Here is a 57,671-nt window from a genome sequence, read left to right on the forward strand (position 1 = left end):
CGTCGGCAGGTCAGAATTGGCATTTCGATTCTTCTCCGAACCTGCCGACGCAGTCGGCCTACCTGCCATGCCTCATGGCCTTCCTGCCGCAGGTCACCTTGACCGCAGGCCACTCCCCGACAGAGTCGGGCTGCTCTTTTCTCAACGTGAGCCTGCGACCCGCCAGCGGTACACTTTCGATCCCCAAATCCGCAGCGACTCCCTTCATGCGCCAGGTCTTCATTTGCGATGCGATTCGCACGCCCATTGGACGCTATGGCGGTTCCCTCGCCACGGTCCGCACCGACGATCTGGGCGCGATTCCGCTCAAGGCATTGATGGCGCGCAATGCCAACGTCGATTGGGCGGCGGTCGATGACGTGTATTACGGCTGTGCCAACCAGGCGGGCGAAGACAATCGCAACGTGGCACGCATGGCCGTGCTGCTGGCAGGGTTACCCGACTGCGTGCCTGGCGCGACCATCAACCGACTGTGCGGTTCGGGACTCGATGCCGTGAATCTTGCGGCGCGTGCGATTCGCAGCGGCGAAGCGGAACTCGTGATCGCTGGCGGCGTCGAGAGCATGACGCGCGCACCGTTCGTCATGGGCAAGGCCGACAGCGCGTTCTCGCGCACGACGAAAATCGAAGACACCACCATCGGCTGGCGCTTCGTCAATGCGCTGATGAAGGCCAGGTACGGCGTCGATTCGATGCCGGAAACGGCGGAGAACGTGGCCGCCGAGTTTGGCGTGAATCGTGGCGACCAGGATGCGTTCGCACTGCGCAGTCAGCAGCGTTACGCGCGTGCGCATGCCAGAGGTTTCTTCGCCAGCGAGCTGACGCCGGTCGACATTGCGCAGAAGAAAGGCGATCCCGTTCGATTTGCGGTGGATGAGCATCCTCGCGAAACGACGCCCGAAGCGCTCGCGAAACTCAAAGGCGTCGTGAGGCCTGACGGAACGGTCACGGCCGGCAATGCGTCGGGCGTGAACGATGGCAGCTGCGCGCTGCTGCTCGCGAGCGAAGCCGCCGCGACAAAGTACGGTCTCAGGATGCGCGGCCGCGTGATCGCCACGGCGACTGCGGGCGTCCCGCCACGCATCATGGGCATCGGTCCCCTGCCGGCGTCGCAGAAAGTGCTGGCACTGGCAAAGCTGTCGATCGGCCAGATGGATGTGGTCGAACTGAACGAGGCCTTCGCAGCGCAGGGACTGGCCGTCATGCGTCAGCTCGGTCTGTCGGATGATGCGGAGCACGTGAATCCGAACGGCGGTGCCATCGCCATCGGTCATCCGCTCGGCGCGAGCGGCGCGCGTCTCGCCACCACGGCGCTCAATCAACTCGAAAAGACCGGTGGCCGCTATGCGCTGTGCACGATGTGCATCGGCGTCGGGCAGGGGATTGCGATGGTGATCGAGAGAATCTGAGCAAGTTGATAGTGGATAGTTGAAGGTGGATAGCGGCAGAGCGCGGATGCGTGCCGTCTCTTCAGCTGTCCACTTTCAACTATCCACTATTCACTATTCACTACTTCCGCACACCGCCTTGCAATCCCGCAGCTCATCGCGGCAGTAGCGCTGTGCAGTGGTTTCCGTCTGATAGCAGTCGTAGCGCATCGAGGCGATGTTCTGCTGGATTGCATCGACGCACAGTCCGTACGTCGTCGCGAAACGCGAGCGGCACGAGTTGCCGTACGTGCCCGAGCTGCAATCGCGGGCGTTGTTGAAATACCCACAGAAGTACGAGTAATCGTTGTTGCGCATCGTGAACGGATCGCGCCCGCCATTGGCAGCTCGTTTCGAGCATTGCTGGCGCGCCCGGCGAACCTCGCTGCTGCAACGGGTTTCGGATGCGTCGCACTGATTCATACACATGGTGCGGGCATCGGGTTTCGCGGCGTCGTTGATGGCAGGGTCGTCGTGACCGGTCGCATTCATGCCAAGCAACAGCAGCGACAGCACCAGGGTTTTTGTCGTCTTGTTCATGGGTGCACCTGACGAAGTTCGACGCGAATGTGGCAGTTCCGCAGCGGTCGGTCAATGGTCCGGCGGACCGACGATCAGCGCCTATTCGAGTTTCATTTCCATGCGGACCGCACCGTTCTCGGCCTTGCCTTCGGAACGCTCCACCGTGATGAACACGCGTTCAGGATTCAGTTCGGTATTGGCAAGCAGCGCATCCTGCACGGCGCGTGCACGCTGCCGTCCAAGTTCGGTCAGCGTCCCCTCGTCGGGTTGCATGCGTTCCAGCAGCGCGCGATCGAGGAACCGGATCTGCGCGTCCAGGTCCACGCCCTTCTCGGTTCGGGCGTCGGGCGGATACTCCGGAGCCGTCCTGGTGAGGTCCTTGTAGATCTTCTCGAGGTCGGCGACGCGTTTGCGTTTCGCCCGATCATCCGTCAACTCGTCGGCGGGTGGAGCGGCTGCGGCCAATCGTTCCTGCGCCAGTGCTGCGCCGTCTTCTGCGGCGACGACGGTGAGCGGCACATTCAACTTGAGCTGCGGACGTTCGACCAGCGCCTTCGCCAGCTTGTTGAGCTTCTCCGCTTCGGTCGGCGTCAGCGCTGCGGCTCCCGGTGCAAAGTCGACATACGCCAGGTCGTCGCCACCGCCGAACAAGGCACCCAGCGCAGAGAATGGCGCGGTCACGATCTTGGTCAGCAGGCCGAGCACGGCCTTCCAGATGATCGGCCCCAACCGGAACTGCGGATCGTCGAGGGTGCCCGTCACCGGCAAGTTGATGTCGATGACACCGTGACGGTCCTTCAGCAGGGCCACTGCGAGCTTGAGGGGGATCGGGGCCGCATCCTTGGAGTCGGTCTTCTCACCGAACTCCAGGTTGTCCAGCACGATGTGATGTCCGGCATCGAGCTTGCGATCCTGCACCTTGTAACGCAGTTCGGTGGAGAGCTTGCCCTTGCTGATGTTGTAGCCGGCGAACTTTCCGGAGTAGGGATTGAACGTCGTCAGCTCCATGTTGCGGAAGTTCATGGCCAGGTCGGTGTAGGCCGTGGCCGAAAGCAGGTTCACTTCGCCCCTGATATCGACGGGTGCGTACTTGTCGATGTTGCCGTCGAGTTTCACCTTGGCGCGCGAGGCGGGATCCGACGACAAGCCGACGATCGTGCCGTTGAGTGACAGGATGCCGGTCGCGAATGACGGTTCGATCGAGTAATCCGCGAAATTCGCCGACCCGTCGATGAACTGCACGGTGCCTATGCGCATGGGGAACGCGGGTTGCGCCGCTGCACTGGCAGCCGGAGCCTTGCGCTTGCTCTCGCCTTTGTCCGTGGTTGCCGGCGCTTCCGCGGATCCGTCGCGATTCAGCACCCGAGTGACGTTCAGCGACGAGTCCTTGGCGATCACCATGCGCGCGTATGGCTGGCGAGCAACGATGCGCTCGATCGACAGCTTGTCCGGATTCAGCGAGAAATCGATGCCGGTCAGCGCGAGGCTGCGCCACTTGACGAAGTCCTCGTTCACCAGCTGATCGGTGGTGCGCAGGTTGGCAACCTGCGCCTCACCCTTGAACGTCACCGGTTGAGCAGCTTGCGGAGTTGCCGCGTAGCTCGCATCGCCCTTCGCGCTCAGGCGTCCGCTATGCAGCGTCATTGCCGTCGAGCGGGCGAGGTATGGTTGAATTACAGGCAGATCGAAGTCTTTCAATTCGACGGCGAGTCGAGTGGCGAGCGGCGTCAGCTGCAGATCGCCCTTAGCCAGCAGGCGACCCTGCTTGTTGATGGTGATATCGCCATCGATCTGCAATCTGGCGTTGTCGTCCGTGCTCCACTGATTGAGCGTCAGCTGCACCGGTGTGAGCTGGAACTTCGTCGCCGGTGCGACGCTGCGATCCTCGGCGAGAACCGTGGCATTGCCGAGTCGAATGGCATCGACATGGACGCGCCAGGAGGAGGCCGACGAGTCGCTGGTCGCTGGCTGCTGGCCAGAAGGTGCGGACTGTTTTGCCTTGGCCGCCTCGCTGGAGCCGCCTGGGGCAGCGGGCTTTTCCTGGTCGAACAATCGCATCAGGCTGATCGAGCCATCGCGCTCCAGGGCAACATCGAAGCGTGCGTCCTTCACCTCGATGAGCTTCAGGCCGACATCGCGCTGGCCGTAGGAGAACGCCACATCCTGAACATCGATTGCAGGCAGCACGATCGGCGCAGCGCTGTCGCCGGTGCGCTCCGCGAGCGACAGATCGCGAAGCTGTGCGGCTGGCAGCGTGACATCGAGCGCAAATGCCGGATCGAGTGCAAAACGATACGTGCCGCTGAGATCCGCCTGCCCGGATGCCAGCCGGAAGGGAATCGACTCATATATAAAGGACTCGATCGTCGCCATCTTCAGGCTGTTGATGCTGAAGCGGCCGGTGGACCCAAGCGGCTGCACTGTGAACTCGCCGGTCCAGGCGAGTTGTTCGCCCGCAGTCGTCGTGCCGCTGAAGTCGTAGGCGTTGGCGAAGTTGGCGTCGGTACGAAAATCGTTCAGCGCAAAGCGGATCGGTTCGATCGCACCCTCGAACGGTTTTGGCAATGTGAGATCGGTAACACCGATGCGACCGTCACCCACTGACAGGCTGCCGATACGCACGCCGGTCGGCGCCGAGGGTTCCTCGTCTGAATCTTCAGATTCCGGAAACAGCTTCGCCAGATTGACCGACGCGTCTTTCTCGATGACGAGTTCGATGTCGGGTGCGGACAGCTGCACTTCGTGCAGGATCACAGCGCGCTGCCATAGCGAAGCGAGTTGCAGGTTGACGTAGAGATGGCGAAAGGCGATCAGCGGTGAACCGTCCGCTTCCTCCAGACGAAAATCACTGACACTGGCATCGAGCACGAAGGGATTGAAGCGGATCTCGCCGATCGACACCTGTCGCTGCAATGTCTGCGTGACATAGCTTTCGATCTGCGAGCGCGCGATGTGCGGCACCAGGAAAAAGCCGCCGAGCGTGTAGAGGAGGATCACACCCGCGACGACACACAGCGAGATCCAGTGCAGTTTGATCAATGCAAAAAGGGGCGCAGTCAGCAGACGTGCCTTGTTCATGGCGCGAGGTCGAGGTGAAATTGAAGCCGGCCGGAGTATGAAGGTTTCCGGCCGGCCGATCATCTGCGCGAAGCGCCGTCGCCGTGTGGCGACGTCGTTATTCCTTCTCGAAAGCGGTCTTGTAGACGAACCCTGCGACCGCAGCGCCGATGATCGGCGCTATCCAGAACAACCAGAGCTGCGACAGCGCCCAACCGCCGACGATGATCGCGGGCCCCGTGCTGCGGGCAGGATTCACCGAGGTATTGGTCACGGGAATCGAGATCAGGTGAATCAGCGTGAGGCAGAGGCCGATGGCGATAGGCGCGAAACCAGCGGGCGCGCGCTTGTCAGTAGCGCCGAGAATCACGATGAGGAACATGAATGTCATCACGATCTCGCTGATCAGCCCCGAACGCAGCGAGTAGCCACCGGGCGAATGCTCGGCGTAGCCATTGGATGCGAGGCCAGCCGCGAGATCGAAGCCTGCTTTGCCGGACGCGATCATGAACAGCACCCAGGCGGCCAGGATGGCACCGAGCACCTGCACAATGATGTAGGGCAACAATTGCGACGCGGGGAAACGACCGCCGGCCCACAACCCGACCGAGACAGCCGGATTGAGATGGCAGCCGGAGATGTGTCCGATCGCAAACGCCATGGTGAGCACCGTAAGACCGAACGCCAGCGCCACGCCGGCGAAGCCGATGCCCACTTCGGGAAATGCGGCGGCGAGAACCGCGCTGCCGCAGCCGCCGAGGACGAGCCAGAACGTTCCGATGAATTCCGCAAGGAGCTTCTTGGTGAGAGGCATGGTTGCTCTTCCTCTGTTTGGGGACACATCAGTCGATCATAGATTCCGTTCTTCGAATCGCGCCACGACCGCGCCGTTGGCATCGAACAACTCGAGATGTGCACCGCTGACCTTCCAGCGGACTGCGGCCGCGAGCGCCTTTTCGAAGGCGGATTCAAATGCCATGTTCGGGCACGCCATGCGCGTGAGTGCCAGTGGTTTGAACGTGATCTGGTCGCCGTCCGCCTGGTAGCCGCCGACGACGCGATTGCAGCCGCCATTGCCGAAGACGCGGTGCTCGTTGCCTTCGAGAGCGATGAATGGTTCGCGCTGCAATTCGCTGACGTTGACCGGCACGTCATTCAGGCGCATGAGCACCCAGCGCGTGCTGGCGAGCTCATGAGTGACACCGCGCGCGCCGCAGGATTCGTTGGGCGAGAAGCGCACGAACCTGTCGACCACCAGCGTATCGACCGATCGATCGCCCTCCATCGCGGGGTGCGCCGCAATGCGGCCTTCGATGCTGACCAGCGCCGCAGAGCCCGGTTCGCGCCGTAGCGCGGCATACGCGGCTTCCAGGGCGACATTGTCGCCTTCCTGCGCGACGGGCAATTTGAGTCCTGTCAGGCATTCCTCGAACTGCGCGGTGTCGGCCATGGACTGGTACAGACCCCGCATCGTGAGCCTGGGTTCGAGCGCGGCATAGTTCGCCTGCCGGACGAGCGTGTAGTTGAGCTTCGACGCGATGGGATTGCCGTCGCGATCGAGCTTGCTGAGGGTGTCGACGTCGCGAATCGACCAGACGGTCGGCGGCTCGTCGGCGCCGTCCAGGATCAGCACCTTGTCCTCCTGGATCGACCATTGGCCGATCTCGTCCACGGCGATTGCCGGGTCCGTGTCGAGGTAGGTCATGCGCAGTACGAACACATGGTTCGCACGCAGATCCAGTTCGTAACGGATGCCGGGACAGTCAGCGCAGGGCAGCGTTCCCGCATACAGTGCAGGCAACTGCTGCGGCACGCGTTGCGCGGCGGGTGAGGGTGGCGGCATGGCGGCGGTTGGCGCCGCAAGGGAGGGTTCCGCGGTCTCCTGTCCGCATCCGCCGAGCAGCGAGGCGCACAGCAGAGCGGGAAAAATCAGGTGCTTCATCATCGTCTTCAACGTCGACCTTGTTGCAGCCAGGCGGCCAACGCGCGGCCGGAGAGTAGCTGGGGCCGTGTGGTCATTCCATAGGGGGAAGGTGAAATCGTCTGTCCGCAGTCATCAGCTTGGGGAGGCCGCCGCGTCGATGTTATGGTCACAGCTCGGATGACCTGGAAGTGTCCATGCGCATTTTCGCCCTCAACTGTGGTAGTTCGTCGCTCAAGAGCGTCCTGATCGACACGGATTCGCACCGTCCGCTGCTGGCCATGCACATCGACAATCTCGGCTCAGTCGATTGTCGCCTGCAGATCGGCGAGGAGCGTTTCTCGCTGGATGCCGGCACTGATGCGCCGGCAGGTGTGCGCAGACTCATTCGCGAACTGCAGGCCCGCCGACAGGGCGACGAAGCGGCACAGGCAGTGGCGCATCGGATCGTGCACGGGGGCGCGACATTCGTACGGCCGGTGCGGCTGGACGAGCCGACGCTACACCGCATCGGCGAACTCAATCACCTGGCGCCCCTGCATAACCCCGTGGCATTGGCGGTGGCTCAACTGGCACGCGAGGAGATGCCCGGGGTGCCGCATGTCGCAGTGTTCGATACGGCATTCCATGCGACGTTGCCGCCGCGTGCGCGCGAGTATGCATTGCCGCTCGACGTGGCGCAGCGCCTGGGGATTCGCCGCTACGGCTTTCATGGCACCAGTCATGCGCAGATTGCCCGCAACGTTGCCGCATTTCTCGAGGCCGATACGCAGTCGCTGCGCATCATTTCCTGTCACCTGGGCAACGGCGCCAGCGTTGCTGCCATCGAGTATGGACGCAGCGTCGAAACCAGCATGGGCATGACGCCGCTCGAAGGACTGGTGATGGGCACCCGCAGCGGCGACATCGATCCGGGAGTGCTGCTGCATCTGCTGGATCATGGCGGCTATACCGCCGAGTCCCTCGGCAAGTTGCTCAACAGCGAAGCGGGGCTCAAGGGATTGGCGGGAACCCACGACGTGCGGGTGCTGGAGCAGCGTGCGGCGGAGGGCAATGAAGACTGTCGCCTCGCCCTGACCGTCTACGCGCATCGCGTGCGCAAGTACATCGGCGCCTACGCCGCCGTGATGGGTGGCGTCGACGCCATCGCTTTCACCGGCGGCATCGGCCAGAACAGTCCGCTGATGCGCCACCGGATCCTGCAACGGCTGGATTTCCTCGGCGCGCGCCTCGACGAAGATCGCAATCGCGATGCCAGAGTGGATGCGCAGGTCACGGTCTTCGACATTTCCGACCTGAATTCGCGCACGCGCCTGCTGGTCGCCAATGCGAACGAGGAACTGGAGATCGCGTTGCAAGCCGCGATGGTGCTGCAGGCCGCAGCGGGCGGTCCAGCGGTCCGCATCCCGATCGAGATCTCGGTGCGGCATGCGCATCTGACGCAGGCGACCATCGAGAAACTGTTCGGTACAGGCTATCAGTTGCAGCCGCGCACGGACCTGTCGCAGCCGGGGCAGTACGCGGCAGCGGAATCGGTGACGCTGATCGGACCGCGCGGACGCATCGGGAACGTGCGACTCATGGCCCCGCCGCGTGACGCGGACCAGGTGGAAATCTCCCGCTCCGATGAATTCATTCTGGGGGTCGATGCGCCGGTGCGCATTTCGGGCGATCTGCGCAACACGCCCGGCATCACGCTCGAAGGGCCGGCTGGACGCGCCACGATCCCGAGCGGTGTGATCTGCGCCCGCCGCCACATTCACATGAATCCGGACGACGCGCGCCGTCTCGGTGTCAGGGATCACGAGTCCGTGCAGGTCCGCATCGACAGCGGTGGTCGCGATCTGGTGTTCAGCGACGTATCCGTGCGCGTTGCCGACGAGTTCGAGTTGCGCCTGCATCTGGATACGGACGAAGCGAATGCGGCGGGCGTGCAGCCGGGAGACACGTGCGAACTGGTACGATCCGCCGATCCCTCCTGAGATCGCCGCGGCTCTGATGTCCACCCCCGCCTTGCTCGATATCGTCGACGACGAAGCTCACAGCTCGGCAAGCATCGCCCCGGACCGTGGCGCTATCGTCACGTCCTTCAAAGTGCGTGGCCGCGAGTTGCTGGATCTCGATCAGGCCACCTTCGTCGATCCAACGAAGAACGTTCGCGGCGGCATTCCGATCCTGTTCCCCGCGCCGGGCAAGCTGGTGGAGGATCGCTGGCACTGCGATGGTCAGTCCGGCCACATGAAACAGCACGGTTTCGCCCGGTTGCATGCATGGACAGTGAGTGAGACGACTGCGCGATCCGTGACCCTGCAGTTGCGATCCGACGCCGACACGCTGGCCGAGTACCCGTGGGCATTTGTGGCGACCTTGCAGGTGTCGCTCGCGGGTCCGCGTCTGCGTCTGACGATGCAGATCGACAACACCGGCGCATCGGCCATGCCGTTCGGTCTGGGCTACCACCCGTATTTCTTCGTCACCGACAAGCGCAATGCGCGCATCGATACCGACGCCACGCACCAGTTCGACAACGTGAGCAAGGCCACCACCGCCTTCACGAGATTCGATCTGACAGCGAACGAAGTGGACCTGCACATGCTCGATCAATCAGCACGCCAGATGTCGCTGCATCTCGGTGACGGCAGCATCATCGACGTCAGCGCCTCAACCGACTTCGCCCACTGGGTCGTTTGGACCGTCGCCGGCAAGGACTATGTCTGTGTCGAACCCTGGACCTCACCCGGCAATGCACTGAACAGCGGCGAACGGTTGCTGCGTCTGGCTCCGGGGAAATCTCATCGTTCGTTCATGGAGATTGCTCTGCGGACATAGGTGGCCGCGATTTCTCCGCACCTGTCATTCGTCCTGAATCGACCACTCCGCTGCCGCAACGGCATGCAGGTGCGTCGTATCGAACAGCGGCACGGGTGAGTCGCTTGCATCGATCAGCATTGTGATCTCGGTGCAGCCCATGACGATCGCTTCGGCGCCACGGGCGATAAGACGGGCCATCACCTCGCGATATGCGTGCCGTGATGCGTCGATCACACTGCCGAGACACAGTTCCTCGTAGATGATCCGGTGCACTACGTCGCGATCGTCGGCGTCGGGCGTGAGAACGTCCAGGTCGAACTGCGTCTGCAATCGGGCACGATAGAAATCCTGTTCCATCGTGAAGCGCGTCCCGAGCAGCCCGACGCGCCGATGGCCCGCGCGTACGATGGCGGCGCCGGTCGGGTCGGCGATGTGCAGCAAGGGAATTCCGACTGCGCTTGCGATTCTGTCGGCCACCTTGTGCATGGTGTTCGTGCACAACACCACGTTCTGAGCGCCTGCAGCCTGGATCGAGCGGGCGTTGTCAGCCAGCAGTTCGCCAGCTTCTTCCCACAACCCGGCATGCTGCAGACGTTCGATCGTCTGGAAGTCGATGCTCGCCAGCATCAGTCGCGCCGAATGCAGCGAACCCAGCCGGGCACGCACGGTTTCGTTGATGATGCGGTAGTAGAGTGCGGTGGACTCCCAGCTCATGCCGCCAATCAGTCCGATCACTTTCACGGATAGCTCCTGTCTTTCGGCTGATTCTGCGGTATCCGCTTACGGCACGAGTCGTTGGCAGCGGACCGGGTTTCCGGGTTTGTGGCTACAATGCCGCCATGAGTCTCACGCGTTTGCCGGAGTTTGCTGCTGCGCTGACCCGCGCCTGCGACGAACTCGGGCTGCCGGAATACTACCGCAGCATCGTGCGTCCTCTGTTCGGCATGCCACGCTCGCAATGGCCCACTTGTTGCGGCGGTGGCTGCGAGCCCTGTGCCCAGATGCTCGTCGCAGTCGCCGATCGCGTGTGCGAACTGCTGAAAGAGACATGACGGCCTTCGGCGGGGCCTGCGGCAGGAAGGCCTGCGGCAGGAAGGCTCATGCCGACAAAGTCGGCCGTCATTGCAGAGCGGAGGAACCATGTCCTGCGAGCATTTGTCACATGCGCATCCCGTGTCCGCCAGGACCAGCGGTTGCGAGGAATGTCTGAAGGCCGGGAGCGCCTGGGTACATTTGCGGCTGTGCCTGACGTGCGGCCACGTCGGTTGCTGCGACAGTTCGCCCAATCGTCATGCGACCGGCCATCACCATGAGACCGGCCACCCGCTGATCGCCTCCTATGAACCGGGCGAACGTTGGGTCTGGTGCTATGTGGACGAGGAGGGCATGGAAGTGCCGTCCGCCTGGATCCGCTTCCTGCGTTCGTAACGCGCCCGGATCCAGTGAGACGTTCCCGGCCTGCACCATTCAACACCGCACTGCCTGTCGCAGAAGATGCGGTGCTCGACCGGTTGTTCGCGGCACAGAGGCGCTCGCTGCCGGAACATTCCGGCGTGCGCCTCGTTACCGAGGGCACAGATGCATTCGCGCTACGCGTGCTGTCGGCACGGGCAGCCGCGCGTAGCCTCGACCTCCAGTACTACATCTGGCGCAGCGACGCGACGGGACGTTACCTGGCGCACGAAACTCTGCAGGCCGCAGATCGGGGCGTGCGTGTGCGGCTGCTGCTGGATGACATGGATGCGCGATCGCGCGACGGCATTCTCATGGGACTCGATCAGCATCCGCTGATCGAGATCCGCCTGTTCAATCCATTCCGAACGCGCTCCGGAGTGCTGCGTACGCTGATCGAGCTGTTCTCGCGCGGCTCGCGACTGAATCACCGCATGCACAACAAGGCCTGGATTGCCGACGGGCGCATTGCGCTCGTGGGCGGGCGCAACATTGGCGACGAATATTTCGCGGCGAGCGAGGGCGTCAATTTCGTCGACCTGGATGTCCTGCTCGCGGGGCCGGCGGTCGCCGCAACGACATCCAGCTTCGATGCGTACTGGAACAGCGCCAGTGCAGTTCCCATCACCCGCCTGCGCCGCACGGCCCGCAATCGCCTGACGCTGCAAGCGGTTCGCGAGCTGCTGCTGCATTCCCTGACTGCTTACGAGAGCAATGACTATGTCCGCCTGCTGCGCGAGTCGTCACAGATCGACTCATTGCTCGCGGGCCGCCACGAACTCACCTGGTCGGCTGGAGTGCGGATCGTCGCAGACGATCCCGCCAAGGCGCTGAAGCGGGCGCATGACATCGAGCCGGGCGTCGTGCAGAGCATCATGCTCGCATTCGAGCGTGCGCGACTCGAACTGCTGCTGATCTCTCCGTACTTCGTTCCGGGCGCCGTCGGCGCGCGACAACTCGGGCACAAAGCCAGCCAGAACATGGCAGTGTCCGTGCTCACCAACTCGCTGGCTGCCACGGACGTTGCTGCCGTTCACAGCGGCTACTCGCGTTATCGCCGGGGGTTGTTGCAAGCCGGTGTCAGGCTCTTCGAACTCAAGCCGGCGCCGGATGACGATGCGGGCGAGGGCGATGGCCACGTGCGAATGCGCCTGGGCTCCTCGAAGGCAAGCCTGCACACCAAGGCTGCAATCATCGATGGCGAGCGGCTGTTCGTGGGCTCGTTCAATCTCGATCCGCGCTCGGCAACACTCAATTGCGAAATGGGCGTGTGGATCGACGATCGGTCGCTGGCGGCGCAGATGCAGGCGGTGTTCGCGGCCGGCTCGGCGCCACAGCACTGTTTCGCGATCACGCTCGATGACGACGGCGCACTGCTCTGGACCGAGCAGCGCGCCGGAAAGATTTTTCAATATCGCAGCGATCCGCATGCCAGTTGGGGGCGGCGGCTCGTGACCTCGCTGCTGCGGTTTCTGCCCATAGAGTCGCAGCTGTAGCCAAGGGTAGTTTCTTTGTCATGAGTCATCGCATTCTCAACTGCATTCGCGCGGGCCTTGTTGTTCTCGTGCTCTGTGTCACCGGTGTGTCAGCGCAGACGACCGATCCTGTCGCTCTGGCCATCAGTGCCGAACTCGATGCCATCACGACATCAGGTGTCTCGAAGGTTCATGGCGTCGACATTGCGATGACGGATCTGTTGCATCAGTTCTATTCGCGCCGCCAGTTTCAGCCGGCGTGGACGCAGCCGCAGGTCACCGCGCAGTTGCGCAAGGCGCTGGCCGACAGCCATGAGGACGGTCTGGATCCCGCCGACTACTACCTGCCGTTGCTGGAGGAACTTTCGACGCAGGCGGAGGCAGCCGGCGCGATGGCTGTGACACGCGGTCAGTACGACATCCTGATGACGGAGGCATTGTTGCGACTCGGCTATCACCTGTCGTTCGGCAAGGTGGATCCGCAGTCGTTCGATCCGCAGTGGAACTACGGCCGCACGCTGGCGCGTATGGACGTGGCAGAGCAGATCGAACAGGCCATCGCCGCGCGGGATGTATATCAGCGCCTCGAGGCTTTGAAGCCTACGCACCCGCTATACCGCGGTGTCAGACGTGAACTGGCGAGATATCGCGACATCGAGGCGCACGGTGGCTGGTCCACATTTGCTGCGGGTCCGACGATCAAGCCGGGAATGAGCGATGAGCGGGTACCGGGACTGCGGCAGCGGTTGATCGCAACCGAGGATCTGCCGGCGGATGCGGCTGTCGACTCGATCCTCTACGACGCTGCGATCGAGGCAGCCGTGCGGCAGTTCCAGCAACGCATGGGCCTGGATGTGGATGGCTCCATCGGCCCGGCGACGGTCGCGGAGTTGAACGTGACGCCGGCGCAGCGCATCCGGCAGCTGCGCGTCAATCTCGATCGCGGCCGGATACTGCTGCAGGATCTGCCGGAGGAGTTCGTCGTCGTCAACATCGCGGGTTACACCGTCTATTTGATTCGCGGCGATCAGATCGTCTGGACCGCGCGCGCCCAGGTCGGCAAGTCGTATCGCCAGACGCCGCTGTTTCGCTCGGAGATCAGCTACGTGGTGTTCAATCCCACCTGGACGGTACCGCCGGGCATCATCCAGAACGACATCCTGCCGGCGGCGCGCCGCGATCCCGGCTCCATCACCCGCAAAGGACTGAAGGTGCTGGATCGCAACGGTCGCGAGGTCAGTCCGTCATCGGTCGACTGGTCGCGTTACCGCAGCGGCAATATCCCCTACACGCTGCGCCAGGATCCGGGACCCGACAATGCGCTGGGCCGCGTCAAGCTCATGTTCCCGAACTCCTACCTCGTCTATCTGCATGACACGCCCTCGCAGGCGCTGTTCGAGCGCGCCGATCGCAGTTTCAGTTCCGGTTGCGTCAGAACGGAGCGTGCGCTGGAACTTGCCGAGCGGGTGTTGAACGATCCCGACCGCTGGAATGCTGCCGCAATCGCGCGCACGGTCGCGTCCGGGCAGTTGCAGAACGTGACACTGAAAAAGAAGATGCCCGTGCTGCTGGCTTACTGGACGGCCTGGAGCGATCCGCAGGGATCGATGAATTTCCGGCGCGACGTTTACGGGCAGGATGCCCGCTGGCTGACTGCGCTCAATGCACCTTTCAGGATTCGCGCGCGGCCATTGTTCGAAACCGCGGAGTGACACGCTGACGCATCCTTCACCTCAGAGGCGGAAGCAGCATGAACCGACATCGAAACCTCGTTCTCATGACGTTCACGTTGTTCATGACAGTGGCAACCGTTCCCGGCTACGCGGCCGGGCTCGGGTTCCTGAAGGAAACGCCGCTCTATTATTTCGGCGATGCCGATCGCAAGCTGATGAATGAAGCCGTGCAGGCCGTTCTGAACGACGCCAGCGGCGAGGCCGCGAAGGAATGGCGCAATCCGCGCAATGGCTACTCGGGGAAAGTGCAGGGCACGGGCCTGTTCAAATCGGAAGACGGACTCGATTGCCGCAAGCTGAAGATATGGATGCAGGCCCGCGGGGTGGAGAGCGAATCGACCTATCCGGTCTGTCGCGCCAACGGCGGCGACTGGCGCCTTGCGGCGGGAAAGGAGCTGAACAAAGTCCACGCGGCGCCTTAAGGGAAACGCCTACGGACCCGCTGTGCCACTTGTGCACTGCCAGAGTGATGCCTTCACCGGCGGGAACCTGTCGTTCGCCGCGCAGTCTTGAGAAGACGAGTATCCCGCGAGTTACACTGCTCCCCAGCCCGCGATCTGCGCGGGCGAAGCGGCGTGGCGGCGCCGCCATGAAACCGACAGAGGCCGTGCAGCCTCCACAGCCCTGACCGATCGGATCGAAGCCAAGCCATGACCCAGTCGTCCGAAGAACGTCTTCCCGAATCCCCTACGCCCCAAGCTACCGCGCGCATCATTCCGTTCGATCGGCAAAGCGAGCTGCAGCGTGCAGTGCAGCAGCGCGCGCAGGAGCACCTCGACGCGGAAGCCGCCAAGCCGAAGGTGCCCATCCTGCGCAGGGTGGTGATTTTTCTGGTGGCCCTGATCCCGGTCGCGATCATCGTCGCCGGCTTCATGATGACGGTGCACGCAGTGCGTGTGATCACGTCGCTCTACGCAACCACGCCGGATACGCAACCGGCACCGCCGCCCGCAGAAGTGCCATCGGAACCGCAATCCGGGGTCGTCATCCTGGTGCCCGACAGGACGATGCTGCCGCCGCCTGCGGATACGCAGCCAGCTGCACCTGCCGAGAAGAACTGAAGAACCAAAACTCAGAGAAGAAGATTTCCACGGGGACACGGAGATCCACGGGGCAGGAGGGAAACGAATCCTGTCTTGATACTGTCTTGCTTTCCGGCCCCGTGATCCCCGTGCCCCCGTGGAGACTCTTCCGGTTCTTTTTCCGTCCGTCTCACGCCGCGCGCAGACCTTTCAGCCTGAAGCCGAGCATGACCAGCAGCACGCCGAAGAAGATCGCGTAGAGGCTGATGATCCAGACGACGGCGAGCGCACCCGCGCCGGGTCGCACGATCATCAGGATGCCGAAGAGCAGCGAGACCAGTCCGGCGAGACCCAGCAGCCACTCGTTGTCGATTTCCTGACGCAAGCGAATCGCGGTGAGGATCTGCAGCACGCCGATGATCACCGCCCACGCAGCGATGAACAGAAGCAGCACGATGGCGGTGATCCCGGGCGCGGCGAAGGCGACTATGCCCGCGGCAATGCCGACGAGCCCCATCAGAATCAGCGGCCACAGCGGCTTGCCCGAATCGCGCCAGCGAAAGGCGGTGATCAGCGCCACGATTCCGTCGGCCAGCGCGTAGATTCCCCATAGCAGCACCAGCACCAGCACCGTGACGCCTGGCCACAACCACGCCAGCGCGCCGAACGCTATGGCGAACACACCGCGCAATACCACCAGCCACCAGTGCTTCGCGGCGCCCTGAACCAAGGCGGAGAGGGGCATCGTCGTTACCTCCACAGCAGCCACACGGCGCCCGTGGCGCCGATGATCGGGATCCCCAGTGAGAGCGCCAACATCGCGATGCGGTTGGGGCGATAGATGCCGCGGTCGATATCGCGCGTCATCGGGTCGAAGCGGAAAGCCGACCACAGGGCCACCACGATTCCGAAGAGCACCATGCCGAAGCCGACGCGCCATCCGGCAGCGAAGGTGCCCGGACGCAATGTGTCGCGATGCTCGGCGATGAACCAGCTGAATTGATGCAGCGTGATGCCGGACGCAAACAGCGAGACCGCGGTGCCCACGTATGCGAGGTGCGTCCGCTCGTTCGCGAGATGATCGTTTACCGCGGCGCGCATCGCCGAGGGTGGGGCGGTCGTATTCGCGTCCGTCATTGGGGGTGCGCTACTTGAGAATGCCTGCCAGCATGCTCTGCACGCCGCTGCCGCCGGCCTTGCCCAGATAGTCCGTCACGGTCGGTGCAAACTTTGCGACCGTTTCGGGTTGCATGCCGAGGTTGCCAAGTGCTCCGTTCAACCCGGCAAGATTTTTCAGAGGCCCCGTAACCGCACCGAGTGCCTTGGCCTGTTCCATGTACTTCGACGCGCCAGGCACCAGCCCGGCGATCCTGTCGAAATCGCCCTTCGCCAGTTTCTCCTGTGCGAGCGTCAGGTAGGAGCCGATGCCGCCCGTCGCCTGCTGCTCCGTCACGCCGAGCTGACTCGTCAGCATCCCGAGCAACGGACTCTTCATTGCGGAGGTCAATGATCCCACGTCCGGGATCTGTGCGGATGCCGCGAGCGGGAGTGCCGCGAGTCCCAGCATCACGAGTCGTCGCGGTATGCCGCTCATAGTCTGCCCCCTTGCGCTGAATGGACGAGCCGGCCGGCCCGTCCCTCGCGCATCTGATAGCAGCAATCCGTCAGTGCGTCATGGGGTGCACGGGGAAATCGTGCTGCCCTTCGCGCGTATTGACGGCGGCTGGAAAGTCAGTGGATCAGTGGATGCTGCTGAGCAGTTCGGCCGCGCCGTTCCAGAAAATCTGGATGCCGATACAAAGCAGCAGAAAGGCGGACAGCCGCATGATCACCGCCGTGCCGGTCGGACCGATCTTGCGGGAGATGCCATCGGCGTAGCGATACAGCAGATAGATGATGGCGCACAACAGCAGCGTGGCCACCGTCATCTGCGCCATGAACCAGAGGAACTGACCCTCACCCAGGTTTCGCGGGCGGTTGGTGCCAAGCGATACCGCGACCGAGATGGTGCCAGGGCCGGTCGTCAACGGCATGGTGAGTGGATAGAACGCCATCCGGCTCGCAGTACTGGCTGCCGGCAATTCCGCGGCGGGCACGTCCTGTCCCGGTTCCGGATCGGGCGCATTCAGCATCTTCCATGCGGTCAGGGCAATCGCGATACCGCCCGCCACGCGTAAAACGGGCACCGACACGCCGAAGAACGTGAGCACATAGGCCCCCACGTAGAGCGAAGCCGTCACGATGACGAAGCTGTAGATGGCGACCCAGCGTGCCAGAGCGGAGCGCAACGACGGATGGAAGTGTTGAGTGGCGCTCAGGAAAATAAACAGACCGCCAAGCGGATTGACGATGGAGAAGAGCGCTGGAAACGCGAGCAGAAAGTAAGTCATGGGCCTGCGGAAGAGCCTGAAGTGCTTCTAGCATAGCCCGCCGCGCTGCACTGCCATAGCAAGAGCGGTGAAATGTCGGCAACAAGACCGCCGGCTGCCGGTAATCACGAGTCGTGTCATGCGCCCACCCGACGACTCACTGATGCGTCAGTTCGATCGGAATGCGTCCTGCTGTGCGGTCACTCCATGTGCCGAAAGTCGGATTCATTGCACTATTGATTAATCAACCATCGATGCGTTTTACAGTAAGTGAGCGCTACGACCAGGGCATCATCGACAAGACACAGCAGAATGATGTCGATGTCCCGGGTTCGGTACGCACGACGCTGTCGCTTGGCGTCCCGTTCCGTTACAACCCTCTGGCGACGCTCAATCTCTCGCTCGGCGTCGGAGTTACACGTGACACGCCGGATGTCACGTTCGCGCTACGCGCGCCACTGACGTTCTGAGGATAGCGTCGCCTCCCTGGCGTGTCGTGAGATGCAAGGATAAAGAATCTCCGCGGGGAACATGACCGAAAGGAAATCCCGCGGGACGGGTGGCACGGGGCAAGAAGAGAGTGCAGGACGCCGGCAAGTGCCCCGCCTGCCTGGCGTCCTGCCGATCACTTCGTTGCCGAAGGCGATGGCCGCTGGCTGATGGTCGCGCAGCCGGGCGACTACGCGCTGGGCGCCTTCGAGGATCGCAGCCACGATCTGGTGTATCAGCCGGGTGAGCCCGTGCTCAATCTCGGCGACGAGTCGCAGGTCCACTGCGACACCGGCAGCAGCACTCGTCTACAAATTGCTGTCGAGCGTCCGATAAGGGCCGCAACGGCGCAGAAGATCGACGCTGCGATCGCTACTCGACCAGCGTCACGGCCTCCACGTCGATCTCCGGGCCATTGAGGATATCCTTATCGACTTCCCCGCGGATCTGTACACGCGTCTTCTCGTTGACCGGCGTCGCGGGGAAATCCTCGGCGTCGATTTCGACGCGGATCTCCGTCGTGCCGTCCGAAAAAATGTACTTGTCCTTGTCGACCTGCTTGACGATATAGCCTTCGAGCGTGACCGGTGCGTCGTCGACCGGGTTCTTCAGCACTTCCGCGACACTGCGATACTGCGTTGTCGACGACGGGCCGCTGTACTGTCCCAACGCCGCGGCAGCGACCAGTGTCGTCCCAACGGCAAGCAGCAAAACGCGGGGAGTTTGATGGTCGGACACGATCGTCTCCTGCAGCGGGCGAGGAGTGATTCTAGGAAGCCGGCAAGGGTGTGTCCCTAAGGGTAGAACGCAGAAGCGCTGAGCTGCGATAGCGACGGCTCCGACAAACACCCACGGGGCGGCGCACGCATTGCGCGATGGCTGCCCGGTCTCGGCGGGAACGCGGATTTCCTGTGGACGCAGTACGCAACGCGTCGATGCCCGCCGATTCGGGGCGCTCTGGTTGGTCAAGTCGACGATCACACCCGCTGACGCGGCCTAAACTATCGGCCTCCCGAGTGGACAGTCGAATGAACCCGACCACCCTCCATGCTCTGACAGTGTTCCCCGATCAGCTCGAAGCGCACTACCGGGCGATTCCGTCGGAGCTGCGCCATTGGGCCCCCGCGTCGTGGGAAGGAATCCCCAGCGAATATCTCACGGCAATCGAACAGATCTGCCATGTACGGGATATCGAGATCGAGGGCTACCAGGTGCGCTTCCGACGCACGCTGGAGGAAGACACTCCGGCGCTGGCGCAGATCGACACGGATGCCTTCGCGAAAGATCGCGCCTACGCCAGTCAGGATGTCGAAGCGGCATTGACGCAGTTTCGCGCCGCCCGTGCTCGTTCCATCGAACTGCTCGCAACGTTGACGCCGGAACAGCTCGCCCGGCGCGCCAGTTTCGATGGCTATGGGTCGCTGACTTTGCGTAGCCTCGTGCACTATCTTTGCAGTCACGATCAGCAGCATCTGGCGGGGCTGCAGTGGCTGCTGGGGAAGATGAATGCATAGTGGAAAGTTGATAGTGGACAGTTGATAGTTGAAAAGAAGGTGTCCTTGTCTTTGAGCTATCAACTCTCAACTATCAACTGCATCGTATGCGCCAACTCATCAGCTCCGGATCGACCTTCGAACGTGATATCGGTTACTCGCGTGCCGTCGTCGACGGCGACTGGGTCTTCGTGTCGGGTACGACCGGTTTCGACTATGCGGCGATGACGATTGCCGAAGGCATCGTCGAGCAGACCGAGCAGTGCCTGAAAAATATCGAGCACGCGCTACAGCAGGCGGGGTCGAAACTTGCCGACGTGGTGCGCGTGATCTATGTCGTGCCGGTAGCGAGTGAATTCGAACAATGCTGGCCGGCGCTGCGCAAGTACTTCGGCGATGTCCGGCCCGCGGCGATGATGATTTCCGCAGGATTGGCGGATCCGCGCATGAAGATCGAGATTCAGGTAACAGCGCGAAAGTCATCGGGCGCTTCGCCGCCCGGCTTCTAGTCGATCGATTTCCGAGCCGCAGGGAATCTCGAGCCAGCGCCATCCCGCCGGGCCGGACAGCTGACGCAGCGACATGCATAATCGCTGTACCCACGACAATGGAGCTGCTGTGCGACCGCGCTCGAGGGCGGCCACCTGATCCGGATGCACGTATTTACGGAACAGCCTGCAAGCGGTCCGATCACGCGCGCCAGCGTGCTGACGGATCTGCTGCGGCTCGGGCTGTTCAGTGTCGCGTTCTTCATCGCCTATCGCTTGGGCATGGCCTTCAGCCAGGCGTTCGCATCACCCTTCTGGTTTCCCGACTCCGTATTGCTGTGTGCGCTGCTGGTCACTTCGCCGCGGCGATGGTTCATCTATGTGCTGGCGGCCCTGCCGATCCGGATCTTCTCGGACGTCGCAAGCGAGCTGCCTCTGTGGTTTCTGCTGGTGACGTTCGTCATCGACTCGGCCAAGGGCCTGCTGACTGCGACGGCATTGCGACGTTTCGTCGGTACGCCGCTGCGGCTGGAGTCAGTGCCACAGTTTGCCGGGTTCGTGCTGTACGCGGTGCTGCTGATTCCGGCGCTTGGCGCATTTGCCGGCGCAGGTGCGCGCTACCTGCTCGGTTACGATTTCTGGCAGTCGTGGGACCAGTGGTTCATGGGCAACGCCTTGGCTCATCTGGTCGTGACACCGGCGATCTGCTACTGGATCTTGGGTTCCGAACTGCGCGCCCTGGTGCGGGATTCGAAACGTCTGATAGAAGCCTGCCTGCTCATTGCCGGCCTGCTGCTCACCGCGTATCTGGCCGCAGATACCGGCGACGGTCCGAGCGAACTGCAGCAGACGCGTTTCTACGCGCCCATTCCATTTCTGTTCTGGGCGGCGCTGCGTTTTGGGATGCTGGGCGCGTCGGGCTCGATCACGCTGCTCGCCGTCATCGCGATTCAGGCCGCCCTGCAGTACCGGGGGCCGTTTGCTTCGCTGCCGCCCGCAGAGACCGCGATGGCATTACAAAACTTTTTGTTGCTGCGTGCGGCGCCGCTGTACCTGGTCGCGGTCGTCGTCGAGCAGCGCTGGCGCACGGAACGCTCGCTGCGGGAGAGCGAGGAACGGTTCCGCTCGATCGCCAATGCCGCACCGGTGATGATCTGGCAGGTCGACAGCCAGCAGCGCATCGAATTCGTGAATGACGGCTGGCGGAATTTCAGCGGTCACCATGCGGACCCGGAGAACATCGAGGGTTGGGGGTTGCTGGTGCATCCGAACGATCTGCCGCATGCGCGCGATATCTACAACGAGTCCTTCAGGACGCACCAACGCTTCCAGTTCGACTACCGGCATCGTCGTTACGACGACGAGTATCGCTGGGTGAGCACCGTCGGCGTGCCGCGCTATGCGCCCGGCGGTGAATTTCGCGGTTTCATCTGTGCCCTCACCGACGTTACCGATCGGCGCCGCGCCGAAGAAGCGACGCGTGCGCTCGCGCATGCCCAGCGCCTCGCCGTTACGGGTGAGCTGACGGCGATGATTGCGCACGAGATCCGTCAGCCGCTCAGTGCGATCCTGCTGAGCGCGGATGCTGCACGCAATCTGCTGCAACGTCCCGACCCGCCGATCGACGAACTGATCGAGATCATGGGTGCGATTCGTCAGTACGATCTGCGTGCGGACGATACGATCCGTTCCATCCGTGCCTTCGTGCGCAACCGGCCGCTCGAGCGTCGGCCGCTCGATATCAATGCGACCGTCCTCGACGTGTTTCGACTCCTTGGTGGCGATGTCGAACGCCGTCGCATGCGATTGCGTAAGGAGTTGGCAGAGGCGCTGCCGCCAGTGCTCGGGGATGCGACACAGCTGCAGCAGGTCCTGGTCAACCTGATCGTCAATGCGATGGAGGCCGAGGTCGCGGTTCCCGAGGCGCAGCGGAGCGTGACGGTCATTACACGGATCTACGATGCAACCCGCATCGAGATCGCGGTGCGCGACGGCGGCTGCGGTATTCCGGCGGAGCGAATGCCGCTGTTGTTCGAATCCTTCTTCACGACCAGCCAGCAGGGCATGGGCCTGGGACTGTCCATTGCCCGCACGATCGTGAACGCTCATGAGGGACGCATCTGGGCCGAGAACAACAGCGACCGCGGCGCGACCTTTCATTTCACGGTGCCGTTTGCCTCGTCGAAGTCGACGGAGTCTGCGGAGATTACCTAGGGATGAATGGCGGCCTGCGGCAGGGAGGCCGACGGCAGGAAGGCCATGAAGCATGGCAGGCAGGCCGACTGCGTCGGCAGGTTCTGAGGGAGGAGAAGAATCGGAATGCTGCTTCTTACTTGCCGACGCAGTCGGCCTGCCTGGCAAGAGCGGTGCGAGACATGTCTGCCCTGCTGACAACGTCAGCCACCCTGACGAAGTCCACCTGCCGAAGGTCTCCCTGCCGAAGGCCGCCATTTCATTACTAGACACGTTTTCCACGGCCGCTCACCATAGCGATAGTCTCGGTGACACCCAGGAACAAGGGCTGAGGCGATCATGGCCAAGCGCTCGAAGCAGGTTGCCCAGGATGCGGCAGGCGCCGCCGAGCCGAAGGCTGTCGGATCGAATGTGCGACAGCTCCTTATCGCATTGAGCGCCGTCGCGTTGGTCGGTGGCGGGATTGGATTCGCTGTGGCCGCGTGGATGCAGAAGGGCGGCGCCGATGACCGACGCATCGCATTGGTCAGTGCACCCGGTACCATCGCGAAGCCTGTCGTGATGATCGGCGACGGCGCACTCGGCCCGAGGGACATGGCGTGGATTCCCGGTGGCGAATTCCTGATGGGCAGCGATCACTCACTCGCACAGCGCAACGAGCGACCGACGCATCATGTGCGCGTGAATGGTTTCTGGATGGATCGCACGCACGTGACCAATGCGCAGTTCCGCGAATTCGTCGCCGCCACGGGCTATGTGACGACGGCAGAACGCAAGCCGCAGTGGGAAGACCTCAAGGTACAGCTGCCGCCGGACACGCCGCAGCCGCCGGATGATGCGATGGTTCCGGGCGCGATGGTGTTTGTCGGCACGGATGCACCGGTCGACTACCGCGACCTGAGTCGCTGGTGGCGCTATGTGCCGGGTGCGGACTGGAAGCATCCGCAAGGCCCCGATAGCAGTATCGACGGCAAGGACGATCATCCGGTCGTGCAGGTCAGCTATGAGGACGTACGTGCTTTTGCAACCTGGGCCGGCAAGCGTCTGCCGACGGAAGCGGAATGGGAATTCGCCGCGCGCGGCGGACTCGAGCAGGCCACGTATGCATGGGGCGAAGAGTTCAAACCCAATGGCGAATCGATGGCGAACATCTGGGATGTCTCGCGCCAGGGGCGCTTTCCGGTCGTGAATCCAAAGGCCGGTGGTGCAACGGGCACGATGCGGGTCGGTACGTTCCCCGCGAATGGTTACGGGCTCGTCGACATGACGGGCAATGCCTGGCAATGGGCGTCCGACTGGTACCGCGCCGACTTTTTCGATCGCGAAGTGCAGCAGCACGGCAGCGCGGTCATCGACAATCCCGTCGGTCCGCAGGATTCCTGGGATCCCGACGACGCGCTGGGAGCGCTGCCCAACGCGCCGCGTCGCGTCATCCGCGGCGGATCATTCCTCTGCAATGTCGATTACTGCCTGAGCTATCGACCCAGCGCACGCCGCGGCAACGATCCGATGAACCCGATGAGCCACGTCGGCTTCCGTCTGGTCAAAGATGCGCCGCCGCCTTTGCAGCTCGCGAGTCGGTGAAGAGAGGGAAGTACACAAAGGAACGCAAGGAACAGGAAGCGGGAATCCACTGGTCGGCTCCCACGTTGCGATTCTTGTCCCGCGGGATTTCCGTGGGTCATGCTCCTTGTGTACCCGCCTGATACCTCCTCTCTACCGGTTCTTGGGAGCGACGATCGGTAACTCCTGGCTCACTTTCACTTCCTCCATCACGAAGTACGTGTGGGTGCGGCTCACCGCAGGCAGTGCGGAAACGCGTTCGCCCAGGAAACGCCGGTACGCCGTCATGTCGGTGACGCGCAGTTTGATCAGGTAGTCGAAGCCGCCGGCCACCATGTGGCATTCCTGCACTTCCGGCATGGCCGCCACCGCATCGCGAAACTGATCGAACGCTGTGGGATTGGTCTTGTCGAGCGAGACCTCGACGAATGCCAGCAGCCCCAGGCCGAGTTTCTGCGGACTGAGTTGCGCGGCATAGCCCGTGATGTAGCCGCTTTCCTCGAGCCGGCGCATGCGCTCGAAGCAAGGTGTCGGGCTCAGATGCACCCGCTTCGCCAGGTCGACGTTCGCGATGCGTGCCTCGCGTTGCAGGATCTGCAGGATGCGGCGATCGACCAGGTCCAGCTTCGGCTCGCGCTTCATGGAGGAATCACCTGTAAAATTAGGTTCTACAGGAAATATAGCTGGAAAGTTGCAACCTTAAGAGACTAATTCTCTGCAAGCGCTGGCACCTTGGCGACCCCGATGTCTGTTCAGGGATCGTAAGTTCCATGGAAATGCCGGCTTTCCGAGCGCTTGCCGCCGAACGCACCGCCATCCGCTCGCTGTATTACGCGAGCGAAACCACCGTCATCCGGAATCTGCTCGCACGTTACGGCACATCGCCCGACGAACGTGCGCGCATTGCGTCGATCGCGCGCCGCTTCGTCGATCGTGCCCGCGAGCGCCGCTCGGAGCGCGGCCTGCTGGAGACATTCCTGCAGGAGTTCGGTCTGTCCACCGACGAAGGCATTGCGCTGCTCGGTCTCGCCGAAGCACTGCTGCGCGTTCCCGACAGCGCCACCGCGGACAACCTGATCGCCGAGAAAGTCCGCTCCGGTTCATGGGCGAAGCACGACTCGCAATCCGACTCGGCACTCGTCAACGCTGCGACGCGCGCACTGATGCTCGCCGGCAGCATCGTGCAACTCGACGGCGAACTGGGCGGAGAACGCGGCGGCTTACTGCGGTCGATGGTCCATCGCCTCGGCGAGCCCATCGTACGTACGGCGGTGCGTCAGGCCATGCGGATCATGGGCGGCGAGTTCGTGCTCGGCAGGACGATCGACGAGGCGGTGTCGCGCGCTGCGAGCGACGGCGAAATTGCCTCGTTCGACATGCTGGGCGAGGGCGCGCGCACGGCCGCCGATGCGCGCCGGCATTTCGAGTCCTACCTCCACTGCATCGACGCGACCGGCAGGGCAGTCAAAGGTGATCTGCATGCCAAACACAATGTGTCCGTGAAGCTCTCGGCCCTGCATCCGCGCTACGAGTTCGCGCAGAAGCAGCGTGTGCTCCAGGAACTGCTGCCGCGACTGACGACGCTCGCAATTGCGGCGCGCGACCATGACGTCGGCATGACGATCGACGCGGAGGAGGCGTCACGTCTCGATCTGTCGCTGGATCTGATCGAGGCGCTCGCGCGTGACCCGGTGCTGGGAGCCTGGCAGGGTCTTGGCCTCGCTGTGCAGTGTTATTCGAAGCGCACGCCGGCGGTCATCGACTGGCTGATTGCGCTGGGTCACGAGACGGGTCGCCGGTTCATGGTGCGGCTGGTGAAAGGCGCCTACTGGGACACCGAGATCAAGCGCGCACAGGAAACGGGTGTGCGCGACTACCCGGTATTCACGCGCAAGGTGAACACGGACCTTGCGTATCTCGCCTGCGCCCGTCAGGTGCTGGCGCATCCCGATGTCATCTATCCGCAGTTCGCGACTCACAACGCACACACCGTGGCCGCGGTGCTGGAGATGGCGGGCAGGCGTCGCGATTTCGAGTTCCAGCGACTGCACGGCATGGGCGAGTTGCTGTACGCGGCGGCTCGTGAAGTGGTGCCCGACCTGCCGCAGGTGCGCATCTATGCGCCGGTTGGCGCACACAAAGAATTGCTGGCCTACCTCGTGCGGCGTCTGCTGGAGAACGGCGCCAACTCATCGTTCGTCAATCGCTTCATGGACGAACGCGTTTCCCCTGAGCAACTGATCGAAGACCCAGCACACAAGGTGTCTGTCATGACGTCGATTCCGAATCCGCATATTCCGTTGCCCGCCGAACTGTATGGCGCATCGCGTCGCAACTCCCTGGGTCTGGATCTGAGCGATCCGTTGGAAGTTCAGTCGTTGCAGGCGGCGCTCGTGGCTCTGCGCGGCGAGATGCGTGCTGCAACGCCGATCGTGTGTGGCGCGCCAATCATCGGTCCGCGAGAAACCGTGACGAATCCAGCGGATCGCAACGAACCGGTGGGCCACGTCGTGGAAGCCACGGCTGACGATGTCGGCCGCGCAGTAGCGGCGGCAGCGAAGGCGCAGCCCGCCTGGGATCGCCGCGGCGCGGACGAACGAGCTGCGATACTCGAACGTGCAGCCGATGCATTCGAGGCAGGCCGCGAGCTGCTGATTTCGCTGCTCGTGCGTGAGGCCGGCAAGACACTGGTCGACGCGATTGCCGAAGTGCGCGAAGCAGTGGATTTCTGTCGCTACTATGCAGCGCAGGCACGAATTCAGTTCGGCGCACCTCGGCAATTGCCCGGGCCGACCGGCGAACAGAATCTGTACAGCCTGCATGGCCGCGGCGCCTTCGTCTGCATCAGTCCCTGGAATTTTCCGCTGGCGATCTTCACCGGCCAGGTCGTGGCTGCGCTCGCCGCCGGCAACACGGTGCTGGCAAAGCCGGCCGAACAGACGCCGCTGATTGCGGCGCGTGCAGTCGAGTTGCTGCACCAGGCGGGTGTGCCAGTCGATGCGCTGCACCTGCTGCCGGGACGCGGCGAAGTCGTGGGTGCGGCGCTGGTGGCCGATGAGCGCATCGCCGGTGTGGTGATGACGGGCTCGACGGCGACCGCCAAGCTCATTGCCCGCACGCTCGCGATGCGCGAAGGACCGATCGTGCCCCTGATCGCCGAGACCGGCGGACAGAACGCGATGTTCGTGGACTCGACCGCCTTGCCGGAGCAGGTCGTCGACGACGTGATCCGTTCCGCCTTTCATTCGGCGGGACAGCGCTGCTCGGCGTTGCGCGTGTTGTATCTGCAGGAAGAAGTTGCGGACGGGATCATTGCCATGATCCGCGGAGCGATGGACCAGCTGAAGATTGGCCATCCCGCCGATCTTGCCACCGACGTCGGCCCGGTCATCGACGCGCAGGCACGCGATCAATTGCTCGCGCACGCGCAGCAGCTGCATGACGTGGGCCACCAGCTGCATGCAGTGAAGCTCAGCGATGCGTGTGCGTCGGGCACGTTCGTCGCTCCACATCTGTTCCTGCTCGATTCCGTAACCGAGCTCAAGCAGGAGCACTTCGGCCCGCTGCTGCATGTGATCCGTTACCGGCAGCCGGACCTGCAGCGTCATCTCGATGAGTTGCACGCCACCGGCTTTGGTTTGACGCTGGGCGTACACACGCGCATCGATGCCGTCGCCCGCAACATCTTCGATGCCTCGCTCGCCGGCAATGTCTACGTCAATCGCAACATGATCGGCGCCGTCGTTGGCGTACAGCCCTTCGGCGGTCATGGCCTGTCGGGAACGGGCCCGAAGGCGGGCGGCCCGCTGTACCTGCAGCGTTTCGCCACCGAGCGCACGCTGACGATCAATACGGCGGCGACCGGAGGCAATGTCGCGTTGCTGCGAATGCAGGCGGACGACTGAGCATCGCGAGTCGGGAATTTCTGCCTGGAACTATGGCAGTTACTCGAGTACCGCAGCAGAGAAGACGAGGATCTCCACGGGGTAGCAGGGGGAAACACGGGGTGGAAGAATCGCGTTCTTGTCGCCTTTTCCTGCCCCGTGTCACCCCGTGTACCCCGTGGATACTCTTTATCTTTGGATTCGGAGTCCCGTCACACACGCCAACGGGAGTGTGCTGCTCACGGAATATCCTGATCTGTGGACCGCTTTGCTCGCGCACAATGCGGCAGTTCCCGCCGTTGGAGAGATTCCATGCACCGCAGGCGTCGCTGGTTCGCTGGGTTGTTGACGGTCATCCTGATCGGACTGAGCGCCTGCGCCAGCATGCCGGGTCGCGATCCATTGCAGGTGACGGTGGCGGGCATCGAGCCATTGCAAGGCCAGGGCATGGAACTGCGGATGATGGTGAAGCTGCGTGTACAGAATCCCAATGACGCCGCCGTGACCTACAACGGCGTCGCTCTGGAAATGAACGTGCAAGGCAAGAGTTTCGCCAGCGGCGTGAGCCCCGAAGGCGGCACCGTACCGCGCTTCGGCGAGACCATCGTCAGTGTGCCGGTCACCATCTCCGCATTCCGCATGATCCGCCAGGCCATCGGCATCATGCAGGGCGGCGGCACCCACAAGATTCAATACGAGATGAAGGGCAAGCTGAGCGGTTCGACGTTCAGCACGAATCGTTTCTCCACCAGGGGTGAGTTCGATCTGCCCGCAGGCGCCGTGCCGGCGGAAGACACTTGAAACCGTTCTGCAGCGTTGCGTCGTCGAACCGGTTCGGGTCTGATGGGTCCTATCGGACACCAACAACTCTTCGGGTGACGCTTGACCAAGTTTCGATTCCCGTCCGGCTTTGCTGCCGCGACCGGAGCTCTGCTGCTCTGCTTTGCCCCCATGTCGATGGCTCGCTACAGCGCCGCACCCCCCAAGGGCGTGGACCTCAGCGGCAACTGGCAAGTCAACGTGGCCAGGAGCGACGATGCCGAGCGGTTGCTGCAAGAGCGGCTCGATGAATTGCGCAAGCAATACGAACGGTGGATGCGCGATGCACGCCGCACGGACGCGCTGGGAATTCCGCCTCTGGGAATGCCTCAGCCCCCACCGGAAGAGGAAGCCGTCACTGCGCCGCCGAAAAATCAGCCGCCGCAGAAGCGCACTCCGCGCCGTAACGACAACCTGCGCCGCATGCTGAATGTGTCCGACACGCTCGTCATCACGCAGACGGGCGCGACCATCGACATCGTGTCGGAGCTGGACAATCGGCGTTTCCAGGCCGGCAGTGAGAGCCAGGTGTCGATGCCCACCGGAGAACTCGCCGACTCGACGATCGGTTGGGACGGCCAGTGGTTCGTGATCGAACGCAAGGCACGCAGGGGCCCGCGTGTCATCGAAAAGTATCGCTGGCTGAAGAAGACCGATCAGCTCGAATCCGAACTGAAATGGAGCGGCGACACACTGCTGTCAGGCATCAAGGTGCATCGCATTTACGACCGCATGCAGAGTGCGCCACCTGCGCCGGATCCGAATGCGGGACCAATCAGGTAGCAAAGAAAATTGACAATTGATAATTCGGGCGCCTGCGCTTCCGGCTTTTTCAGCTTCTGGAATTGTCAATTATCAACTGTGAACTGTTAATTGTTGCCGTATCCCATCACCGCCTTCACTTCCAGGAACTCCCTGAGTCCCTCGCGCCCCCATTCGCGGCCATTGCCGGATTGCTTGTAGCCGCCGAAGGGCGCGTTCGCATCGGTCGGGGCGCCGTTCAGGTGGATCATGCCGGCGCGCAGTTTGCTGCCGACGCGGCGGGCATGCTCGATATTTCCCGAGTACACGTAGCCGGACAGGCCGTACACCGTGTCGTTGGCGATGCGGATCGCCTCTTCTTCGGTCTGGTACGGAATCATGCACAGCACCGGTCCGAAGATTTCCTCGCGCGCGATGGTCATGTCGTTGTTCACGTTCGCGAACACGGTGGGTTTGATGAAGTAGCCCTTGTCGAGACCGTCGGGTCGACCGGGACCCCCGGTGACGACAGTGGCTCCTTCCTCGATGCCCTTCTTGAGCAAGGCCTGAATCTTGTCGAACTGGGTCTTGCTGGACACCGGACCCATGTTCACGCCCTCGGCCTTCGGATCGCCGACCTTCGTTTTCTCAGCGACGGCCTTGGCGATCTGCACGGCCTCGGCATACAGTTTTGCCGGCACCAGCATGCGCGATGGTGCATTACAGGACTGCCCGGTGTTGGCCATCATCGAGAGCACGCCCGTCTTCACGGCCGCGTTCAGATCGGCGTCCTCGAGGATGATGTTCGCTGACTTGCCGCCGAGTTCCTGCGACACACGCTTCACCGTCTCGGCTGCCGCTTTCGCCACGAGCACGCCGGCGCGCGTCGAGCCGGTGAAGGAAACCATGTCGATCCCGGGATGATGCGAGATCGCTTCACCCACGCCGGGGCCATCGCCGTCGACCATGTTGAACACACCCCTGGGTACGCCTGCTTCTTCCATGATTTCCGCGAAGACGTGCGCGCTCAAGGGAGCGATTTCACTCGGCTTCAGCACGATTGTGCAGCCTGCGGCGAGGGCCGGGGCGACCTTGCAGGCGATCTGGTTGATGGGCCAGTTCCAGGGCGTGATGAGTCCGCACACACCCACCGGTTCGCGTCGGATGCGCGTGGTGCCCAACTGCTCTTCGAACTCGAAGTCCTTGAGCGCCGCCAGCGTGGAGGCGAAATGTCCGGGACCGCTGCCGGCCTGGGCACCTAGCGCGAGCTTCATCGGCGCACCCATCTCGTCCGAAATCGCCTGGCCGAGGCGCGACATGTGGGATTGGAAAACTTCAAGGATCCGCTCGAGCAGTGCGATTCGTTCCTCACGCGAGGTTTGAGAAAAGCTCTCGAACGCCCGACGCGCCGCCTGGACCGCAGCGTCCACGTCCTCGGGCGTGCCCAGCAGGATCTTGCCCACCGCTTCCTCGGTGGCTGGATTGATTACGTCGATCTCTCGGCGACCAGCAGGGGTGACCCAGGCGCCGTCGATGAAAAACCGTCTGAAGTCGTACATGGTAGAGGCTCCGAGGATGAGCAGCGCTGAAAGCGGGCGGTCATCATAGCGGAGGGAAGTGGGGATCAAGAGGGCCGACTGGCCGACTGGCCGACTGGCCAACTGGCCAACTGGCCAGATGAAGAAGTCGGATTTCACGTCTGGCCAGTGAGCCGGTTGGCCAGTGAGCCGGTTGGCCGGCCAGCCAGTCAGCCTATCTCCTCACATCCGTCTGTACCTCGGAAAGAAACAGCTCGATGTCGCTGACGCCGAGCAGGTTGAAGTCGCCAGGGATCGTATGCTTGAGACAGCCGGCCGCGGTGGCGAAATCAACCGTTGCCTGCGGGCTCAGGCCGCGGATCAACCCGTGCAGAATGCCGGCCGCGAATGCATCGCCAGCGCCGATGCGATCGACGATACCCTGCAGCGGATACGGTCGTGTGGTGAATACGTCTTGCGCGGTGTGCAGGGTGCCGGCGAGTTGCTGCGAGTCGGCGCTGTGGCGCGTGCGTTCGGTATAGGCAATCCACCGCAATGCCCTGAATGTTTCGAACGCGACGGCTGCGGCCTTGCGCCGCTTCTCGGTAGCGGACACGTTTCCGGCGTCGAACCCGAGCATGAAGGCGAGATCGCGATCGTCGCCGAAGATCAGATCGGCGTGCTGGCACAGCTCGCTGAGGATCTTCGGCGCCTGCGCCGAGCGCGTACCCCAGAGTTTCGCGCGGAAATTGCAGTCGAAGGACACGTTCACGTTCATTGCCCGCGCCGCGCGCATCGCGAGTAGTGCGGCCTCGGCGGCGGCCGCACTTACCGCGGGTGTAATGCCGGAGATGTGCAGCCACTGAGTGTCCTGCAGCAGACTCTTCCAGTCATGCGTCTCGGCAGGGGCGAGCGCGAACGCAGACTGTGCGCGGTCGTACAGGACTTCCGCAGGACGCTGGCCGGCTCCGTGAGTCAGGAAATACAACCCCATGCGGCCTTCGCGAAACTGCACGGCGCCGATATCGACGCCATGGCGCTGCAATTCACCGATGCACGAATGGCCCAGCGCGTTGTCCGGCAGGTTGCTCGCAATGGCGGTGCGATGTCCCAGTCTGCTCAGGGACACTGCGACATTCGCCTCGGCACCCCCGACATGGGCCTCGAAGCTGCCGCTTTGCATCAGCAACTGCTTGCCGGGCGCCGACAACCGCAACAGAACTTCGCCGAAGCACAGAATGGATCTGCTCATAGGTCGCGAAACGTACCCCGAAAAGCGTTGATTTGTATGCATGGCTGCACTCCGACAGCCGGCAAATGCTTCTTGCGATGCATCATCCTGCCCGTGCGCAGGCTGTTGCGAAATCACCAACCGCGACGGTCTTGCCGGCCGATATGGTGCTCTGCTAGCCTCCGATTGTCACCGGTGTCATTTGTGTGTCGTGGTTTTTTGCCACCGGTGTCAAGAATACGGCTTTCAGATCGGATAAGCGCCCGAAGGCGCTGGTGGGGGAAGGTGCAATGCGTGCCCTGGCACAGCGAGCGCTGCCCCCGTTCGTGGCAACGATGGGGGAGTAATCAACATGCTGGCAGTCGATCGTAATCGCGCGACTCTTCGCGCATCGATTCGCGCAATCCTTGGCTTCGCGTCGGTTTCAATCGTCGGGGTAGCCGCTCAGGCGCAACAGGCTGCGCCGACTGAGGGCGCGCTCGAAGAAGTCATCGTCACTGGCTTTCGCGAGAGCTTGAATCTCGCTCTCACTGACAAGCGCGACGCGATCGGCGCCGTCGACTCGATTCGTGCCGAAGACATCGCGGATTTCCCCGATCTGAACCTGGCTGAGTCCATCCAGCGCATCCCCGGCGTCGCGATCGCTCGCGATGCAGGCGAAGGCCGTCAGATCTCCGTGCGCGGTTTGTCGCCTGAATTCACGCGCGTACGCCTGAACGGCATCGAGGCAATGTCCGCCAACGGCGGCACCGACGCGGCGGGCGGCACAAACCGTACGCGCGGCTTCGACTTCAATACGTTTGCGTCCGAGCTGTTCAACAGCATCACCGTGCACAAATCCGCTGCGGCGGATCTGGAAGAAGGTTCGCTCGGTGCGACCGTCGACCTGCGCACCGCCCGTCCCTTCGATTACGACGGTCTGCAATTCGTCGTCTCGGGTCAGGGGCAGTACAACGATCTGATCGAAGATGTGAGCCCGCGCGCGTCCATGTTGCTGAGCAACACCTGGGGCGACGGTACCTTCGGTGCATTGGTCTCGGTGGCTTACACGGATCGCAAGCTGATCGACGAGGGCTCGAGCACTGTCCGCTGGGGACAGGCGAGTGCCAACGGAAATTTCGCACCCGCGTCCAACGGCGCCGGCGGCTATACGCTCGCGCAGCTGAACTCAGCGTTCGTGCCGCGCATTCCGCGCTATGACTACTACGAACACGAGCAGGATCGCCTCGGCATCACGGCCTCGTTGCAGTTCGCGCCGAACGACCGCTTCTCGTTGAACCTGGATACCGCCTACGCCGAGTTCAACGCCACGCGCTCGGAAATCTTCCTGGAAATCCCCAACTTCAGCGCCGCGGCGAACGGCATCACCGTGCAGGATGCGGTGATCGATGCGAACAACACCCTCGTCTACGGCGTGTTCAACAATGTCGACATCCGCTCCGAACAGCGCTTCGACGAGCTGTCGACCGAGTTCAAGCAGGCGACGCTGGACGGATCGTTCGCCATCACTGACACACTGACGGCTACCGCACTGGTCGGCTACTCCGAGGCGAATCACGAGAATCCCAAGCAGACCACGCTGCTGTTCGATTGGCTCGGATTCCCGCAAGTCACTTACGACTATCGCGGCAACAGCCGGCTGCCCCTGATCTCCTACACCGGTGGCGATCTCACCTCATCGGCGCAGGGTGTGCGTCCGCCGGCCGGTTCGCCGCAGACGTATCAGTCGAATGGCTGGTATCTTTCGCAGGTCCGACTGCGCCCGCAGACCACTGACAACGAGTTCCAGGTCGGTCAGATGCAACTGGAATGGGAGGCATCGGACGCGATCAAGCTGAAAGGCGGCGGTCAGTACAAGAAGTTCACCTTCGAAACGACGGAACTGCGCCGTTCCAACGGCACTACTGCCAACCAGGAAGCCACGATCCCGGGCAGCATCGCCGGCATTCCGATCTCGCAGTACGCAACGACGTTCAATCTCGGCAGGGGATTCAACGCACCTGCCGGCACCAACATGTCGTTCCTCGTGCCTGACATGAGCGTTGCTGCCGACCTGCTGGATCTCTACAACCCGGCCGCGTGGCCGATGGGTGCGGAGCCCTCGTTGGCCAACAATCGCGATGTCGAGGAAGAAGATCTCGGCGCGTTCGTGCAGCTCGACTGGAATACGCAGGTGTTCGATCGCACCCTGCGCGGTAACATCGGCGTGCGTTACGTGGAGACGACGCAGAACTCGAACGGCTACAGCTTCATTGCCGGCGCACCGGTGTATGTCGAAGCCGAGCGTACGTACGACAACACACTCCCCTCGTTGAACCTTGCGTACAACGTAACGGATGAATTCATCGTGCGCGCTTCGGCAGCAAAGGTGATGTCACGGCCCGGCCTCAACGGCATCAATCCGGGCGGCACGGTGACAGTGTCGGGCTCGTCGCGTGCGGCGACCCTGGGTAATCCGAATCTGGATCCCACGCTGGCCAAAGCGTACGACCTGGGTTTCGAATGGTATTTCGCCGATGAATCGCTGCTGGGCCTCGCCCTGTTCTACAAGGACGTGGGGAGCCGTCCCACCGGCACGAGCGTCACGGCCCCCTTCACGGGCAATCCGTTCGGTCTTCCTGACAGCGTCGCGATCGCGGCCTGCGGCGCCACGGCCGGATGCTCGCCGTCGGCGGATTGGACGTTCAATACCACGGTCAATGGCGACGGTGGCTGGCTGCGCGGTTTCGAATTCAGCTACCAGCAGCCATTCACGTTCCTACCGGGCGCTTTCGCCAATTTCGGCACGATCCTGAACTACACGTACACAGACTCGGAGTTCGAGTATCCCGTCGCCGTTTCCGTCGATCCGCGTGGATACCTCCTGGATCAGCTCGACGGTCTGTCGAAGACCTCGTGGAATGCGACGTTGTACTACGAGGTGGAGCGCTTCACCGCGCGTATCTCAGCGGCGTACCGCGACGAGTTCATCACGCGTCTGCCGGGACAGAACGGCAACAGCGTCGAAGGCACGCTCGAGACGCTGACGCTCGATGCATCGGCGCGGTTCTCGGTGACTGACAACCTGGATCTCACGCTCGAACTGCTGAACCTGACCGATGAGTTCCAGGATCAGTACGTCGATGTATCGAATCGTCCGAACTTCTATCACCACACAGGCCGCAACTACATTCTCGGCGCCCGTTACAAATTCTGAGGTTCTCCCCTGATCCTCAGTCTCTGCTGGCGTCGGGTCCTCGCGGGCTCGACGCCCTTTTTTTGTCTCTGGTGAGGCGATGACCGACTCACGACTCATTCTCGCGACAGTGGCGTTTGGCCTGCTCACCGCCTGCAGCGGCGATTCGCCGCAACCCGCATCCGCAGAGGCTTCGCGCCATGTTCGCAATCGCTACTTCCTCCGCGAAGACGCCGCGGTCACTCGCGAAGAGCCCGGTCCGCACGAAGGCGCCGGCACTACGACGGCCTATCGCTACTTCGACGACGTCGCGGATGCGAAGGTCATTTTTCGCAAACGCGCACTGCATCCAGGCTCATCGATCGGCATGCATGTGCTGACGCATGACGAGGTGTACTACGTCGTGAGCGGCCGCGGCGAGCTCTCAGTCGATGACACGAAAGTCGATGTCGGGCCGAACAGCGCCACGTTCATGCATGAAGGTGCGGACGTGGGCATCCGCCAGATCGGCGATGAGGATCTGGTGCTCATCATCGCCTACCCGCCGGCCGCGCCGTGATGAAGGTGTTGATGGCAGCAGCACTGGCGCTGGCGTCGTTGACGGCGCATTCGCTCGAGAATGCAGAGCAGGCATTACCTCTCTACCCGGGCGCGATTCCGGGTGCGATCGAAGCGCCGGACCAGGAGGCTTTGCGCGATCCCAGGGAGGCGTATCCCTTTCTGCTGAACATCTCGCGTCCGACACTGACGCCCTATCTGCCGCAGCAGCGGGATGTGAAGCGCGCGGCGGTGATCATTCTTCCCGGCGGCAGTTATCGAGGCCTCTCGATCGTGAAGGAGGGCAGCGAGGTGGCGAAGGCCTTTAATGCGATGGGTGTCGCCGCCTTCGTTCTCAAATACCGCACGCCCGATCCGATGCACATGCAGGATCGAACGCTGGGGCCGTTGCAGGACGTGCAACAGGCAGTGCGCATCGTTCGCGCACGAGCCGCCGACTGGAATATCGACGCATCGCGCATCGGCGTCCTCGGATTCTCAGCCGGTGGACACCTCGCCGCCACGGTCGCAACGCATGTCGACCCGGTGCTGCCAGCATGGCAGGGCGTGAACCTGCGGCCGGATTTCCTGATGCTCATCTATCCGGTGATCAGCTTCAGCGACCCGCTCGCGCACGCATACTCGCGCAGGATGCTGCTGGGAGATTCGCCCACACCAGACACCATCCGTCGGTACTCGAACGAGTTGCAGGTGACCGATGCGACGCCCCGGACGTTCATCGTTCATGCCGCGGACGATGCCACGGTGCCGGTGGGCAATAGCATCCGCTTCTTCGAAGCGCTGCAGGCTCATAAGGTGCCCGTCGAACTGATCGTGTATCCGGCGGGTGGTCATGGCTACGGGCTGCACAATGCGACGACCACCGATCGCTGGATCGATCGCGCCCGGCAGTGGTTGATGAGCCAGGGATTGCTCGGGAGCGACGAGTGACACGGAAACCGATGATCGGACGACGCGACTTGCTGCAGGTGGGTCTCGTCAGTGCAGGGTCGCTGCTCCTGCCCGCGACACTGTTCGCGGCGGGGCAGAAGCACGTCACCGCCACGACCCGCGGCGGCAAGGTGCGCGGCTACGTGGATCAGGGCGTGCGGGTGTTCAAAGGGATCCCGTACGGTGCCGACACTGCCACGCGTCGCTTTCGTCCCGCGTTACCACCGTCCGCCTGGAAGGGTGTGAAGGATGCACTCGACTATGGCCCCGCCTGCCCGCAAGCCGGCTCAGCGGAGACGATGAGCGAGGATTGCCTCGTGCTCAATGTGTGGACGCCGGGTCTGCGTGATGCGGCGAAGCGTCCGGTGATGGTGTATTTCCACGGTGGCGAGTTCAGCACGGGATCGGGATCGAGCCCGCTTTACGACGGGACGCGTCTGTGCCGCCGTGGCGATGTCGTCGTGGTCACCGTGAATCATCGGCTCAATGCCTTCGGTCATCTGTATCTCGGGCGCATCGGCGGTGCGGAATACGCATCGTCCGGCAACGTTGGCTTGCTGGATCTGGTGATGGCGCTCACGTGGGTGCGTGATCACGCCGCAGAGTTTGGCGGCGATCGCGATCGGGTGATGGTCTTCGGGCAGTCGGGCGGCGGCGCGAAGATCGCTTCGCTGATGGCCATGCCGGCGGCGCGCGGACTGTTTCATCGCGCCGCGACGATGAGTGGTCAGCAGGTCACGGCGTCCGGGCCGCATAGCGCGACGCTGCGGGCGCGGGCGTACCTCGATGCACTGAAGATCCCGTCGGGCGATCTGGAGCAGATCCATAGAGTCAGTGCCGAGGAACTCGTTGCAGCCATCAAGGCTCCCGACGCGACCCTCGTCGGCAGGTCGCTGTATTTCGGGCCGGTACTGGATCAGGTCTCGTTGCCGCGCCATCCCTTCTATCCGGATGCGCCGCCGCAATCCGCGGGCATTCCGATGATCATCGGCAACACCCGCGACGAGACGATCGCCTTCCTCGGCAATGAACCAGGCGTGCGCGAACTCACCTGGCAACAGCTGCCGGAGCGGCTGCTGCCGCAGCTGCACGTCGACATCGATCCGGACCACGTGATCGCGGAGTACCGGCGCCTCTATCCGCAGTATTCGCCGACAGAAGTGTTCTTTGCAGCCACCACCGCAGGACGATCATGGCGCGGCGCCGTCATCGAGGCCGAGCTGCGCGCCGCACAGGGATCACCCGTGTATACCTACCAATTGAACTACCGATCGCCGCTTGCGGGCGGACGATACGGCGCGATGCACACGATGGATATTCCACTGGTGTTCGACAACGTCGCGCAGCCCCAGTCGCTGACGGGGAGCGGGCCGCACGCGCAGAAGACGGCGGATCAGATGAGTGATGCTTTCATCGCGTTTGCGAAGACAGGCGATCCGAATCACGCGGGCATTCCGCAGTGGCGGCCTTACGAACTCGACAGGCGCTCGACAATGGTCTTCGACGCCGACTCGATGCTCGTCGATGACCCGCGCGGTGGCGAGCGCAAGCTCTTCGCGCAGGTGCCGTTCATACAGAGAGGGACTTACTGAAAAAGTGAATGTCGGGCGGCCCCGCCGGATTTCCTTTCAGTCACGAAGTGAGAGAAGTTTGACCATTGACGACTAGCAGTGACCGCCAGAAAGAAGTCAGTCGGCTTCCCGAGGAGAATCGGACCTCAAGCGTTTTTCTTATGACGCGCAATGAGTTCACGAATCTCCGGAACGAGCTCTTTCGGGACGTTCATGACGGTCATGGCAGACGAGTCGAACGCTGCTTCGTCTTCGGCCACAGCTTCTTCTTCCGACTGCGACTCGTAGTGCTTGAGCGCTCGCCGGACGCGTTCTTCGTCCCACCCTGGGGGAAATTTGCTGTGCTTGGTCATGTCTGCTTACGGCGCCTGCGCCGTCTATATGCAAGTAGCGGTTTGCCGCGAAGATCGTAGGCCGTGATCTCGAACACGCTGCCTGGTTCGGGAACCTTCCCGGCCTGGATAATCTTCGGCAGGCCGTTCAAGCACTTCCTCCGGCTCACGGACATCGTGCCCGTAAATGTGCGGAACGCTGGTTTGCGGATCAATGTAGTAGCGAGCGTTCACGGAGCGGAGTCCCTTGATCGGCGGGCACCTCCGCGTAAATAGAGGCTCTCGTGAGTGACGTCACCCCGCGCGTCAGCGCGGAATGTTCCCCTTCGCCGGCGCCACCTTCGGCGTCATGGTCGCAAGGTCCCAGTCCTTTTCGTTGAAGGCCTGACGTGTTTCCTGCTGGACCGGATAGCCGCCCACCTGGTCTTCGCTGTCGATGATCTCGCCGCGGCCTTCGATCGTGTCGGCCACGATGCGCGCATCGATTTTGTCGCGGTCCCAGGGACGGGCGCCGGCTTCCTTGATCACGGCATCCTGCACATCCGCGGCAGGTATCGGCTTCACACCGAACGGCAGCGTCGGCTTCGTCATCGGCAGGATCTGCGCTTTCGATGTCGTATAGCGTCCGGTCTTCGGCAGCGGATTGCCGGTCCAGTCGACTGCGATGTTGTCTTCTTCGTAGAGCTCGATATCGCCGGAGCCGCCAAGCATGAACAGCGGCAAACCCGCATGGGTCGACGGTCCGCCGCGCAGGACATTGCCGATGAGCGTGAGGTGACCATTCTGGTACTCGCGGCCGAACCATTCCTCGGGGATCAGGTTGTAGTGAACCGCGCGCTGGCCGGGGTTGTAGATGAGATTGTTGATCACCATGCCGCGCACGCCGCCCTTGAACAGCGGGTTACGCTCGTAGTTGTGCGCATAGAGATTGCCGACGATCAGGATGTTGTTGACGTTGTCGTGAATCAACGAGCCCTTTGAGTGCTCGCCCTTCGAATGCGTCGCGTGCGCGAGTCCCTCGGCGATGAGGTTGTTGCTGTAGGTGATGTCGTGCGACACGGCCTTGCGCCATTCATCCGGTGTGTTGCCAGTGAAGCGCGGACCGGATGCCGACAGATTCTCGTCGATGGCCCAGGTCAGCGAGCAGTGATCGACGATCACGTTGTACGCGTTGATGGTGGAGATCGTGTCCGGTTCCCAACCGCTGCGCTTCTCCGCGCCCGCCGCGCCGGTGCGAATGCGCAGGTGCTGAATGATCACGTCGTGCGTGGCGATGTCGATGCCAGTCTTGATGAGCGTGATGCCGGGAGAGGGCGCGGTCTGCCCGGCGATAGTGAGGAACGGTTCGGTGATCCGCAGCTCACGCTTGCCGAGATCGATCACGCCGCCGACTTCGAACACGATGATGCGAGGGCCTTTCGCATTGAGGGCTGCGACGAATGAACCGGCGCCCTCAGCGGCCAGCGTCGTGACCTTGATGATCTTGCCGCCGCGCCCGCCCTGGGTGTGCGCAGCCCAGCCGACCGCGCCGGGAAAGGCGACTTCGGGCTCCGCCGCGGTAGCGTTGGCGCCGCTGAAAACGGCACCCGCGGCGACAATCACGCAGAGTGCGCGAATCAGCCCGGCAGACGCCGCTCGATGGAAGCGGTGACCATTGATTCTCATGAAGATTCCCCTGCGGAGAGTATTGTTTTGAGGACGCGCGTTCATTGTAAATGACACCGGTTTCCTATATACAGCCCCACAAGATTAAAACTGTGTATTCGGGGGGAGCTGGTTTGAACGACAGCAATGCCGGTATCGCAGGGCATTTCACGAGCGCGCGCTTGCAAGGCGTGTCGATTCCTTCTTATCCGGGCACCGTCCCCGCCGATCTCGCCACCGCCTACCAGGTCCAGCAGCTCGCGATCGAGCGTTGGCCCGATCGCCTCGTCGGCTGGAAGGTGGCGCGCATCGGCCCCCAATCGCAATCGCAGTATCCCGAGCCGCGGCTCATCGGCCCGGTGTTCGCACGCAATGTACATGTCGTTGCACCGGGGCAGGTTGCCGAGTGCCCCGTCATTCCCGGCGGCTTTGCGGCGGTCGAAGCAGAGGTCGGCCTGTACGTTCGTGCGGATGCACCGCCCGGCAAGACGGATTGGACGCCTGCCGAAGCGGCGGAGCTGGTCGCTTCACTGTGCATCGGCGTTGAAGTAGCAAGCAGTCCACTCGCTACGTTGAACGATCACGGGCCCGGCGCAGTGATTTCCGATTTCGGTAACAACTGGGGCGTCGTGATCGGCGCGACTATCACCGACTGGCGCACCCGCACGACGGGGCTCGACGTCGAGACGTTCATCGATGGCAGGTCGGTGGGCAAGGGCACGATCGCGATCCCACAGACGCCGCTCGAAGCCTTCGCCTTCGCGCTCAACAAGGCCGCGCAACTCGGACGCCCCTTGCGCGCAGGCGCCTATCTCTCCACCGGCATGATCACCGGGGTGCATGACATTCGCGTTGGCGAGCACTCGCGTCTGGTATTCGGCGAATACGGTGAAATCCAGTGTCGTGCCGTCGCGGCGCAGCCGTACCTCGGAGCAGCGAAATGATCCGCAGCCCGCTCTCCCGGCGTGACGTCCTGTTCGGTGCCGCCGGCATGGGCCTTACGTTGGCAACCGGTGCTCACGCTGCCACGGACGGGTTTCTCACCGCGGCAGACGTTCATGTGAATGGCTATCCCACCGTGGAGGCCGTGCGCTGGATCGGCAAGCAACTCGAAGAGCGCACCGGTGGACGTCTGCGCATTCGCGTGTACTTCGCGGGGCAGCTGGGTCGTGAAGGCGACACGGTGGATCTGACACGGTTCGGCGCGCTCGACATCACCCGCGTCAACTTCGCCGCGCTGAATAATCCGTTTCCACTGACACAGCTGTTCGCATTGCCGTATGTCTTCGACTCGGTCGACCACATGCGTCGCGTGGTCGATGGCGAAGGCGGCCGACTGGTCCTCGAGGGATTCGAGCAACGCAACCTGATCGGGCTTGCGATCTATGACGCGGGCTCGCGCTCGTTCTACAACGTGCGTCGTGCGATTCACGAACCGCAAGACCTGCAAGGGCTGAAGTTCCGGGTGCCGCCCTCGGACATTTTTCTCGAGATGGCTGCCGCGCTAGGCGCTGAACCGACGCCGCTGCCGTTCGGCGAGGTGTACTCGGCGCTGCAGACCCATCTCATCGATGGCGCCGAGAACAACTGGCGCAGCTTCCAGAGCAGCCGCCATTTCGAAGTCGCACGTTATCTGTCGCGCACCGAGCATTCGTATTCGCCAGAAGCATTGCTGATGTCGCGGCGAACCTTTGATGCACTGTCGAGCGACGATCGCGAGCTGGTGGCGGCAACGGCCCGCGAGTCCGTGCCCTACATGCGCAGCCTGTGGGACCGGATGGAAGAAGAGGCGCGGCAGATCGTGTTGGCGTCGGGCGTGCACTTCAATGAAGTCGATCGCGATGCCTTCCACAAGGCGGCGGCGCCCGTGCTCGAACAGTACGTGGCGAGAACGGATCTGCGACAGATCTACGAACTGGTACGCGCTGCGGCCTGAGTGGTTTTTCGGCGGGGGATTCATGACCGGCAAGAATTCAACCTTGAGCGCGGCACTCGACCCGATCGCGTCGGCCACGATCGCCATTGCTGGCATTTCCATCATCGGCATGGCCATCGTCGAAGGCTGGCAGGTGTTTGCGCGCTACGTGCTGAACTCCGCGCCGAGCTGGACGGAGCCGGTCGCGTTGTTCTTCATGGCGACCACCATGATGTTCGGTGCGGCCGCTGGCGTACGCTCCAGCCGTCATTTCGGCTTCTTCATCCTGATCGAATCCGCCAAGCCGCCGTTGCGGCGCGCGCTGCGGGTCTTCGCGAACCTGATCGCCGCCGGCACCGGACTCATGCTCGCTCTCTGGGGCGGCGAGATGATGATCGATGCCTGGGACTACCGGATGGCCGGCGCGCCGCTACCGCAGGGCTTTTCGTTCATGCCCCTGTGTTTCGGCGGGACGCTGATCACGCTGTTCGCCATTGAACGGATCATCGTGCCGCTGCCCGAACAGCTGCCGCCGCGCGAGTAATCGCGCCTCCAAACAGAAGAGTCGGAACAAGAATCCATGGCCGTCACGATCCTGTTTCTGGTGTTCGCGGTGTTGCTGGTCCTGGGCGTGCCGGTCGGCTTTGCGCTGATCGCATCGTCGCTGGCGACGGTGTTGTACCTGGACCTACCCGCGATCGTCGTCGTGCAGCAGACCGCTGCCGGCGCCGGCACGATCTCGCTGATCGCGATCCCGCTCTTTATTTTTGCCGGCGAACTGATGATGCGCGGCGGGATATCGGAGCGACTCATTTCCTTCGCCAGCTCACTGGTCGGTCACCAGCGCGGCGGTCTCGGGCAGGTGAACGTGCTCGCGTCGCTGTTTTTCGGTGGCGTTTCCGGATCCGCGATTGCCGATGTTTCCGCAATCGGCGGCGCAATGATTCCGCAGATGGTGAAGCGTGGTTTCGATCGCGACTTCGCCGTGAACGTGTCGGTCACTGCAGCGCTCGTGGCCTTGCTCGTACCGCCGTCGCACAACCTGATTCTGTTCTCCGCATCCGCCGGCGGGTCGATCTCGATTGCTGACCTGTTTGCTGCCGGCGTGATTCCTGCGCTTCTGATGACGGCGGTGCTGATGTTCACCGGCTGGGCGATTGCGCGGCGCCGAGGGTATGCGACCGAAGCGTTTCCAGGATTTCGCGAAGTGCTGCTGCGGTTCATCTCGGCACTGCCGGGATTGCTGCTGGTCGCGATGATTTTCTTCGGTATCCGCGCCGGCATCTTCACCGCGGTCGAGAGCGCGTCCATCGCGGTGGCGTACGCGTTGCTCGTGACCGGTCTGCTCTATCGTCGACTGACGTGGCGACATTTCGTCGAGACCTGCACGGGCGCCGTGCGCACGACGGGATTGATCCTGTTCGTCATCGGGGCGGCCGCATCCTTCGGCTGGCTACTCGCGTACCTGCAGGTGCCGACGGCCGCTGTTGAGGCGCTGACTGCGATCTCGGACAACAAGTACGTGATCCTGTTTCTGATCATGATCACGCTGCTGATCCTGGGCACGTTCATGGATCTGGCGCCGCTGATCATCATCTGCACGCCGATCTTCCTGCCGGTGGCCAAAGCGTTCGGTGTCGACCCCGTGCACTTCGGCGTGATCCTGATTCTCAACGCCGGCATCGGCCTCATCACACCACCCGTCGGCTCGGTGTTGTTCGTCGGCACGGCGATCGGCGGAATCAGCGTGACCCAGGCCCTGCGATCCATCTGGCCGTTCTATCTCGCGTCCTTCGTCGTGCTGGTGCTGGTGATCTACATTCCGTCGCTGTCGCTGTGGCTGCCGTCGGTTCTGAAGCACTGAACGAGACAATAGAGCCGCAAAAGACCGCAAAAAAGAAGAAAACTCCTGGATCGATTAGAAAATGTCCGTTCTTTTATGCGGTCTTTTGCGGCTTCCCGGTTCTATAGCGTCACGCCATCTTTCCAGATGGCGATCTCACGTTCTTCGTTGAGTTCGTTCTTCGCTGGTTGACCCGAAGCGGTGGCGAGGATGAGTTGCAGGAACTCATTAGTCACGTGTTCGACGTCCTCGCCCGTGAGCACGCGGCCTGCATCGAAGTCGATCCAGTGTGGTTTGTTCTGTGCGAGAGCGGAGTTGGAGCTGATCTTGAGCGTCGGCGCCGGAAACCCCAGCGGTGTGCCACGACCTGTGGTGAACAGCACGATCGTCGCGCCTGCCGCGACCAGCGCCGTCGATGAAATACCGTCGTTGCCAGGCGCTTCGAGCAGCGTGAGGCCAGGCTGATTCGTGCGTTCGGCATAACGGATCACCTGGGTCACGGTCGCATGACCGCCCTTCTGCACGGCGCCGAGTGATTTTTCTTCCAGCGTCGTGATGCCGCCGGCGATATTGCCGGGCGATGGATTCTCGTGGACCGCTTGGTTGTTGCGCAGGAAGTAGTCCTTGAAGTCGTTGACGACGCTGACGATGCCGTCGAACACCTCGCGGCTGGCCGCCCGTTCCATGAGCAACTGCTCGGCGCCGAATACTTCGGGAATTTCCGTGAGAATGGCGGCGCCGCCGGCCGCCGTGACGCGATCGGCGATGCGGCCGACCAGCGGATTTGCCGTGATGCCGCTGAAGCCGTCGGAGCCGCCGCACTTCAGGCCGATCGACAGATCGCTCATCGGGCACGCCTCGCGCTGCGCGCGTTCGGCAATCGCGACCAGTTCTTCGAGGGCGCGCAGGCCGGCTTCGGTCTCATCGCCGCTGGCCTGGGCGGCAAAGGAGCGGATGTGCTCGCGTTCCTGCGGCGGAATGCCTGCGAGCAACTTGTCGAGCTGATTCGATTCGCAGCCGAGTCCGACGATCAGCACGCCGCCGGCGTTGGGGTGGCAGGCCAGCGCCGCGATCAACCTGCGGGTGCGATCGAGGTCGCCGCCGAGCTGCGAGCAGCCGAACTGATGCGCAAACGCATGAATGCCGTCGACGCGGCCGGCGAACCGTTGCGCGCCGAGACGCGCGATGCGCTCTGCCGTTCGGCCGACGCAGCCGACGGTGCAGAGAATCCAGACTTCATTGCGCGTGCCGACCCGGCCGTTGCTGCGCCGATAACCCATGAACGACGCAGCGGATCGCGGCGGCGACTGCGGGGGTGTCGCCGGTTCGTAGCGATACTCGTCCAGGCCGGAGAGTCCGGTCGAGACGTTGTGGGTGTGTACGTGGGCGCCGATGGCGATGTCATGGCGCGCGCGTCCGATCGGCCATCCGTATTTACGGACTGGCTGCGATGCGCCGATGGCCCGAACGGCAAACTTGTGTCCGCGTGCGATCGGCTCCAGCAGGGTAATCCCGGCGCCTGCCACGGACACGTGCTCGCCTGCGGCGAGATCGCGCAGGGCGATGGCGACATCGTCGCGGAAGGTGATGCGCAAGGCGCTGGGGGGAGTGCTGTTCATGCGGCAGACGACTGGAAGTCCGCGGATCGATAGGGCATCTTAGCTCCGGGGGAAACCGGTGTCATGATGTCGCCCCGTCGCGCTGCGATTCGCGCGCGCCTGTTAGGCTTTCATGTGCGGCATTTTCCTGCCGAGCGCTCCATCATCGACAAGGTAGACATGGTCAAGAAGACCGCCAGAAAGACCGCCAGAAAGGCCGCCCGCAAAGCCGCGCCGACGATCGCAACGCCGCCACCGCCGCGTATCGAAGACCCGACGCGCAAGCACACGATCAACGACATCGCGCGGCTGGCCAACGTTTCCAAGAAGACCGTATCGCGCGTCATCAATGAATCGCCGTTCGTGCGCGAGGACACGCGTACCCGCATCGCAGAGATCATGGAACGTGTTGGCTACACGCCCGATCCGCAGGCGCGCGGCCTGGCGTTCCGTCGCTCATTCCTGATCGGCCTCGTGTATGACAATCCCAATGCGCCCTATGTGATCAACATCCAGGAAGGTGCACTCGGTGCGCTGCGCAAGCAGGGCTATGAACTCGTGGTGCATCCCTGCGATCGCACCAGCGACAAGTTCCTTCCCGAGATCCGCGAACTCATCAGCCGGCAGAAGCTGGATGGCGTCATCATGTTGCCGCCCGTCTCTGAGAACGCCGCGCTCGCCGAGATGCTGCAAAAGCTCGGATGTCCGTACGTGCGGGTCCTGTCCGCGCCGCTGGACGAGCCGCAGAACCTGGTGTTGTCGATGGACCGGCAGTCAGCGGCGGAAGTGGCAGAGCATCTGTGGAAGCTGGGTCACAAACGCATTTCGATGATCATCGGCCCGCAGACCTATCGGTCGGCGATCGAACGTCTCGCGGGATTTTCGGATGCACTCGCAGAACGCGGCCTGACGATGCCGCCGGAATTCGTCGTCGAGGGCCTGTACACCTTCGAGTCTGGCGCGGCTTGCGCCGAATTGTTGCTGTCGCGATCGCCACGTCCCACCGCGATCTTTGCCGGCAACGATGAAACCGCCGCAGGCGTCTATCGCACCGCGTATCTGCGCGGCCTCAAGATCCCCGATGACCTGACCGTGATTGGTTTCGACGACAGTCCGCTGGCATCGCGCCTGTGTCCTTCGCTGACAACGATGCGCCAGCCCATTCGCGACATGGGCAAATTGGCGGCCGAACGGGTGATGGCGAAGATCGCCGGCACTCAGGGCCCGCCGCCCACGTCCAGCACGTTCTTTCCGCACCTCATCGTGCGCGAGTCCTCGGGAAGGCCGAGGGATTGAGGCGGAGGCTCTAGGCTCTAGGCTCTAGGCTCTAGGCTCTAGAAGGAGAGGCTCGCCTGACTGCATCATCGGTTGTACCTGGCGCCTAGGACCTGGCGCCTAGGGCCTTAGGGTTCCATCCTCTTTCCTCACTCTATGACACCGGTTACCATGACTCCCTAACGATGGGGGACAGGCGGGTTTTCGACCCGCAATGCAACATTGATGGCCCGACCACTCCAGCTCCACGAGGACCGGTTATTCCCGGCGGATGCCGCGACTCGCGCCATCGCCCGGCGCTTGTACGCTCTGGTGCAGGACCTGCCGATTCTCAGTCCCCACGGCCACACCGATCCGCAATGGTTTTCCCGCAATGAGGCGTTTTCCAACGCGACCGAGTTGCTGCTGGCCCCCGACCATTACCTGTACCGGATGCTCTACAGCCAGGGGATCTCACTGGCTGATCTTGGCGTGCCGAGCCGCGAGGGCCCGTCGACGGCCGATCCGCGCGAGGCATGGCGATTGTTCGCGAACAACCAGCATCTGTTCCGCGGGACGCCGTCGGCGCTGTGGCTCGACTATGTGTTCGCCAAGGTGTTCGGCTTCGAAGAGCGGCTCGACGCATCGACGGCCGACCGCTATTTCGACGTCATCGGCGAGCAGCTCGCGACGCCGCCGTTCCGGCCGCGTGCGTTGTTCGAGCGCTTCAACATCGAAGTCATCGCGACGACCGAGTCGCCTGTCGACACACTGGATCATCATCACGACATTGCGCGCAGCGGCTGGCGCGGACGGGTGATCACTGCGTATCGGCCGGATGCAGTGATCGATCCGGAACACGAAGCGTTTGGCGGCGCGCTCGATCGCTTCAGTGAAATCACGGGCGAAGACACCTATTCGTGGCGCGGCTACCTCCAGGCGCATCGCAAACGGCGTGCGGATTTCGCGGCCGCCGGCGCGACATCGACGGACCACGGGCATATCAGTGCGGCGACTGCCGACCTGTCGTCGTTCGAGGCTGAGCGGCTCTTCGCCCGAGTGACGACCGGGAATTTCAGCGCCGCGGATGCCGAACTCTTCCGTGCCGCCATGCTCGTCGAAATGGCGCGCATCAGTCTCGACGACGGGCTGGTCATGCAGATTCATCCAGGCGCGTTCCGCAATCACAATCGCTGGGTGTTCGATCACTACGGTCGTGACAAGGGTGCGGACGTGCCGCATCCCACGGAGTACGTGCGCGCACTGAAGCCGCTGCTCGATCGCTATGGCAACGAGCCGAAGCTCACGGTGATCCTGTTCACGCTCGATGAAACCGCTTACAGCCGCGAACTGGCGCCGCTGGCCGGGCATTACCCGGTGCTGAAACTCGGCCCGGCCTGGTGGTTCCACGACAGTCCCGAAGGCATGTTGCGCTTTCGCGAGTACACCACCGAAACCGCGGGCTTCTACAACACCGTCGGGTTCAACGACGACACGCGTGCCTTCCTGTCCATTCCCGCGCGCCACGATCTCGCGCGGCGCATGGACTGCGTCTGGCTCTCGCGTCTCGTCGCGGAGCATCGCATCGATGAAGACGACGCGGCACAGGTCGTCGTCGATCTCGCTTACCGCCTGCCGAAGCGGGCCTATCGGCTCTGAATTCACCCCGCGAGGGATTCACCAGTGTTCAAGAAGACCTATCACGCGACGCATCCCGACATGATGGCGGGCGCCAGCAACCAGCAACTGCGCGACCGTTATCTCGTCGACGGTCTGTTCGGCACCGATGCCGTCACGCTCAACTACACGCACTACGAGCGTTTCGTCATCGGCGGCGCGTCGGCGTCGACCAGGGCGGTCCGCCTGCCCGATCAGACCGAGCCGGCCTCGGCCGCGGGCAAACCGTTTCTCGAGCGCCGCGAACTCGGCGTGATCAATATCGGCAAGGCGCCGGGCAGGGTCACCGTCGACGGCACGGCGTACGCGCTCGGACCCAAGGACGGCCTGTATATCCCGATGGGTACGAAGGACGTCGTGTTCGAATCCGGCGCGTCCGGACAGACCGCGAAGTTCTACCTCGTTTCCACCCCCGCGCATGCGCGCTTCGAAACGCAGCAGATCTCGATCGACAAGGCGGTGCCGCTCGAGCGCGGCAGCCTCGAAACGTCCAACGAACGCACGATCTACCAGTACATCGTCCCCGCGACGTGCAAGTCGTCGCAGCTGCTGCTGGGACTGACCGTCCTGAAGTCGGGCAGCGTGTGGAACACCATGCCGCCGCACCTGCACGACCGTCGCTCCGAGGTCTATTTCTACTTCGATCTGGAAGGGCAGGGCGACCAGTGCGTCATGCACTTCATGGGACAGCCGGAGGACACGCGCAGCATCGTCATCCGCAATGAAGAAGCCGTGATGTCGCCGCCGTGGTCGATTCACATGGGCGCCGGCACCAAGAACTACGCGTTCATCTGGGCGATGGGTGGCGAGAACCTCGACTACACGGACATGAACGTCCTCGACATCTGTCAGCTCAAGTGATGCCAATGACCCAATCCAATCCATTTTCGCTGGCGGGCAAGGTCGCACTGGTCACCGGTGCGAACACAGGGCTCGGCCAGGGTATCGCCATTGCAATGGCGCAGGCCGGCGCCGACATCGTCGCCGTCGGCCGGTCGAGTGCGAACGACACGGAGCGCGAAGTCGCGGCGCTGGGACGCAAGCTGCACTCCGTCTACGCCGACCTGGAGCGCAGTCACGAAGCGGAGCGCATCGTGGCCCAGGCCATCGACGCGGCGGGTCGCGTCGACATTCTGGTGAACAACGCCGGTCTGATCCGGCGGGCCGATGCGCTGGTGTTCACGGAGTCGGATTGGGACGCCGCCCTCGATGTGAATCTCAAAACGCCGTTCTTTCTCGCGCAGGCGGTTGCCCAGCAGCTGGTGAAGGTCGGGCGTCCCGGCAAGGTCATCAACATCGCCTCGATGCTGTCGTTCCAGGGCGGCATCCGCACTGCGTCGTACACTGCCAGCAAGAGCGGACTGGCGGGCATCACCAAGTTGCTGGCGAATGAGTGGGCGTCGAAGGGCATCAATGTGAACGCCATCGCGCCCGGCTACTTTGAAACCAACAACACCAGCGCCCTGCGCTCGGATGAGCAGCGGAGCAAGGACATCCTGGCCCGCATTCCGGCGGCGCGCTGGGGCAGCCCGGCCGATCTGGGCGGCGCCGCCGTGTTTCTGGCCTCGGCGGCGTCCGATTACATCCACGGCACGATCCTGCCGGTCGACGGCGGCTGGCTCGCACGATAGGAACCCGCAGACCGACCGTGAGGACGGTCTCCTTTTCACGCAGCGGATGGCAGCTGTTCGCGTTCCGCCAATCCCGCAATTCGCTGCCTACCGGGGCCAGTCCACAGTTTTTTTCGTGGATTCCGGCCATGCTCGGCCCCTTATGTGGCCCCAGCAGAATATGTCATTCATCCAGTCTCGCAATGCCGCGGGTGAGGTCAGCGCGTGACTGTGGCCGCCGCGCTGTGGGGCTACACGGCCCTGCTCGATGCCTTGCCGCACCCCGCTCTGCTGGTGGGCGAGGCAGGCGGCCAACGACAGATATTCCGCGCGAATCCCGCGTTCGTCACGCTGACCGGTCACGACGAGGCGACTTGCCGCGGACTCAGTCCCCTGTTCGTGATCGACGCGACCAGCGATGCACTCGTCGTTCAGGGATTGCGTGAAGCCATCGCCGGTGCAAAAGCACATGCCTGCGAACTGGCTATCAACGTGCGCGACGGCCAGTCGCTGCCCGCACGCGTGATGGTGCAACCCTTCAGTGCCGACGGCACGACGACCCACCTGTTGGTCGGCATCGAAGATCTTTCGCTGTACATTCGCCTGCGCGAGTCGCTGCGCACGAGCGAATCGCGCCTTCAGGTGGCGATGGAGGGCAGTGCGCTGGCAATGTGGGAATGGAACGTCGAGCGCGACGAGGTCTATTACAACGATCAGTGGCGCCAGGCGCTGGACATCGATCCGGCGGATCTGCTGAACCGCAAGGAACTGCCTGAGCGGCTGATGTTGCCAGCCGATCGGCCCGACGTGCTGGAGCGTTTCGAGCAGCATTTCCGGGGTGTCACCGCAAGCTTCCAGAGCGAATACGCACTGATGCTACCCTCGGGCAAGAGCAAGTGGTTCGCCGCGCGTGCCGACGTCGTGCGGCGTGACGCCAGGGGCGGAGCGTTGCGCATGATCGGCGTCCTCCAGGACATTTCGCATCGGCGTCTCGAGGCCGATCGATCGGTGGAGGTTCACGAGCGCTGGGAGCGCGCCGTGCGCGGCACGTCCGATGGTCTCTACGACTGGAACCTGCTCACCGGTCACGTCTGGTACGCCGAGCGCTTCCGCGAAATCGTGGGCTACTCAGAGAGTGATTTTCCAGACACGTTCAATGCATTCCAGCACGTCCTGCATCCTGACGACCGCGTTCTGGTGCTGCACAAGATCCGCCGGCATCTCGAAAACCAGGTGCCGCTGGATCTGCGCTGCCGTGTCATTACGCACGGTGGCGCGCTGATCTGGTGCCGCCTGCGCGGCCAGGCGGTACGCGATGCCGCCAATCGGCCGCTGCGCCTGTCCGGATCCATCAGTGATGTCAGTCCGCAGGTCGAGGCCGAGACGGCGCTCGGCCGGAGTCAGAATTTCTACGGCACGGTGCTCGATTCGTTGCCGCTGTACGTGGCTTACCTCGATCGCAACGAGCAGGTCATGTATGCGAACCGCCCGTTCCAGCAATTCTTCAACAAGGGACTGGCACCGACAAGCGGCCAACCTGTGCGTGAGGTGATCGGCGAGCGGCGCTACGCAGCCGTCGGCGCCCAGTTTCGCGCGGCGCTGCAGGGACAGACGGTCGAGTCGCACGGTCAATTGCGCGGGCCGACCGGGCAGTTCGTCGACATGGAGAGCGTCTTTCTGCCGCATGTCGACGAAGGCGGCGAGATCCTCGGCTGCTTCGTCGCGGCGCGCGACGTCACGGAGCGCAAGCAGCTCGAGGCGGAGTTGCGTCAGAGCCAGAAGATGGAGGTCGTCGGCCGGCTCACGGGCGGCATCGCGCACGACTTCAACAATCTGCTTGCCGTCATCATCGGCAACATGCAGTTGCTGACGCGCGGTCTGCACGATCAGCCGCGCCTGCAGCGCCAGGCCGAGACATCCATGAAGGCCGCGATGCGCGGGGCAGATCTGACGCGTCGACTGCTTGCATTCGCCCGTCAGCAGGTGCTGGAGCCGCGCGTCGTCGAGCTCCGATCGCTGATTGGCGGCATGTATGAGTTGCTGCGTCGTTCCATGACGGGCGATATCGACGTGCGCCTGGTGTCGGCCTCCGACGTGTGGCCGGTGAAAATCGACCCGGGTCAGCTCGAAAATGCCGTGCTGAACCTCGCCATCAATGCGCGCGACGCCATGCCCGGCGGTGGCGCCATCATCATCCGCACGCGCAACGAATCCGTCGCGGCCGCGGTGGCGGAATCTGCCGGCACACAGAGCATGCCGCCGGGTGACTATGCCGTTCTGGAAGTGATCGATACGGGCCAGGGCATGTCGCAGGAGACTCTCAAACGCGCGTTCGAACCGTTCTTCACGACCAAGGATATCGGCAAGGGCAGTGGCCTGGGGCTGCCGATGGTCTACGGGTTCGTGCGGCAATCGGGCGGCCATGTTCACATCGACAGCGCGGAGGGCAAGGGCACCAAGGTGCAACTGTTCCTGCCGCGTGCGCTCGATCAGACGATCGACGCGGCGCCCCGCGATGGTGGATCGTCCGCAGAAGTGCCGTCCGGGTGGGAGACAATCCTGGTTGTCGAAGACAACCCTGAAGTCCGGGCGACGGCGGTCGATATCCTTAGTAGCCTCGGGTACCGTGTCCTGGAAGCCGCCAACGGCTATCAGGCGCTGGACAAGTTCATGCAACACACCGACATCGCACTGGTATTTTCCGATGTCATGCTGCCCGGTGGGCTGACAGGGGCGCAGCTGGTGGAGAAATTGCGTGCACGACGCCCCGGTTTGAAGGTCCTCATGACGTCGGCCTTCAGTGAGAGTTCGATTCTGAGTCGGCAGATGCTGGATGGAACCCTGCAGTTGCTGACCAAGCCGTATCGCGTCGAGGACCTCGCGCGTCACGTGCGCGCAATACTCGATGAAGCACAGGAGATAGATAGTGTCCCGGCATGAGTGCAATCTGTTGCTGGCAGTCGATGACGAGGTGGATTTTCTCGACCTGATCGTGCAGGTCGGCGCCGGTGTCGGTTGCGATGTGATCACGGCGAGCAGCGAAGCCGCCTTTCGTGAACAGCTGAGTACCCGTCAACCCGCGCTGATCCTGCTCGACCTGCAGATGCCCGGCATGGATGGCGTGGAGGCCCTGCGCTACCTCGGTCGGGTTGGCACCACTGCCGGCATCCTGCTCGCGAGCGGCATGGACCAGCGTGTGCTGATGAGTGCGCGTCAGCTCGGTGATCAGCTCGGCCTGAAAATGCTCGGCACGTTGCAGAAGCCGGCCATGCTCGAGGAGATCGAGTCGCTGCTGGTGCGTCATCTCGAGCCCGCTCAGCGCCTGACGGTGGAAGACCTGCAGCGGGCGATCGAAGAACACGAACTCGTCGTGCACTACCAGCCCAAGGTCGTGCGCAGCAACAACGACTGGCAGGTCCGCAGTGCTGAAGCGCTGGTGCGCTGGCGTCATCCGACGCTGGGACTGTTGCCGCCCGGCGAGTTTCTGCCGCTGGCAGAGCGATCGGGACTGATCGTTGGTGTAACCGATTTCGTGCTCACCGATGCGATTCGTCAGATTGGCCATTGGCGGACCCGCGGCCTGGAACTTGGCGCCGCCGTGAATCTGTCGCCACGCCTCGTGCAGGATCTCGAATTCCCCGATCGCCTCGGCGTGCTGTTGCGCGAGTTCGATGCGACGGCCGAGCAGCTCACGCTCGAAGTCACGGAAGCAGCATCGCTGGACGATCCGGACCTGGTGATGGACATCTTCACGCGCCTGCGCGTGCGCGGTGTCGGCCTGTCGCTCGACGACTTCGGCATCGGCACGTCGTCCCTGACGCAGCTCTACAAGATGCCATTCAGCGAAGTGAAGATCGATCGCCTGCTCATCTCGGAAATCCCCACGGGTCGTGCGGCAGCAACGGTCGTGCGCGCGATCATCGATCTCGCCCACAACCTGTCGCTGAGCGTCTGCGCCGAAGGCGTCGAAACCTCACCCGTGTTCGAAATGCTCGATCAGGCCGGCTGCGACGCGTTGCAGGGCGACTTCATTGCGCCCCCCATGCCGGCGAGCGAGATGGAATCGTTCGTCAATGTGTGGAATGGAGCGGATCACACGCTGGTGCCGGTCGTAAGGAAGTGAAACGGCGGCGGACGAAGGCCGCCCTCATTTCATCTCAGATCGCCCTTCGCAGCTTGTCCTTCGCCGGCCGCAACAAGTGCAGCGGCGCCGACAACACGACCCTGGTTCCCTGTCCCGGTTCTTCGAAACTCACCGTGCCGCCCAGCATGCGTGCGCGGTATTCCATGATCTTGAGGCCCATGCCCGGGCGGCCATGCGCGAGACCGGCGGTCAGACCGATGCCGTTGTCGGTGATGGAGAGCTGCAATTTGCGGCCGGTGCTGCGCAGATCGATTGCGATCGTGGTGGCACGCGCATAACGCGCCGCATTCGTGGTGGCTTCCTGGGCGATGCGATACAGATGCGTCGCGGCGCCTTCTTCCAGGTCGGGCAGTTTCACGGCGCTGTTGGTGAAGGTGCACTCGAGGCTGTACATGTCGGTGCAGCGTGCAGTGAGATGTTTCAACGCCTCGGGCAGGCCGCCGCGCTCGAGATTCACCGGTGCCAGTCCGCGTGCCAGCGAGCGTGTGCTCTGGATCGCCTGAGCCAGCAGGTTGCTGATCTTCACGATCTGCGAGGAATATTGCTGGGCTTCGCGGGCCAGCTGCATTTCCAGCCCCTTCAGCAACAGCGACAGTCCCGTGAGTTCCTGGCCCAGGCCGTCGTGCAGGTCGCTGCCGAGGCGGCGCTGCTCGCGATTGGAGATTTCCAGGATCTCCTGTTCCAGGGCTTTCTGATTGGTGATCTCGCGCACCGTGCATACCAGGCCGACGACGCTGCTGTGATCGCGCAGCGGCACGTGCGTGAACGTAAACCAGCGCACGGAGCCGTCGGGCGTGATCCACGCGCGCTCCTGGTCGGTCATCGCGCGCCCCGTGCGAAAAATGGTTTCCGCCTGGGTCTCCATTTCGACGATGGTTTCTTCCGGCCAGACCTCTGACAGCCGGTGGCCGATGACCGCTTCGCGCTTCTTGCGCAAGGTATCGAGCAGCGCGCGGTTCACGACAGTGAGGCGGCTTTGCGTATCCACCGCGTAGACGATTTCCGGCAGACTGTCGATCAATGTGCCGAGCAGCAGTCGCTGATCTTCGAGGGCCGCTTCGGCCTGGCGCCTTTCGCGACGTTCGCGTGCTTCAGTGAGCGCGCGCGTCACAACCGCAGGCAGTCGCTGCAGGCGATCCTTCAGCACGTAATCGGTGGCGCCGCTTTTCAGGGCCTCGATGGCGCGTTCTTCACCGAGCGATCCCGAGACGAAGATGAACGGCACATCGGGCCGCCACTCCAGCACCAGCTTGAGCGCGGCGAGGCCGTCGAAACCGGGTAGCGTGTAGTCCGCCAGCACCAGGTCAGGCGTTTTCGTGTCGTCGCGCAGCGCATCGAGGAACGATTGCCGCGAGGCGACATGGGTCCATTCGACGTGCACGCCATTGCGTTCGAGTTCGAGCTGAATCAGTTCAGCATCGTTTACGTTGTCTTCGAGCAGAACGAAGCGCAGTACGGCTGGGGGTTCCTTTTTCATGCGCTGCGCTGTGTTCCTCAAATCTGCACGGGTCGCATACCCGCTGATCGGTAAAGCTAGCACTCCCGGTACGTTGTGGAAAATGGGGATTGCTACCGGCTGGCGCTGCACCTATGCGAGAGCGTACAAAATAGGGTTGGAGACGCGCGCCCGGTGCAGGGTTGCGGGTTGCACACCAGGCAACTCAGACAGACAAGGCAGGACCAGATGACGGATCAGACACGTATAGCCATCGTCGATGACCATCCCTTCGTGCGCGAGGGATTGAAGCAATTGCTGGCCGGCCAGCCGGAATTCGAGCTGATTTCCGAGGCGTCTTCCGCCAGCGAAGCGCGCAGCTGCATCGCTGGACGAACACCGGATGTGGCCGTGGTCGACCTCGCATTGGGTGCGGACGATGGTGTCGAGCTGGTCAAGTGGATCCGCGAGAATCATCCCGACGTGCGCGTGCTGGTGCTGTCCATGCAGGAGGAAGCGCTCTATGCCGAGCGGTTGCTGCGCCTCGGCGTCAGTGGTTATGTGATGAAGAATGTCGCCGGCACCGATTTTCTGGGGGCGTTGCGCAAGGTGGCTCGCGGCCAGCGACACCTGAGCGCCTCGATGGGCGAGCGCCTGCTGAGCCAAGTGGCACGCGGTCGCATGCCTGGCGCAGAGGAGGATCCGGTATCGGCTCTCACCGAGCGCGAGCTGGAGGTGTTCAAGCTGATCGGCGCTGGCATCAGCACGCGCGAGATCTCCCAGCAGCTCACCCTCTCCATGAAAACGGTCGACGCCCATCGCCGCCACATGCGGGAGAAGCTCAATCTGCGCTCCACCAGCGAGCTGATCCGCTACGCCACGCAGTGGGTATCCAATCACAACCAATAATTAACGCTGAAGTGGCGAAACGCCAGGAAAGGCATCCTCGCTGATATTGGGAATCGTTAGCTTTCTTAATCGACGAGAAACGATGGGACTGGCCTCGTTTCGCTCCAAAAGCGCTCGCGCCGCCCCAGACATTAGGGGATTGGCTGATGGCCCCTAGTGCCCGGCTACAACACCATCTCACCCCTTGAAATGCGGTCCGCGTAACCCCTAAGGGTCGCGAGGGGCGTCGGTTGATTGTCGGGAGCTGCGCGTTGCAGCAAGGCTCGCCAGGTTGTTGCATGGCAGACGAGACAAAGTGACCCCGAGCCCCCAAGCGCTGACGGCTGAAGATTCCGCCGAGGCCGTGCGCCAATTTCGAGATGCCGCCCAGACCTTGCGGCAGGTACTCAATCCACTCTCGGCGCTGGTCGTCGTGCTGGACCGCGAGCTGCGAACTCATTTCGCGAGCCGCGGCGCTGACGGTCGCACGGCGCTGCAACTGGAAGGGCTGCACGTCTCGGAGTACCTGCGACCGCACATTCGGGACAAGACGTTGAGCGTCATGCATCAGTGTCTCGCGACCGGCCAGGACGATGCGTTCTGCGGGGAGGTCGTGATCGATGACGAGCTGCGCTATTACGACGTGCGCATCAGCGCCCTGCGCAATGGGCAGGCCATCGTCGGACTGACGCTGAACGCGACTGAGCGAACCGCGCAGGTCATGGCGGAGCGGGCCGTTGCCACGCAGGCGCGGATGATCGAGTCGATGCTGGAAGGTGTCGCCGTGCTCGACGACAAGGGTGTCGTGGGTCTGACCAATCCGGCGTTCGACGCCATGTTCGGCTACGGTCGCGGCGAGTTGCTCGGTCGCGAAATGAATGCGCTTGCCG

50 protein-coding genes (1 of these 50 running past the window's edge) are annotated in these 57,671 nt (G+C 62.9%); 33 read left to right on the top strand and 17 right to left on the bottom strand.

Going from position 1 to position 57,671, the window contains the following annotated elements; genetic code table 11:
• The first annotated feature begins 206 nt into the window (after window positions 1-206).
• Window positions 207-1,409, top strand: a complete 1,203-nt coding sequence (pcaF, locus tag VIZ63_RS22635; RefSeq protein ID WP_349261257.1) for a 3-oxoadipyl-CoA thiolase — start codon at window positions 207-209, stop codon at window positions 1,407-1,409.
• Between the two features lie 93 nt (window positions 1,410-1,502).
• Here pcaF and VIZ63_RS22640 read toward each other — a convergent pair whose 3' ends face one another.
• From VIZ63_RS22640 to VIZ63_RS22655, 4 genes are all read right to left on the bottom strand, one after another.
• Window positions 1,503-1,967: a hypothetical protein gene (locus tag VIZ63_RS22640; RefSeq protein WP_331612087.1), complete on the bottom strand. Its 465-nt coding sequence runs from the start codon at window positions 1,965-1,967 to the stop codon at window positions 1,503-1,505.
• Between the two features lie 81 nt (window positions 1,968-2,048).
• Complete coding sequence (locus VIZ63_RS22645; RefSeq protein ID WP_331612088.1) at window positions 2,049-5,027, bottom strand: DUF748 domain-containing protein; 2,979 nt, start codon at window positions 5,025-5,027, stop codon at window positions 2,049-2,051.
• 97 nt (window positions 5,028-5,124) lie between these two features.
• A complete protein-coding gene (gene aqpZ, locus VIZ63_RS22650; RefSeq protein WP_331612089.1) occupies window positions 5,125-5,820 on the bottom strand; it encodes an aquaporin Z in 696 nt (231 codons plus the stop codon).
• A gap of 36 nt (window positions 5,821-5,856) precedes the next feature.
• The gene (locus VIZ63_RS22655; protein ID WP_331612090.1) at window positions 5,857-6,951 is read right to left on the bottom strand and encodes an META domain-containing protein; all 1,095 of its coding nucleotides are present in this window, start codon (window positions 6,949-6,951) and stop codon (window positions 5,857-5,859) included.
• A 173-nt stretch (window positions 6,952-7,124) separates the two neighbouring features.
• Between VIZ63_RS22655 and VIZ63_RS22660 the strand changes: the two genes are divergently transcribed.
• Together VIZ63_RS22660 and VIZ63_RS22665 are read left to right on the top strand one after the other, a co-directional pair.
• Window positions 7,125-8,909: an acetate/propionate family kinase gene (locus tag VIZ63_RS22660; protein ID WP_331612091.1), complete on the top strand. Its 1,785-nt coding sequence runs from the start codon at window positions 7,125-7,127 to the stop codon at window positions 8,907-8,909.
• 16 nt (window positions 8,910-8,925) lie between these two features.
• Window positions 8,926-9,756, top strand: coding sequence for a hypothetical protein (locus tag VIZ63_RS22665; RefSeq protein ID WP_331612092.1), 831 nt, complete (start codon window positions 8,926-8,928; stop codon window positions 9,754-9,756).
• A 24-nt stretch (window positions 9,757-9,780) separates the two neighbouring features.
• Here the strand turns inward: VIZ63_RS22665 and VIZ63_RS22670 are convergent, their stop codons facing one another.
• Entirely contained in the window at window positions 9,781-10,479 is a 699-nt protein-coding gene (locus tag VIZ63_RS22670; protein WP_331612093.1) for an aspartate/glutamate racemase family protein, read from the bottom strand.
• Window positions 10,480-10,577: 98 nt separating this feature from the next.
• Here VIZ63_RS22670 and VIZ63_RS22675 point away from each other — a divergent pair, with 98 nt between their 5' ends.
• The 6 genes from VIZ63_RS22675 to VIZ63_RS22700 all read left to right on the top strand — a co-directional run bounded on the left by VIZ63_RS22675 (window position 10,578) and on the right by VIZ63_RS22700 (window position 15,459).
• A complete protein-coding gene (locus VIZ63_RS22675) occupies window positions 10,578-10,790 on the top strand; it encodes a hypothetical protein (RefSeq protein ID WP_331612094.1) in 213 nt (70 codons plus the stop codon).
• A gap of 88 nt (window positions 10,791-10,878) precedes the next feature.
• A complete protein-coding gene (locus tag VIZ63_RS22680; protein ID WP_331612095.1) occupies window positions 10,879-11,166 on the top strand; it encodes a UBP-type zinc finger domain-containing protein in 288 nt (95 codons plus the stop codon).
• 14 nt (window positions 11,167-11,180) lie between these two features.
• Window positions 11,181-12,686 carry a phospholipase D family protein gene (locus VIZ63_RS22685; protein ID WP_331612096.1) on the top strand — a complete coding sequence of 502 codons (1,506 nt, stop codon included), beginning with the start codon at window positions 11,181-11,183 and terminating at the stop codon, window positions 12,684-12,686.
• A gap of 20 nt (window positions 12,687-12,706) precedes the next feature.
• On the top strand, window positions 12,707-14,377 hold the full coding sequence (locus VIZ63_RS22690; protein ID WP_331612097.1) for a L,D-transpeptidase family protein: 1,671 nt from the start codon (window positions 12,707-12,709) through the stop codon (window positions 14,375-14,377).
• A 38-nt stretch (window positions 14,378-14,415) separates the two neighbouring features.
• On the top strand, window positions 14,416-14,820 hold the full coding sequence (locus VIZ63_RS22695) for an RT0821/Lpp0805 family surface protein (protein WP_331612098.1): 405 nt from the start codon (window positions 14,416-14,418) through the stop codon (window positions 14,818-14,820).
• A gap of 228 nt (window positions 14,821-15,048) precedes the next feature.
• Entirely contained in the window at window positions 15,049-15,459 is a 411-nt protein-coding gene (locus VIZ63_RS22700; protein ID WP_331612099.1) for a hypothetical protein, read from the top strand.
• 151 nt (window positions 15,460-15,610) lie between these two features.
• On the opposite strand, the gene VIZ63_RS22705 is transcribed toward VIZ63_RS22700, so the two are convergent.
• The 4 genes from VIZ63_RS22705 to VIZ63_RS22720 form a co-directional block, all read right to left on the bottom strand.
• On the bottom strand, window positions 15,611-16,165 hold the full coding sequence (locus tag VIZ63_RS22705; protein WP_331612100.1) for an HdeD family acid-resistance protein: 555 nt from the start codon (window positions 16,163-16,165) through the stop codon (window positions 15,611-15,613).
• Window positions 16,166-16,170: 5 nt separating this feature from the next.
• Entirely contained in the window at window positions 16,171-16,557 is a 387-nt protein-coding gene (locus VIZ63_RS22710; protein ID WP_331612101.1) for a YidH family protein, read from the bottom strand.
• 10 nt (window positions 16,558-16,567) lie between these two features.
• Window positions 16,568-17,014, bottom strand: coding sequence for a DUF2780 domain-containing protein (locus tag VIZ63_RS22715; protein WP_331612102.1), 447 nt, complete (start codon window positions 17,012-17,014; stop codon window positions 16,568-16,570).
• A 145-nt stretch (window positions 17,015-17,159) separates the two neighbouring features.
• A complete protein-coding gene (locus VIZ63_RS22720; RefSeq protein ID WP_331612103.1) occupies window positions 17,160-17,810 on the bottom strand; it encodes a MarC family protein in 651 nt (216 codons plus the stop codon).
• 233 nt (window positions 17,811-18,043) lie between these two features.
• Here VIZ63_RS22720 and VIZ63_RS22725 point away from each other — a divergent pair, with 233 nt between their 5' ends.
• The gene (locus tag VIZ63_RS22725; RefSeq protein WP_331612104.1) at window positions 18,044-18,259 is read left to right on the top strand and encodes a hypothetical protein; all 216 of its coding nucleotides are present in this window, start codon (window positions 18,044-18,046) and stop codon (window positions 18,257-18,259) included.
• Window positions 18,260-18,650: 391 nt separating this feature from the next.
• Here the strand turns inward: VIZ63_RS22725 and VIZ63_RS22730 are convergent, their stop codons facing one another.
• Window positions 18,651-19,016 carry a NirD/YgiW/YdeI family stress tolerance protein gene (locus tag VIZ63_RS22730; protein ID WP_331612105.1) on the bottom strand — a complete coding sequence of 122 codons (366 nt, stop codon included), beginning with the start codon at window positions 19,014-19,016 and terminating at the stop codon, window positions 18,651-18,653.
• Window positions 19,017-19,306: 290 nt separating this feature from the next.
• On the opposite strand from VIZ63_RS22730, the gene VIZ63_RS22735 reads away from it, so the two are divergent.
• The 4 genes from VIZ63_RS22735 (at window position 19,307) to VIZ63_RS22750 (ending at window position 24,036) form a co-directional block, all read left to right on the top strand.
• Window positions 19,307-19,792, top strand: a complete 486-nt coding sequence (locus VIZ63_RS22735) for a DinB family protein (protein WP_331612106.1) — start codon at window positions 19,307-19,309, stop codon at window positions 19,790-19,792.
• Between the two features lie 86 nt (window positions 19,793-19,878).
• Entirely contained in the window at window positions 19,879-20,280 is a 402-nt protein-coding gene (locus tag VIZ63_RS22740; protein WP_331612107.1) for a RidA family protein, read from the top strand.
• Between the two features lie 144 nt (window positions 20,281-20,424).
• The gene (locus tag VIZ63_RS22745; protein ID WP_331612108.1) at window positions 20,425-22,473 is read left to right on the top strand and encodes an MASE1 domain-containing protein; all 2,049 of its coding nucleotides are present in this window, start codon (window positions 20,425-20,427) and stop codon (window positions 22,471-22,473) included.
• A gap of 318 nt (window positions 22,474-22,791) precedes the next feature.
• A complete protein-coding gene (locus VIZ63_RS22750; RefSeq protein ID WP_331612109.1) occupies window positions 22,792-24,036 on the top strand; it encodes a formylglycine-generating enzyme family protein in 1,245 nt (414 codons plus the stop codon).
• A gap of 132 nt (window positions 24,037-24,168) precedes the next feature.
• On the opposite strand, the gene VIZ63_RS22755 is transcribed toward VIZ63_RS22750, so the two are convergent.
• The gene (locus VIZ63_RS22755) at window positions 24,169-24,657 is read right to left on the bottom strand and encodes an Lrp/AsnC ligand binding domain-containing protein (RefSeq protein ID WP_331612110.1); all 489 of its coding nucleotides are present in this window, start codon (window positions 24,655-24,657) and stop codon (window positions 24,169-24,171) included.
• A gap of 128 nt (window positions 24,658-24,785) precedes the next feature.
• Between VIZ63_RS22755 and putA the strand changes: the two genes are divergently transcribed.
• From putA to VIZ63_RS22770, 3 genes are all read left to right on the top strand, one after another.
• Window positions 24,786-27,920 (top strand): bifunctional proline dehydrogenase/L-glutamate gamma-semialdehyde dehydrogenase PutA, encoded by a 3,135-nt coding sequence (gene putA, locus VIZ63_RS22760; protein ID WP_331612111.1) that lies wholly within the window; start codon window positions 24,786-24,788, stop codon window positions 27,918-27,920.
• A gap of 291 nt (window positions 27,921-28,211) precedes the next feature.
• Window positions 28,212-28,700 (top strand): LEA type 2 family protein, encoded by a 489-nt coding sequence (locus tag VIZ63_RS22765; RefSeq protein WP_331612112.1) that lies wholly within the window; start codon window positions 28,212-28,214, stop codon window positions 28,698-28,700.
• An 81-nt stretch (window positions 28,701-28,781) separates the two neighbouring features.
• Window positions 28,782-29,501 (top strand): hypothetical protein, encoded by a 720-nt coding sequence (locus VIZ63_RS22770; RefSeq protein ID WP_331612113.1) that lies wholly within the window; start codon window positions 28,782-28,784, stop codon window positions 29,499-29,501.
• Between the two features lie 86 nt (window positions 29,502-29,587).
• Here VIZ63_RS22770 and VIZ63_RS22775 read toward each other — a convergent pair whose 3' ends face one another.
• Both VIZ63_RS22775 and VIZ63_RS22780 read right to left on the bottom strand, forming a co-directional pair.
• Window positions 29,588-31,018 carry an aldehyde dehydrogenase family protein gene (locus VIZ63_RS22775; protein WP_331612114.1) on the bottom strand — a complete coding sequence of 477 codons (1,431 nt, stop codon included), beginning with the start codon at window positions 31,016-31,018 and terminating at the stop codon, window positions 29,588-29,590.
• A 193-nt stretch (window positions 31,019-31,211) separates the two neighbouring features.
• A complete protein-coding gene (locus VIZ63_RS22780; protein WP_331612115.1) occupies window positions 31,212-32,228 on the bottom strand; it encodes a sugar kinase in 1,017 nt (338 codons plus the stop codon).
• A 331-nt stretch (window positions 32,229-32,559) separates the two neighbouring features.
• Between VIZ63_RS22780 and VIZ63_RS22785 the strand changes: the two genes are divergently transcribed.
• From VIZ63_RS22785 to VIZ63_RS22800, 4 genes are all read left to right on the top strand, one after another.
• A complete protein-coding gene (locus tag VIZ63_RS22785; RefSeq protein ID WP_331612116.1) occupies window positions 32,560-35,403 on the top strand; it encodes a TonB-dependent receptor in 2,844 nt (947 codons plus the stop codon).
• A 79-nt stretch (window positions 35,404-35,482) separates the two neighbouring features.
• Window positions 35,483-35,941 carry a cupin domain-containing protein gene (locus tag VIZ63_RS22790; protein ID WP_331612117.1) on the top strand — a complete coding sequence of 153 codons (459 nt, stop codon included), beginning with the start codon at window positions 35,483-35,485 and terminating at the stop codon, window positions 35,939-35,941.
• 11 nt (window positions 35,942-35,952) lie between these two features.
• Window positions 35,953-36,870 carry an alpha/beta hydrolase gene (locus tag VIZ63_RS22795; RefSeq protein ID WP_331612118.1) on the top strand — a complete coding sequence of 306 codons (918 nt, stop codon included), beginning with the start codon at window positions 35,953-35,955 and terminating at the stop codon, window positions 36,868-36,870.
• Window positions 36,871-36,881: 11 nt separating this feature from the next.
• The gene (locus VIZ63_RS22800) at window positions 36,882-38,462 is read left to right on the top strand and encodes a carboxylesterase/lipase family protein (RefSeq protein ID WP_349261259.1); all 1,581 of its coding nucleotides are present in this window, start codon (window positions 36,882-36,884) and stop codon (window positions 38,460-38,462) included.
• A 125-nt stretch (window positions 38,463-38,587) separates the two neighbouring features.
• Here VIZ63_RS22800 and VIZ63_RS22805 read toward each other — a convergent pair whose 3' ends face one another.
• A complete protein-coding gene (locus VIZ63_RS22805) occupies window positions 38,588-38,794 on the bottom strand; it encodes a hypothetical protein (RefSeq protein WP_331612120.1) in 207 nt (68 codons plus the stop codon).
• A gap of 285 nt (window positions 38,795-39,079) precedes the next feature.
• Window positions 39,080-40,438 carry a hypothetical protein gene (locus VIZ63_RS22810; RefSeq protein ID WP_331612121.1) on the bottom strand — a complete coding sequence of 453 codons (1,359 nt, stop codon included), beginning with the start codon at window positions 40,436-40,438 and terminating at the stop codon, window positions 39,080-39,082.
• A gap of 113 nt (window positions 40,439-40,551) precedes the next feature.
• Here VIZ63_RS22810 and VIZ63_RS22815 point away from each other — a divergent pair, with 113 nt between their 5' ends.
• From VIZ63_RS22815 to VIZ63_RS22830, 4 genes are read left to right on the top strand one after another with little or no spacing between them, the layout of a single operon-like run.
• Window positions 40,552-41,361 carry a hypothetical protein gene (locus VIZ63_RS22815; protein WP_331612122.1) on the top strand — a complete coding sequence of 270 codons (810 nt, stop codon included), beginning with the start codon at window positions 40,552-40,554 and terminating at the stop codon, window positions 41,359-41,361.
• Window positions 41,358-42,353 carry a TRAP transporter substrate-binding protein gene (locus tag VIZ63_RS22820; protein ID WP_331612123.1) on the top strand — a complete coding sequence of 332 codons (996 nt, stop codon included), beginning with the start codon at window positions 41,358-41,360 and terminating at the stop codon, window positions 42,351-42,353. Before VIZ63_RS22815 ends, VIZ63_RS22820 begins: the two co-directional genes overlap by 4 nt.
• A 22-nt stretch (window positions 42,354-42,375) precedes the next feature.
• Window positions 42,376-42,876: a TRAP transporter small permease gene (locus VIZ63_RS22825; protein ID WP_331612124.1), complete on the top strand. Its 501-nt coding sequence runs from the start codon at window positions 42,376-42,378 to the stop codon at window positions 42,874-42,876.
• Between the two features lie 36 nt (window positions 42,877-42,912).
• On the top strand, window positions 42,913-44,196 hold the full coding sequence (locus VIZ63_RS22830; RefSeq protein ID WP_331612125.1) for a TRAP transporter large permease: 1,284 nt from the start codon (window positions 42,913-42,915) through the stop codon (window positions 44,194-44,196).
• Window positions 44,197-44,297: 101 nt separating this feature from the next.
• Here the strand turns inward: VIZ63_RS22830 and VIZ63_RS22835 are convergent, their stop codons facing one another.
• Window positions 44,298-45,794 carry an altronate dehydratase family protein gene (locus VIZ63_RS22835; RefSeq protein WP_331612126.1) on the bottom strand — a complete coding sequence of 499 codons (1,497 nt, stop codon included), beginning with the start codon at window positions 45,792-45,794 and terminating at the stop codon, window positions 44,298-44,300.
• 63 nt (window positions 45,795-45,857) lie between these two features.
• Between VIZ63_RS22835 and VIZ63_RS22840 the strand changes: the two genes are divergently transcribed.
• From VIZ63_RS22840 to VIZ63_RS22865, 6 genes are all read left to right on the top strand, one after another.
• Window positions 45,858-47,069, top strand: a complete 1,212-nt coding sequence (locus VIZ63_RS22840; protein WP_331612127.1) for a LacI family DNA-binding transcriptional regulator — start codon at window positions 45,858-45,860, stop codon at window positions 47,067-47,069.
• Between the two features lie 204 nt (window positions 47,070-47,273).
• The gene (uxaC, locus tag VIZ63_RS22845; protein ID WP_331612128.1) at window positions 47,274-48,686 is read left to right on the top strand and encodes a glucuronate isomerase; all 1,413 of its coding nucleotides are present in this window, start codon (window positions 47,274-47,276) and stop codon (window positions 48,684-48,686) included.
• Window positions 48,687-48,710: 24 nt separating this feature from the next.
• Window positions 48,711-49,565, top strand: a complete 855-nt coding sequence (gene kduI / locus VIZ63_RS22850) for a 5-dehydro-4-deoxy-D-glucuronate isomerase (RefSeq protein ID WP_331612129.1) — start codon at window positions 48,711-48,713, stop codon at window positions 49,563-49,565.
• 5 nt (window positions 49,566-49,570) lie between these two features.
• The gene (gene kduD, locus VIZ63_RS22855) at window positions 49,571-50,335 is read left to right on the top strand and encodes a 2-dehydro-3-deoxy-D-gluconate 5-dehydrogenase KduD (RefSeq protein WP_331612130.1); all 765 of its coding nucleotides are present in this window, start codon (window positions 49,571-49,573) and stop codon (window positions 50,333-50,335) included.
• Window positions 50,336-50,539: 204 nt separating this feature from the next.
• Window positions 50,540-53,254: a hybrid sensor histidine kinase/response regulator gene (locus tag VIZ63_RS22860; protein WP_331612131.1), complete on the top strand. Its 2,715-nt coding sequence runs from the start codon at window positions 50,540-50,542 to the stop codon at window positions 53,252-53,254.
• The gene (locus VIZ63_RS22865; protein ID WP_331612132.1) at window positions 53,241-54,437 is read left to right on the top strand and encodes an EAL domain-containing response regulator; all 1,197 of its coding nucleotides are present in this window, start codon (window positions 53,241-53,243) and stop codon (window positions 54,435-54,437) included. Before VIZ63_RS22860 ends, VIZ63_RS22865 begins: the two co-directional genes overlap by 14 nt.
• A gap of 34 nt (window positions 54,438-54,471) precedes the next feature.
• Here VIZ63_RS22865 and VIZ63_RS22870 read toward each other — a convergent pair whose 3' ends face one another.
• Window positions 54,472-55,935 (bottom strand): PAS domain S-box protein, encoded by a 1,464-nt coding sequence (locus tag VIZ63_RS22870; RefSeq protein WP_331612133.1) that lies wholly within the window; start codon window positions 55,933-55,935, stop codon window positions 54,472-54,474.
• Between the two features lie 207 nt (window positions 55,936-56,142).
• On the opposite strand from VIZ63_RS22870, the gene VIZ63_RS22875 reads away from it, so the two are divergent.
• Together VIZ63_RS22875 and VIZ63_RS22880 are read left to right on the top strand one after the other, a co-directional pair.
• Entirely contained in the window at window positions 56,143-56,802 is a 660-nt protein-coding gene (locus tag VIZ63_RS22875; protein ID WP_331612134.1) for a response regulator transcription factor, read from the top strand.
• A 295-nt stretch (window positions 56,803-57,097) separates the two neighbouring features.
• Window positions 57,098-57,671: the beginning of a PAS domain S-box protein gene (locus VIZ63_RS22880; RefSeq protein WP_331612135.1), read on the top strand. The gene runs 872 nt beyond the window's last position; the window shows 574 of its 1,446 coding nt (coding positions 1-574); it begins with the start codon at window positions 57,098-57,100; its stop codon lies off the right edge, out of view.

It is taken from the genome of Povalibacter sp., from assembly GCF_036520495.1.
Classification (GTDB): Bacteria; Pseudomonadota; Gammaproteobacteria; order Steroidobacterales; family Steroidobacteraceae; genus Steroidobacter.

Coding starts and splice junctions, on each gene's coding strand:
- VIZ63_RS22665 (WP_331612092.1), top strand. CDS start 8,926: ATGTCCACCCCCGCCTTGCTCGATATCGTCGACGACGAAGCTCACAGC.
- VIZ63_RS22825 (WP_331612124.1), top strand. CDS start 42,376: ATGACCGGCAAGAATTCAACCTTGAGCGCGGCACTCGACCCGATCGCG.
- VIZ63_RS22660 (WP_331612091.1), top strand. CDS start 7,125: ATGCGCATTTTCGCCCTCAACTGTGGTAGTTCGTCGCTCAAGAGCGTC.
- VIZ63_RS22785 (WP_331612116.1), top strand. CDS start 32,560: ATGCTGGCAGTCGATCGTAATCGCGCGACTCTTCGCGCATCGATTCGC.
- VIZ63_RS22775 (WP_331612114.1), bottom strand. CDS start 31,018: ATGTACGACTTCAGACGGTTTTTCATCGACGGCGCCTGGGTCACCCCT.
- VIZ63_RS22745 (WP_331612108.1), top strand. CDS start 20,425: ATGCACGTATTTACGGAACAGCCTGCAAGCGGTCCGATCACGCGCGCC.
- VIZ63_RS22870 (WP_331612133.1), bottom strand. CDS start 55,935: ATGAAAAAGGAACCCCCAGCCGTACTGCGCTTCGTTCTGCTCGAAGAC.
- putA (WP_331612111.1), top strand. CDS start 24,786: ATGGAAATGCCGGCTTTCCGAGCGCTTGCCGCCGAACGCACCGCCATC.
- VIZ63_RS22655 (WP_331612090.1), bottom strand. CDS start 6,951: ATGATGAAGCACCTGATTTTTCCCGCTCTGCTGTGCGCCTCGCTGCTC.
- VIZ63_RS22765 (WP_331612112.1), top strand. CDS start 28,212: ATGCACCGCAGGCGTCGCTGGTTCGCTGGGTTGTTGACGGTCATCCTG.
- VIZ63_RS22640 (WP_331612087.1), bottom strand. CDS start 1,967: ATGAACAAGACGACAAAAACCCTGGTGCTGTCGCTGCTGTTGCTTGGC.
- aqpZ (WP_331612089.1), bottom strand. CDS start 5,820: ATGCCTCTCACCAAGAAGCTCCTTGCGGAATTCATCGGAACGTTCTGG.
- VIZ63_RS22700 (WP_331612099.1), top strand. CDS start 15,049: ATGACCCAGTCGTCCGAAGAACGTCTTCCCGAATCCCCTACGCCCCAA.
- VIZ63_RS22795 (WP_331612118.1), top strand. CDS start 35,953: ATGGCAGCAGCACTGGCGCTGGCGTCGTTGACGGCGCATTCGCTCGAG.
- kduD (WP_331612130.1), top strand. CDS start 49,571: ATGACCCAATCCAATCCATTTTCGCTGGCGGGCAAGGTCGCACTGGTC.
- VIZ63_RS22820 (WP_331612123.1), top strand. CDS start 41,358: ATGATCCGCAGCCCGCTCTCCCGGCGTGACGTCCTGTTCGGTGCCGCC.
- VIZ63_RS22725 (WP_331612104.1), top strand. CDS start 18,044: ATGCGTTTTACAGTAAGTGAGCGCTACGACCAGGGCATCATCGACAAG.
- pcaF (WP_349261257.1), top strand. CDS start 207: ATGCGCCAGGTCTTCATTTGCGATGCGATTCGCACGCCCATTGGACGC.
- VIZ63_RS22735 (WP_331612106.1), top strand. CDS start 19,307: ATGAACCCGACCACCCTCCATGCTCTGACAGTGTTCCCCGATCAGCTC.
- VIZ63_RS22645 (WP_331612088.1), bottom strand. CDS start 5,027: ATGAACAAGGCACGTCTGCTGACTGCGCCCCTTTTTGCATTGATCAAA.
- VIZ63_RS22680 (WP_331612095.1), top strand. CDS start 10,879: ATGTCCTGCGAGCATTTGTCACATGCGCATCCCGTGTCCGCCAGGACC.
- VIZ63_RS22840 (WP_331612127.1), top strand. CDS start 45,858: ATGATGTCGCCCCGTCGCGCTGCGATTCGCGCGCGCCTGTTAGGCTTT.
- VIZ63_RS22705 (WP_331612100.1), bottom strand. CDS start 16,165: ATGCCCCTCTCCGCCTTGGTTCAGGGCGCCGCGAAGCACTGGTGGCTG.
- VIZ63_RS22835 (WP_331612126.1), bottom strand. CDS start 45,794: ATGAACAGCACTCCCCCCAGCGCCTTGCGCATCACCTTCCGCGACGAT.
- VIZ63_RS22830 (WP_331612125.1), top strand. CDS start 42,913: ATGGCCGTCACGATCCTGTTTCTGGTGTTCGCGGTGTTGCTGGTCCTG.
- VIZ63_RS22810 (WP_331612121.1), bottom strand. CDS start 40,438: ATGAGAATCAATGGTCACCGCTTCCATCGAGCGGCGTCTGCCGGGCTG.
- VIZ63_RS22755 (WP_331612110.1), bottom strand. CDS start 24,657: ATGAAGCGCGAGCCGAAGCTGGACCTGGTCGATCGCCGCATCCTGCAG.
- VIZ63_RS22740 (WP_331612107.1), top strand. CDS start 19,879: ATGCGCCAACTCATCAGCTCCGGATCGACCTTCGAACGTGATATCGGT.
- VIZ63_RS22690 (WP_331612097.1), top strand. CDS start 12,707: ATGAGTCATCGCATTCTCAACTGCATTCGCGCGGGCCTTGTTGTTCTC.
- VIZ63_RS22675 (WP_331612094.1), top strand. CDS start 10,578: ATGAGTCTCACGCGTTTGCCGGAGTTTGCTGCTGCGCTGACCCGCGCC.
- VIZ63_RS22780 (WP_331612115.1), bottom strand. CDS start 32,228: ATGAGCAGATCCATTCTGTGCTTCGGCGAAGTTCTGTTGCGGTTGTCG.
- VIZ63_RS22790 (WP_331612117.1), top strand. CDS start 35,483: ATGACCGACTCACGACTCATTCTCGCGACAGTGGCGTTTGGCCTGCTC.
- VIZ63_RS22800 (WP_349261259.1), top strand. CDS start 36,882: ATGATCGGACGACGCGACTTGCTGCAGGTGGGTCTCGTCAGTGCAGGG.
- VIZ63_RS22720 (WP_331612103.1), bottom strand. CDS start 17,810: ATGACTTACTTTCTGCTCGCGTTTCCAGCGCTCTTCTCCATCGTCAAT.
- VIZ63_RS22710 (WP_331612101.1), bottom strand. CDS start 16,557: ATGACGGACGCGAATACGACCGCCCCACCCTCGGCGATGCGCGCCGCG.
- uxaC (WP_331612128.1), top strand. CDS start 47,274: ATGGCCCGACCACTCCAGCTCCACGAGGACCGGTTATTCCCGGCGGAT.
- VIZ63_RS22875 (WP_331612134.1), top strand. CDS start 56,143: ATGACGGATCAGACACGTATAGCCATCGTCGATGACCATCCCTTCGTG.
- VIZ63_RS22715 (WP_331612102.1), bottom strand. CDS start 17,014: ATGAGCGGCATACCGCGACGACTCGTGATGCTGGGACTCGCGGCACTC.
- VIZ63_RS22695 (WP_331612098.1), top strand. CDS start 14,416: ATGAACCGACATCGAAACCTCGTTCTCATGACGTTCACGTTGTTCATG.
- VIZ63_RS22750 (WP_331612109.1), top strand. CDS start 22,792: ATGGCCAAGCGCTCGAAGCAGGTTGCCCAGGATGCGGCAGGCGCCGCC.
- VIZ63_RS22805 (WP_331612120.1), bottom strand. CDS start 38,794: ATGACCAAGCACAGCAAATTTCCCCCAGGGTGGGACGAAGAACGCGTC.